The 56,774-nt window shown below is 69.4% G+C and carries 49 protein-coding genes and 6 pseudogenes (1 of these 55 running past the window's edge); 29 read left to right on the forward strand and 26 right to left on the reverse strand.

The genetic code is table 11. The annotated features are described in order from the left end of the window. From FNH04_RS03200 to FNH04_RS46325, 3 genes and pseudogenes are all read right to left on the reverse strand, one after another. A pseudogene (locus FNH04_RS03200) lies at positions 1-538 on the reverse strand (hypothetical protein); the annotation flags it as partial. Continuing rightward, positions 511-855: a hypothetical protein gene (locus FNH04_RS03205; RefSeq protein ID WP_152780086.1), complete on the reverse strand. Its 345-nt coding sequence runs from the start codon at positions 853-855 to the stop codon at positions 511-513. The gene FNH04_RS03205 and the pseudogene FNH04_RS03200, both read right to left, overlap by 28 nt. Beyond that, complete coding sequence (locus FNH04_RS46325; protein ID WP_194236530.1) at positions 852-1,004, reverse strand: hypothetical protein; 153 nt, start codon at positions 1,002-1,004, stop codon at positions 852-854. The genes FNH04_RS03205 and FNH04_RS46325 overlap by 4 nt, the downstream gene beginning before the upstream one ends. A gap of 536 nt (positions 1,005-1,540) precedes the next feature. Between FNH04_RS46325 and FNH04_RS03210 the strand changes: the two genes are divergently transcribed. After that, positions 1,541-2,074: a CbrC family protein gene (locus FNH04_RS03210; RefSeq protein WP_152780088.1), complete on the forward strand. Its 534-nt coding sequence runs from the start codon at positions 1,541-1,543 to the stop codon at positions 2,072-2,074. Here the strand turns inward: FNH04_RS03210 and FNH04_RS03215 are convergent. Then, a pseudogene (locus FNH04_RS03215) lies at positions 2,071-2,881 on the reverse strand (IS5 family transposase). The gene FNH04_RS03210 and the pseudogene FNH04_RS03215 sit on opposite strands and share 4 nt — an antisense overlap. Before the next feature lie 91 nt (positions 2,882-2,972). Between FNH04_RS03215 and FNH04_RS03220 the strand changes: the two are divergent. Further along, the gene (locus FNH04_RS03220) at positions 2,973-3,503 is read left to right on the forward strand and encodes a hypothetical protein (RefSeq protein ID WP_152780090.1); all 531 of its coding nucleotides are present in this window, start codon (positions 2,973-2,975) and stop codon (positions 3,501-3,503) included. Between the two features lie 48 nt (positions 3,504-3,551). Here FNH04_RS03220 and FNH04_RS03225 read toward each other — a convergent pair. Further along, positions 3,552-3,749: pseudogene (locus FNH04_RS03225) on the reverse strand (helix-turn-helix domain-containing protein); the annotation flags it as partial. Between the two features lie 182 nt (positions 3,750-3,931). Here FNH04_RS03225 and FNH04_RS48885 point away from each other — a divergent pair. From FNH04_RS48885 to FNH04_RS03255, 6 genes are all read left to right on the forward strand, one after another. Further along, complete coding sequence (locus FNH04_RS48885; RefSeq protein ID WP_152780092.1) at positions 3,932-4,660, forward strand: DUF6193 family natural product biosynthesis protein; 729 nt, start codon at positions 3,932-3,934, stop codon at positions 4,658-4,660. 140 nt (positions 4,661-4,800) lie between these two features. Further along, positions 4,801-5,010 (forward strand): transposase family protein, encoded by a 210-nt coding sequence (locus FNH04_RS49280; RefSeq protein WP_228031067.1) that lies wholly within the window; start codon positions 4,801-4,803, stop codon positions 5,008-5,010. Between the two features lie 152 nt (positions 5,011-5,162). Continuing rightward, the gene (locus FNH04_RS46330; RefSeq protein WP_194236531.1) at positions 5,163-5,609 is read left to right on the forward strand and encodes a transposase; all 447 of its coding nucleotides are present in this window, start codon (positions 5,163-5,165) and stop codon (positions 5,607-5,609) included. 23 nt (positions 5,610-5,632) lie between these two features. After that, complete coding sequence (locus tag FNH04_RS03245; protein WP_152780099.1) at positions 5,633-6,280, forward strand: transposase; 648 nt, start codon at positions 5,633-5,635, stop codon at positions 6,278-6,280. Positions 6,281-6,542: 262 nt separating this feature from the next. Then, positions 6,543-6,704: a hypothetical protein gene (locus FNH04_RS49285; protein ID WP_386576024.1), complete on the forward strand. Its 162-nt coding sequence runs from the start codon at positions 6,543-6,545 to the stop codon at positions 6,702-6,704. A 172-nt stretch (positions 6,705-6,876) separates the two neighbouring features. Continuing rightward, entirely contained in the window at positions 6,877-7,200 is a 324-nt protein-coding gene (locus tag FNH04_RS03255) for a hypothetical protein (RefSeq protein ID WP_152780101.1), read from the forward strand. Positions 7,201-7,274: 74 nt separating this feature from the next. On the opposite strand, the gene FNH04_RS03260 is transcribed toward FNH04_RS03255, so the two are convergent. After that, a complete protein-coding gene (locus tag FNH04_RS03260) occupies positions 7,275-8,030 on the reverse strand; it encodes a class I SAM-dependent methyltransferase (protein WP_055628205.1) in 756 nt (251 codons plus the stop codon). Between the two features lie 232 nt (positions 8,031-8,262). Between FNH04_RS03260 and FNH04_RS03265 the strand changes: the two genes are divergently transcribed. Further along, positions 8,263-8,856, forward strand: coding sequence for a hypothetical protein (locus FNH04_RS03265; protein ID WP_152780103.1), 594 nt, complete (start codon positions 8,263-8,265; stop codon positions 8,854-8,856). Between the two features lie 2,036 nt (positions 8,857-10,892). On the opposite strand, the gene FNH04_RS03275 is transcribed toward FNH04_RS03265, so the two are convergent. After that, entirely contained in the window at positions 10,893-12,569 is a 1,677-nt protein-coding gene (locus FNH04_RS03275; protein ID WP_152780107.1) for a RecQ family ATP-dependent DNA helicase, read from the reverse strand. Positions 12,570-12,713: 144 nt separating this feature from the next. On the opposite strand from FNH04_RS03275, the pseudogene FNH04_RS03280 reads away from it, so the two are divergent. Next, a pseudogene (locus FNH04_RS03280) lies at positions 12,714-13,045 on the forward strand (ATP-binding protein); the annotation flags it as partial. A gap of 313 nt (positions 13,046-13,358) precedes the next feature. On the opposite strand, the gene FNH04_RS03285 reads toward FNH04_RS03280, so the two are convergent. The 3 genes from FNH04_RS03285 to FNH04_RS03300 form a co-directional block, all read right to left on the reverse strand. Continuing rightward, positions 13,359-15,014 (reverse strand): alpha/beta hydrolase, encoded by a 1,656-nt coding sequence (locus tag FNH04_RS03285; RefSeq protein WP_152780109.1) that lies wholly within the window; start codon positions 15,012-15,014, stop codon positions 13,359-13,361. Positions 15,015-15,237: 223 nt separating this feature from the next. Next, the gene (locus FNH04_RS48890) at positions 15,238-15,450 is read right to left on the reverse strand and encodes a Tn3 family transposase (protein WP_152780111.1); all 213 of its coding nucleotides are present in this window, start codon (positions 15,448-15,450) and stop codon (positions 15,238-15,240) included. A 158-nt stretch (positions 15,451-15,608) separates the two neighbouring features. Next, complete coding sequence (locus FNH04_RS03300) at positions 15,609-16,721, reverse strand: hypothetical protein (RefSeq protein ID WP_152780113.1); 1,113 nt, start codon at positions 16,719-16,721, stop codon at positions 15,609-15,611. A gap of 173 nt (positions 16,722-16,894) precedes the next feature. On the opposite strand from FNH04_RS03300, the gene FNH04_RS03305 reads away from it, so the two are divergent. After that, positions 16,895-19,732 (forward strand): AfsR/SARP family transcriptional regulator, encoded by a 2,838-nt coding sequence (locus FNH04_RS03305; protein WP_152780115.1) that lies wholly within the window; start codon positions 16,895-16,897, stop codon positions 19,730-19,732. Next, the gene (locus tag FNH04_RS03310) at positions 19,729-20,064 is read left to right on the forward strand and encodes a hypothetical protein (protein WP_152780117.1); all 336 of its coding nucleotides are present in this window, start codon (positions 19,729-19,731) and stop codon (positions 20,062-20,064) included. Before FNH04_RS03305 ends, FNH04_RS03310 begins: the two co-directional genes overlap by 4 nt. Before the next feature lie 129 nt (positions 20,065-20,193). Here the strand turns inward: FNH04_RS03310 and FNH04_RS03315 are convergent, their stop codons facing one another. Both FNH04_RS03315 and FNH04_RS03320 read right to left on the reverse strand, forming a co-directional pair. Further along, entirely contained in the window at positions 20,194-22,455 is a 2,262-nt protein-coding gene (locus FNH04_RS03315; protein WP_152780119.1) for a hypothetical protein, read from the reverse strand. Between the two features lie 113 nt (positions 22,456-22,568). Next, positions 22,569-22,913: a hypothetical protein gene (locus FNH04_RS03320; RefSeq protein ID WP_152780121.1), complete on the reverse strand. Its 345-nt coding sequence runs from the start codon at positions 22,911-22,913 to the stop codon at positions 22,569-22,571. A 191-nt stretch (positions 22,914-23,104) separates the two neighbouring features. Here FNH04_RS03320 and FNH04_RS03325 point away from each other — a divergent pair, with 191 nt between their 5' ends. Then, positions 23,105-26,029 carry an AfsR/SARP family transcriptional regulator gene (locus FNH04_RS03325; protein WP_152780123.1) on the forward strand — a complete coding sequence of 975 codons (2,925 nt, stop codon included), beginning with the start codon at positions 23,105-23,107 and terminating at the stop codon, positions 26,027-26,029. A gap of 67 nt (positions 26,030-26,096) precedes the next feature. Here the strand turns inward: FNH04_RS03325 and FNH04_RS48895 are convergent, their stop codons facing one another. Further along, a complete protein-coding gene (locus tag FNH04_RS48895; protein WP_194236532.1) occupies positions 26,097-26,327 on the reverse strand; it encodes a hypothetical protein in 231 nt (76 codons plus the stop codon). Positions 26,328-26,540: 213 nt separating this feature from the next. Between FNH04_RS48895 and FNH04_RS03335 the strand changes: the two genes are divergently transcribed. After that, complete coding sequence (locus FNH04_RS03335) at positions 26,541-26,759, forward strand: hypothetical protein (protein ID WP_152780125.1); 219 nt, start codon at positions 26,541-26,543, stop codon at positions 26,757-26,759. On the opposite strand, the gene FNH04_RS03340 is transcribed toward FNH04_RS03335, so the two are convergent. After that, the gene (locus FNH04_RS03340) at positions 26,751-27,002 is read right to left on the reverse strand and encodes a hypothetical protein (RefSeq protein WP_194236533.1); all 252 of its coding nucleotides are present in this window, start codon (positions 27,000-27,002) and stop codon (positions 26,751-26,753) included. The two genes, FNH04_RS03335 and FNH04_RS03340, sit on opposite strands and share 9 nt — an antisense overlap. A 429-nt stretch (positions 27,003-27,431) precedes the next feature. On the opposite strand from FNH04_RS03340, the pseudogene FNH04_RS03345 reads away from it, so the two are divergent. Next, positions 27,432-28,386: pseudogene (locus tag FNH04_RS03345) on the forward strand (alpha/beta hydrolase). Between the two features lie 64 nt (positions 28,387-28,450). Further along, entirely contained in the window at positions 28,451-29,152 is a 702-nt protein-coding gene (locus tag FNH04_RS49290; RefSeq protein ID WP_194236534.1) for an esterase/lipase family protein, read from the forward strand. Positions 29,153-29,774: 622 nt separating this feature from the next. Here the strand turns inward: FNH04_RS49290 and FNH04_RS49295 are convergent. The 4 genes from FNH04_RS49295 to FNH04_RS03375 all read right to left on the reverse strand — a co-directional run bounded on the left by FNH04_RS49295 (position 29,775) and on the right by FNH04_RS03375 (position 32,679). Then, complete coding sequence (locus tag FNH04_RS49295) at positions 29,775-29,981, reverse strand: helix-turn-helix domain-containing protein (protein WP_228031050.1); 207 nt, start codon at positions 29,979-29,981, stop codon at positions 29,775-29,777. Positions 29,982-30,288: 307 nt separating this feature from the next. Then, positions 30,289-31,197, reverse strand: coding sequence for a squalene/phytoene synthase family protein (locus FNH04_RS03360; RefSeq protein ID WP_152780129.1), 909 nt, complete (start codon positions 31,195-31,197; stop codon positions 30,289-30,291). Positions 31,198-31,745: 548 nt separating this feature from the next. Beyond that, positions 31,746-32,219, reverse strand: a complete 474-nt coding sequence (locus FNH04_RS03370) for a pyridoxamine 5'-phosphate oxidase family protein (protein ID WP_152780133.1) — start codon at positions 32,217-32,219, stop codon at positions 31,746-31,748. Position 32,220: 1 nt separating this feature from the next. Then, entirely contained in the window at positions 32,221-32,679 is a 459-nt protein-coding gene (locus tag FNH04_RS03375; protein WP_152780135.1) for a hypothetical protein, read from the reverse strand. A gap of 342 nt (positions 32,680-33,021) precedes the next feature. Here FNH04_RS03375 and FNH04_RS03380 point away from each other — a divergent pair, with 342 nt between their 5' ends. From FNH04_RS03380 to FNH04_RS03400, 4 genes and pseudogenes are all read left to right on the forward strand, one after another. Then, positions 33,022-33,414: a pyridoxamine 5'-phosphate oxidase family protein gene (locus FNH04_RS03380; protein WP_322722546.1), complete on the forward strand. Its 393-nt coding sequence runs from the start codon at positions 33,022-33,024 to the stop codon at positions 33,412-33,414. 376 nt (positions 33,415-33,790) lie between these two features. Beyond that, positions 33,791-34,786, forward strand: coding sequence for a phage holin family protein (locus tag FNH04_RS03390; RefSeq protein ID WP_152780137.1), 996 nt, complete (start codon positions 33,791-33,793; stop codon positions 34,784-34,786). 97 nt (positions 34,787-34,883) lie between these two features. Then, positions 34,884-35,756 (forward strand): annotated as a pseudogene (locus FNH04_RS03395) (IS5 family transposase). Positions 35,757-35,855: 99 nt separating this feature from the next. Continuing rightward, positions 35,856-36,551, forward strand: a complete 696-nt coding sequence (locus FNH04_RS03400; protein WP_152780139.1) for a lipase family protein — start codon at positions 35,856-35,858, stop codon at positions 36,549-36,551. 342 nt (positions 36,552-36,893) lie between these two features. On the opposite strand, the gene FNH04_RS03405 is transcribed toward FNH04_RS03400, so the two are convergent. The 3 genes from FNH04_RS03405 to FNH04_RS03415 all read right to left on the reverse strand — a co-directional run bounded on the left by FNH04_RS03405 (position 36,894) and on the right by FNH04_RS03415 (position 39,274). Further along, a complete protein-coding gene (locus FNH04_RS03405) occupies positions 36,894-37,427 on the reverse strand; it encodes an AAA family ATPase (RefSeq protein WP_152780172.1) in 534 nt (177 codons plus the stop codon). Between the two features lie 594 nt (positions 37,428-38,021). Further along, a complete protein-coding gene (locus FNH04_RS03410) occupies positions 38,022-38,402 on the reverse strand; it encodes a GntR family transcriptional regulator (RefSeq protein WP_322722541.1) in 381 nt (126 codons plus the stop codon). Beyond that, positions 38,399-39,274 carry a hypothetical protein gene (locus tag FNH04_RS03415; protein WP_152780141.1) on the reverse strand — a complete coding sequence of 292 codons (876 nt, stop codon included), beginning with the start codon at positions 39,272-39,274 and terminating at the stop codon, positions 38,399-38,401. The genes FNH04_RS03410 and FNH04_RS03415 overlap by 4 nt, the downstream gene beginning before the upstream one ends. Before the next feature lie 450 nt (positions 39,275-39,724). Here FNH04_RS03415 and FNH04_RS49300 point away from each other — a divergent pair, with 450 nt between their 5' ends. Together FNH04_RS49300 and FNH04_RS03425 are read left to right on the forward strand one after the other, a co-directional pair. After that, positions 39,725-39,973, forward strand: a complete 249-nt coding sequence (locus tag FNH04_RS49300; RefSeq protein ID WP_386576033.1) for a PLP-dependent transferase — start codon at positions 39,725-39,727, stop codon at positions 39,971-39,973. Continuing rightward, positions 39,970-41,226, forward strand: coding sequence for an MFS transporter (locus FNH04_RS03425; RefSeq protein ID WP_152780143.1), 1,257 nt, complete (start codon positions 39,970-39,972; stop codon positions 41,224-41,226). Before FNH04_RS49300 ends, FNH04_RS03425 begins: the two co-directional genes overlap by 4 nt. A gap of 158 nt (positions 41,227-41,384) precedes the next feature. Here the strand turns inward: FNH04_RS03425 and FNH04_RS03430 are convergent, their stop codons facing one another. Next, positions 41,385-42,245, reverse strand: a complete 861-nt coding sequence (locus FNH04_RS03430) for an oxygenase MpaB family protein (protein ID WP_152780145.1) — start codon at positions 42,243-42,245, stop codon at positions 41,385-41,387. Positions 42,246-42,943: 698 nt separating this feature from the next. Between FNH04_RS03430 and FNH04_RS03435 the strand changes: the two genes are divergently transcribed. The 4 genes from FNH04_RS03435 to FNH04_RS03445 all read left to right on the forward strand — a co-directional run bounded on the left by FNH04_RS03435 (position 42,944) and on the right by FNH04_RS03445 (position 48,635). Further along, positions 42,944-44,398, forward strand: coding sequence for an FAD-binding protein (locus tag FNH04_RS03435; protein WP_228031064.1), 1,455 nt, complete (start codon positions 42,944-42,946; stop codon positions 44,396-44,398). Positions 44,399-44,950: 552 nt separating this feature from the next. After that, a complete protein-coding gene (locus FNH04_RS03440) occupies positions 44,951-46,141 on the forward strand; it encodes a DUF2235 domain-containing protein (protein WP_152780149.1) in 1,191 nt (396 codons plus the stop codon). A gap of 151 nt (positions 46,142-46,292) precedes the next feature. Then, positions 46,293-46,448 carry a hypothetical protein gene (locus tag FNH04_RS46340; protein ID WP_194236535.1) on the forward strand — a complete coding sequence of 52 codons (156 nt, stop codon included), beginning with the start codon at positions 46,293-46,295 and terminating at the stop codon, positions 46,446-46,448. A 297-nt stretch (positions 46,449-46,745) separates the two neighbouring features. Beyond that, the gene (locus tag FNH04_RS03445; protein ID WP_194236536.1) at positions 46,746-48,635 is read left to right on the forward strand and encodes an AMP-binding protein; all 1,890 of its coding nucleotides are present in this window, start codon (positions 46,746-46,748) and stop codon (positions 48,633-48,635) included. Here the strand turns inward: FNH04_RS03445 and FNH04_RS48905 are convergent. The 4 genes from FNH04_RS48905 to FNH04_RS03465 form a co-directional block, all read right to left on the reverse strand. Next, positions 48,625-50,436, reverse strand: a complete 1,812-nt coding sequence (locus FNH04_RS48905; RefSeq protein ID WP_322722542.1) for a GNAT family N-acetyltransferase — start codon at positions 50,434-50,436, stop codon at positions 48,625-48,627. The two genes, FNH04_RS03445 and FNH04_RS48905, sit on opposite strands and share 11 nt — an antisense overlap. 285 nt (positions 50,437-50,721) lie before the next feature. Further along, entirely contained in the window at positions 50,722-51,795 is a 1,074-nt protein-coding gene (locus tag FNH04_RS03455) for a glutamate--cysteine ligase (RefSeq protein ID WP_152780153.1), read from the reverse strand. A 226-nt stretch (positions 51,796-52,021) separates the two neighbouring features. Then, entirely contained in the window at positions 52,022-53,197 is a 1,176-nt protein-coding gene (locus FNH04_RS03460) for a zinc-dependent alcohol dehydrogenase (RefSeq protein WP_152780155.1), read from the reverse strand. Continuing rightward, on the reverse strand, positions 53,194-54,189 hold the full coding sequence (locus FNH04_RS03465) for an SRPBCC family protein (RefSeq protein ID WP_152780157.1): 996 nt from the start codon (positions 54,187-54,189) through the stop codon (positions 53,194-53,196). The genes FNH04_RS03460 and FNH04_RS03465 overlap by 4 nt, the downstream gene beginning before the upstream one ends. 333 nt (positions 54,190-54,522) lie before the next feature. Here FNH04_RS03465 and FNH04_RS03470 point away from each other — a divergent pair, with 333 nt between their 5' ends. The 3 genes from FNH04_RS03470 to FNH04_RS03480 form a co-directional block, all read left to right on the forward strand. Continuing rightward, positions 54,523-55,170 carry a hypothetical protein gene (locus FNH04_RS03470; RefSeq protein WP_322722543.1) on the forward strand — a complete coding sequence of 216 codons (648 nt, stop codon included), beginning with the start codon at positions 54,523-54,525 and terminating at the stop codon, positions 55,168-55,170. After that, entirely contained in the window at positions 55,167-56,171 is a 1,005-nt protein-coding gene (locus FNH04_RS03475) for a nucleotidyl transferase AbiEii/AbiGii toxin family protein (RefSeq protein ID WP_322722544.1), read from the forward strand. The genes FNH04_RS03470 and FNH04_RS03475 overlap by 4 nt, the downstream gene beginning before the upstream one ends. A 219-nt stretch (positions 56,172-56,390) precedes the next feature. After that, positions 56,391-56,774 carry the start of a serine/threonine-protein kinase gene (locus FNH04_RS03480; protein WP_322722545.1) on the forward strand. 1,860 nt of this gene lie beyond the right edge of the window, so the window shows 384 of its 2,244 coding nt (coding positions 1-384); the start codon lies at positions 56,391-56,393; the stop codon falls past the right edge of the window.

Here is a 56,774-nt window from a genome sequence, read left to right on the forward strand (position 1 = left end):
GCGCCGATGTTGCCGTGCCGGTCGATGCAGCGCAGCAGCGGGCCCGGGGGTGAGCCGGCCGTCGTCGGCGAGGACGTCGAGCCATGCGCAGGGCGTGGATGGGGCACAGTTCCTGGTCGGCGGGGGCGAGGATGCGCACCTCCTGCCCGCGCGCGGCCTGGTCGGCCTTGGATCGGCGGATCTTGATGACCAGAGCCTGGTGGGGCCGTGTGCCGCCGTGCTCGTCCTCGATGTGCACGGTGGTGATCCTGGCGTCGTGCAGGTTGAGGCGGGCGGGCGCGCTGGCGCGGGCGGCCATCCACCAGGCGATGAGCAGGACGGCGGCGTCCCGTTTGCCGCGCACGGTGGTGCGGTCCAGGGTGCGCAGCATCAGGCGCAGTTCGTCCAGGTTGACGGCGTCAGCGTTGACGGCGTCGGCCTGGAGCGGGCCGGGTTCGGTCAGCGGGTCGTCGGCCTCCTCGCTGGCGCGGTGGCGGATGACGAGCTGGCAGGTCTTGACCCCCTTGTCCGTCAGCGGGGCGTCCTGGATGGCGCGCATCGCGCGCAGGGTGCTGAAGTGGGCCTCGATGGAGCTCGCGGGTGTCCACGGTCGCCGAGGTCGGAGAGGTAGGACAGCACCGCGTTGGGCTCGTCCTCAGCCCAGTCGTAGGTGGCGCACCACAGGGCGTAGGAACGCCAGCGGCTGGCCCGGGCGCTGCGGGAGCTGCGCGGGACGGCGTGGGTGAGCTTGTGGGCGGCCGAGGCCGAGATCCGCTCGCCGGCGGGCGACACGAGGCCCGGCTCGGCGCGGCGTCGGCGCCGGACGGCCGGGGCGGGGCCGGGCCCGGCGGCGGGGACGAGTTCGCGTGAGGTCATGACGGCTGCGGCTCCGCGCGGCGGGCCCCGGCGGCGGGGATGCCCAGGCAGACGCCGCACTCGGCAACGCGCCAGTTACGGTGCGCGGGGTGCCGGGCGGTGCTGCCGCACGGTTCGTCGGGCACGGGCTGCCAGATCCTCGCCGTCATCTTCTCCCCCGTCTCCTCTGGGGCCGTCTCACAGAAGTCCTTTCACGAACCGGGTACCTGCGGGCGCGGGCTGTCGCGATCCGCGCGTTTCCTGATTCCGGCTAAGCAGAGATTCGCCGGAATCAAAAAAGTATTCAGAAACCGACTCCAGCGCCGATAAAGCCGCAGGTCAGCTAGTCTGCTCCCCACACCCGCGAGGATGGTCCCGAACACAGCGTCGCCCGGGCCGCCGACCACGACTGCTCCCCACACCCGCGGAGATGGTCCCTGCTCCACCATGTACCGGGCCATGGCTTCGTACTGCTTCCCGCGCCTGCGCAGGATGGGCTATGTCAGTGCGTGGCGCTACGGTCTCGATGCAGGCCATAGCAACCTGGTAGGGAGGGCGAGTTCATGACCATAGCGTTACAAGCTGTCTCAATTGGCTGGGCCAGGAGGAGTTCGACGCCGCGCTTGATCGGGGATGTGCTCGCGGACAGACTGCTCTCCATGGGATCAGTAGGCACGGCCACCAGGGCGCGGATCGGGAACCGGCGATGAGTGCCGGCCTGCCCTTCTTTCGCTATCACCCAGACCCCCTCGCGAGCGGGTCCATACGCGCGGCCGCCGATACGTGCGCCTGCTGCAAGCGCAACACGGGCTGGATCTACACGGCCACCTTCTACACCGCACACGAGGTCAACGCACGTTTCTGCCCGTGGTGCATCGCAGACGGGAGCGCGGCTGAACGCTTCGCGGGTGAAATCACTGACTCCTACGGGTTCGACGGTGTCAGCGAGGACGTCTTGCATGAGGTCACCCGCCGCACCCCTGGCTTCCGCGCCTGGCAGGATCCGCACTGGCTCGTCCACTGCCAGGACGCGGCCGCCTTCGTGGGCGAAATCGGGTACACCGAGCTGGCGGCACATCCCGAAGCCCTCGACCAGCTGAGGGCCGACATGCGCATCGACGGCTGGCACGACGAAAACCAGCTTGAGCACTTCCTGGCCAACCTGGGCGAGGGGGCGACCGCCATGCTTTTCCGCTGCACCGTCTGCGGCGCTCATCTCGCCTACGCCGATGCATCCTAGAAGTCGTCTGCTTGGGCGAGTCTGCGGTAGCAGATGAGGGTGCAGGCGATGCCCGTGAAGGCCAGGAAGTGGCTGGCCTTACGTTCGTAGCGGCGGTGGAGGCGTCGGCATCCGGCGAGCCAGGCCATGGTGCGTTCGATGGTCCAGCGGTGCCGGCCCAGTCGCTGGCTGGAGTCTGTGCCTTGCGTGCGATCCGGGGAGTGATTCTGCGGCCGCGTAACCATCGTCGCAAGTGGTTGTAGTCGTAGCCCTTGTCGCCGTGGGGCTTGCCCGGCCTGCGTCGCCGTCGGCCGCGCCGGGATCGGATGGGCGGTATGCCCTGTACCAGCGGGATGAGGGCCTGGCTGTCGTGCGTGTTCGCGCCGGAGATGCCGACGGACAGTGACAGACCGGTCCGCTCGGTGATCAAGTGGATCTTCGAGCCGTACTTGCCCCGGTCCACAGGATTCGGGCCTGTCAGGTCCCCCTTTTCAGGGCTCGCACGTTCACGGAGTCGATCGCGCAGCGGGACCAGTCCAGCTCGCCGCGGGCACCGAGCTCGTCGAGGACCAGGCGGTGGAGCTTCGCCCACACTCTGGCCTTCGACCACTCAGTGAAGCGCCGGTGAGCTGTCGCTCCCGACGGCCCGAACGAGGCCGACGGCAACTGCTGCCAGGTGCAGCCCGAGATGGCCACGAACACGATGGCAGCCAACACCTCCCGGTCCCCATGCCGACGTCGGCCTCCGCCCTGCGGACGAGTCGGCGCTGACGGCACCACTCGCTGGAACAACTCCCACAGCTCATCTGGCACCAGCCGCTCAACGATCCCCACCCCGGCAGGCTATCGAACACGCCAAATGAAATGAGCTGTTATTGGCCCGTGGACACTTCGTTCCGGAGCGGGGATGGTTGGCGGCATGGTCGACGTGTTGCTGCCACTGGTCACGCTTATCCTCGGCTTCATCGCGAGCTTCCTTCTTGAGCTTTTACGTAACCACTGGACGGCGCAGAACGTGCAGGACATTCGCACCGCGGAACGTCGCCAAGCCGCTCAGCTGGAGCGAGTGGCGTTTGAACGTGACGGGCTCCGCGCCGTCCACACGGCCATTCATGACCTTCTGAGCAGGGTGAACGCGATCGCCATCCCTCTGGCGAAAGCCGAAGCCGCAGGCCTGGACTGGCGTGAGAGTGATGACGGGCAGGAGCTGCGGGCAGCGGCCATGCATGCGACCGCGAGGTGCAGTCATGAGTCCGCACTGCTGCTGCATCCCGCGGTGATCAAGGCGGTGGAGCATCTGACAGCTGCCGCCTACCCGATGTACTGGACTCGCGAGTCAGGAAGCGACCCGAGTCATCGCCGCGAATTCTTCGAGGCCGAGCAAGCCGCATCGAGGGCTATCGCCACCAGACTTCGTGAACTCTACGGGTTCGCACCTAGCGGCGGTTGACCCACGTGCGGCGAGGCCTTCCAGCAGCCGGGTGTAGGCGGCGCGCTACGGCGGACGCGGCTCGGTCCTGCCAGACTCCCAGTTCCCCACCGCCTCCCGGCGGGTTCCCGTGGCCTTCGCCACCTGGGTCTGGCTGAGCCCGGCAGCCTCGCGCAGTCGCTTGCGCTCAGGGGGCGGCGGATCATCCTGGGCGACCTGCTCCAGCAGCGCATCGACAGCACTGAACAGCTCGTCCTCAGTGGGCACAGAGCTCACCTCCACTAGCCACCCCACCCCCAATCACGCATTGGATCGCAACAGTGATTCGCGCATTGATCGCCCATCGTTACTGCATCTGTGACTGAGCGTCCTAGTTGGTTGTGACCGCGCTTCCGTGACGGCTACGCCTCCCAGCGGACCTGAGCTATCGCGACGCGGATCGGCATATCGTGTCGTCCCGGATCATCGGCATCGTGGGGGCGGTCATGGCAACAGGCGACCAAGAGGGCGAGCGGCGGGCTGCAGTCCCACCTGATGCGGCGTCGTCTGTGGATCTGGTCCGGCGCATGGAGCTCATTGCACTGGCTCAAGGCGTGGACTTGGGGCAGCTGCGGCCTGTGTCCGGTTGGGACATCGGCGCGGAGATGGGCACAGATCGTGGCAAGGTGATCGTGTCCCTGCGCGCGGAGGACACGTTCCACGTACGGATCTGTCTCCACCGTGTTTTCGCCTGGTCGGAGGGCTGGACGAACGATCTCGTTGCGGCAGTGGGGGTGGCGGACCTGTGGTGCCGGGGCGGCCGTCTGCGGGAGTTGCACGACCGATTCCCGTTCATGAGCTGGGACGAACTGGCGCAGGCGTTCGAGGACGGTGACCCTGCTGCCACCAAGTGGCGACAGCTCCTTTCCAGCGATTGGCATCTACGTGACCGCCCGCTTCTTGAGGCGGCCCATGCACACCCTGACCTGCGGGTGTTCTATCCGGACATCAGCATGGGGAGCCTGATGCTGAGCCGACAGCCGTTCGACCTGGAATCCGGCCTCGTGAAGATCACGCCTCTTTCCGAAGACCACTACCGAGTGACCATGTGGCTGGCCGCATTCCGGCGTGACGTGACTTCATTGAACGAGGCGCTTGACGTCGCGGCGGCCTGCTTCCGATCCCTGTCGGATTCGTAACCTCGTGGCTCGCGGGCGGTGCATGCAGGATCGTTCTGGCTGGGGACAACTTGTCCATGCAAGTCAACACGCTTGAAGCGCTGCTCTTCTCTGGAGTGCAGCTAAGGGTGGGGCGGTTGGCGTTCGTCGATGGGAACTTGATGATCGACGCCGCCGCTTGCGGCCCGCCCGGAAGATGCCCGCAGTGCGACCACCTCGGCGTGCGCGTACACAGTCGGTACTGGCGACACATAGCCGACCTGCCCCTGGGCGGCCAGAAGATGGCTGTGCGTCTCCGCGTGCGCCGGTTCTTCTCTGCCATCAGGGCGAGTGCCGACGTCGGACATTCGTGGAGCAGGTGGCGGGCCTGACCGAGCCACGACTCCGCTCTTCAACTGCAGCGCGGTCGGCCATGAGGGCGGTCGCGGTGCAACTCGGCGGACGTCCGGGCCAGCGCCTTTGCCGGAAGTTGCAACTTCATGGCCGGCGAAGCTCACTCCTGCGACAACTCGCATCCCCACCCGTGCCAGCGCGGGCACCACGGATACTCAGCATCGACGAGTTCGTTTTCCGCCGGGGGCGGACCTACGGAACCGTCCTCGTCGATGTCGAGACCTCCATCCCGGTGGATGTCTTGCCCGACCGGGAGACCAGCACGGTCGCCGCCTGGCTCCTCGAACACCCCGGAGCCGAAATCGTCTGCCGCGATCGACTCATGGCTTTCACCAAGGCCATTCAAATGGCTGCTCCCCACGCCATCGAGGTGGCCGATCGATGGCACCTTCTGCAGAACCTGTCGGCAGCTGCGGAGAAGACCTGTCGACAGCATCGCGGCTGCCTCCACTCACAGCCGGAGACTGACACCGATCAGCAGATGCTCCCGGCAGATCCGGAGTTCCCGCTGCTGGACCGTGTCCGGCAGCGGGGCACGCAGAGGTCAACGAGCTGGCTGCCACCGGCTTATCGCTGAACGCCATCGGCCGCCGTCTTCGGTTGGACCGCAAGACCGTACGACGCTATCGCAACAGCCCTCTGGACGATCTCATCGCTTCCGCACGCGATCGCGGTCCAGGCGTTCTCGGACCCTTTCACTCCTACCTCCAGCACCGCTTCAAGTCCGGCTGCACCAGCTCGATGAAGCTGTACCGGGAGCGGCTCGCGATCGGCTACACCGGCGGCTATCACGTGGTGAACCGGTACGTTCTGGCTATGCGGCGCGGCACCACAGCCCCCGCTAGAACCGCTCTCTCCAGTCCGCGCACGATCACATCGTGGATCATGCGCAGACAGGAAAACCTAAGCCCTGCGGACAGGATCGCGCCGGACACCGTTCGCTGCGCTTGCCCGGACATCGCAACCGCCGACGACCTCGTCAGAGCCTTCACCGACATGCTCCGCCATCGCCGCGGTCACCTGCTGCAGGACTGGATCCAGAAGGCCGAGGTGACCGGTCCTGCCCCGATTGGTTGCTTCGCTGACTATCTTCGCCGAGACCTCCCCGCCGTCACCGCCGGCCTGACCCTGCCCTACAACTCCGGCATCGTTGAAGGCCACCTCAACCGCATCAAGACCATCAAGAGACAGATGTATGGCCGGGCCTCCTTCTCCCTGTTGCGGGCCCGGATCCGTATTCAGCCGTAGCCGTCACGGAAGCGCGGTCACAACCTCCTAGTTGGTCACCATGAGCGTCACAGTTGGCGGCGGGGTAGGTTCAAGAGCCGCCTTCCCCACCTCCGATGGTGAGGCGGCCCCCGAGCCCGCCGTGTCGGACACGTTCACAGCCGAGCCCACCCCGACGGCCCCGGATCCGTCGGCGCCGACCGTAGCGAAGGCACCCGCCCGACCGGCTGCGAGCACCACCAGGCCGACGTCGACGTCGCGACGCCCGGCCGCGAAGAAGGCGGTGAAGAAGAACGCCGCCCCGTCGGCAGCCGCGGTCGACCCGCGCTTCGAGAATGGCCCGCTCGCCGTGGTCGACTGCGAGGACGGGCAGGTGTCGGCGTACTGCGTCGGCGGCCTGGTCCCGGACGTGCCCGCCAAGTCCCTCCCGACGCTGGTCGATTGAACGCTTGCCGAGGCGAAGCTCGGTCAGGTGGTTCTGTCGGTAGTTGGTGACGTCAGTTGTTCGTGAAAGCTGACGGCACCAGGTGATGGCCCAGAAAGATGTTCGCGAATTCTGACCTCACCAACGGGGTTGCCGTGTCAAGCTGGATGTGCTCAGTAAAGGAGCACCCCCGATGCCGCCTGGCCAGTCGAAGGTCGAGTTGTACGCCGCGCTGCGGCGCGACTCCCGCGATGGCATGTCGAACCGGGCGTTGCAGTGCAAGTACGGCGTCACCTGGAGCACGGTCAACAAGCCCCTGACCTCGGCTTGGCCGCAGCCACGCACGACAACCGCTTCGGCGCGGCCGTCGAAGCTGGATCCGTTCACGCTGCTGATCGACGAGATCCTGCTCATTGATCTGGACGCGACCAGGAAACAGCGCCACACCGTCACCCCGGATCTACCGCCGTCTGATCGACGAGCACTCTTCGTCCGAGGCGTTGCGTTGACCACTTGAACCCGCACCGATGAGAGGGCGCAAGCGTCCTGCGAGCAACCGCGCGGTCCGGCCAGAGACTGAGAGTCCGGTGTTTATACCTTGCTCGCGACCACCATGTAGTTCTCGGCCTCAAGATCGAACGTGCTCAGTTCCGTCTGGAGTCCGACCCGGTGCAGCTCGACTTCGAGTTCCTCGTACCGGTAGGGCCAGCAGGACAGCAGTTCCGAGCGGACAAGAACCAACCCGGTCGCATCAACTTGCGCGATCGCAATCTCGATGTGGTGCTCCTCCTCCCAATGCGGCGCAATCTCCCAGCGGTAGACCACGACGGCATCGCGACCGTTCCGGCGGACGAGTCGGTCACTGATCTCCAGCCGGGAACCTCTGGCCCTCACGAGTTCCCAAGTGCGGGATGTGAGTACCAAGCGCCCGCCGGGGCGCAGAAGCCGTGACATCGACTCCAGAGCAGCACCCCTGCCTGTCGCGCCCGTGGCATGGTGAAGCGAGTTGCCAACGCAGAACACCATGTCGAACGTGTTGTCCTGGAAATGGTCGGGCAACTCTTCCCAGTTCGCCCGTACGGCCCGGACGGATGCCCCGAACTCCTCAGACAACTCTGCAGTCCGACGAACCATCGCCTCGCTGGCGTCAGTTGCGACAACCTGCATGCCACGACCGGCGAGGCCAACCGCCAACTGTCCGGTTCCGCACGAACAGTCGAGGACGTGAGCGTTCGACGGCAGGAGATTGAGGACGTCGTCGAACGACGCAGCGAATTCGGCTGGAGGCAACTTTGCATCCGAAATGAGCCATTCGTACACCTCGGCAAGCACGTCATAACCTGTCACAACCACTACCTCCGTCACGCGGCAGACTCACGGTAGGACGTCAGTCCATCAGCGGAGCAAGCCGGGCACCAATGGTTTTCGCAAGGATGGCTCTGACGGCGTTTGTGGGTTGTCAGTTGTCCGTCTGAGTGGATGTCACCGGCTGGTTAGCTGGGAAGTTGTTCGTGAGAAGTAGTGTCACTCGCGGGGTTGCGGTGGCAAAGTGAATCTGCTCAGTGAAGGAGCACCGCCGATGCCGCCTGGTCAGTCGAAGGTCGAGTTGTATGCCGCGCTGCGGCGTGACGCTCGCGAGGGCATGTCGAACCGGGCGCTGGAGCGCAAGTACCGGGTGGGCTGGCGGACTGTTCAGAAGGCGCTGAGTTCGGCGTGGCCGCAACCTCGGGAACCGTACGCGCCTCGCCGTTCCAAGCTGGATCCGTTCAAGCCGGTGATCGACCAGATGCTGCTGGCTGATCTGGATGCGCCGAGGAAGCAGCGTCACACGGTGGTCCGGATCTATCGCCGGTTGATCAACGAGCACGCGATGGACGACGTGTCCTACCAGGTCGTGCGCGCCTACGTCGCCAAGCGGAAGCCGGAGATTCGGGTCGAGGCCGGCCGTGGCCCGGCACAGGTGTTCATCGAGCAGTCGCACCTGGCCGGCGCCGAAGCCGAGGTCGACTTCGGCGAGGTCGCGGTCCGTTTGCGGGGCGAGCTGGTGAAGTGCCATTTGTTCTGCCTGCGGTTGTCGTTCTCCGGGAAGGCGGTGCACCGGGTGTTTCTCCGCACTACTGATCTGGGGCCTATTGGAGGAGCCAAGGGAACATGCAGCAGGATGACGGGATGACTTCCCTCAATGAGGCATGGGACGAGCTGCGTGGGCAGCTTCGGCTTGGCCAGTGGCTGGCCGGAACCGTGGACTGGGTTCACCGTCCCGGCGTCACCGGGATCGGTGTCGACCTGGGGCTCTCCGTCACCGGCCGTGCACCATGGCCACACGATCGGGTGATCCGCTGCCCTTCGGCTACTCCTGCAGGTGACGGCTTGTCCGTCCTGCTGCTTACCGTCCCGGTTCATCAAACTCAACCGCGCCCTGGCGACGCTCGTCGCCAAGGCGGCGACTCATGAACCTGACCTCCGGGACCCTGCTGACTGACCGCTGAAGGTGTGAAGCGGCCTGGCCTTGGTCGGTTCGGGATCTTTCCCGAGCCGTGGCAGAGAGAGCAATATCGCCAGTCAGTGGGATCGCTGCCGGAATACTGCCTGCCCCTGCCGTCGCAACTCCCGCATCGATGCCATCCATTCCTGCGCATACGACGCCGACGCGACGGTCCCCGAAACCACCAGTAGAGGATGACGGCCCAGAAGATAACAAAGAAAATTCCATCGCCGTTCGACACCCTTATTGCCTACCCCTGACCAGGGTTGCCCGCACGCAGGTGGCTGCCTGCGAGGTACGCTGCTCCCGGATCCCTCGAAAGGGGCAGGCGCACCAGGTGGCCGTACAACGGCTGCGTCATGGGTGGGCCACGCGAACCCGTGCGCCGGGAGGGGTTGAACCCCGCCCCACCCAACAAGGGCGAACTCTGAGGCAAGAACACCCCCGATGATCACGCAGTGGCCGTGTCCGTTCCCAGCCGGGCCCACCGCGAGATTGCGTAACGGACTCCCCGGCAGGATCACCATCGGGGGGCCATATGTGGCGGCCCTCCCCTGAGATCAGGCTGCGTCAGTAGCCCAGCTTCCAAAGCTGGTAGCCACCGTTGTTACAGGCGTGGCCGTATACGGATCCGCTGTAGTTGCTGTCCAAACAATTGATCGTCTCGTAGTTCATGAGTCGAACTTTGCCCCAACCCGACCCCTGGCCATACCACGCGCCATAAGCAGAAGCATTACACTGACCGGCATACATGCCGAGTCCGTAACTGAACAGGCATAGTTCAGTCGCCTTGTTCTGGATCCGGACGACGTCCCAATCCGCGTGGTACAGGTAAATGATGTTCCAGGTTTGGTGGTCGTTGCCCTGCTGGCAGGGATTCGTGTAAACCGCACCCGTTCCACTCTCGCCGGGCCAGCCACTGTCCAGCAGCGCCCAGTTTCCCAGTTGCGCAGGAAGTTCGGCCCGATGTACGCGGCCGCGGGGCTCGCATTGAAGACCGAGAGCCCCAGGGCCAGGCCGAGGGCGGCTCCAGCCGTCCATCCACGGCGCGCGAGACGCCCCAGGAGCGAGGTTCGGGTACGCGTCGGCGTGTCGCCCGCCTCCTCCTCCTGGCCCGCGTCACGTCTCTTGGCGGCGCCGGCGACGGCGAGGCTGCGACCTCGCTGGGGAGTTCGCCGATCTGGGCCGTCACCGGCGCGGATACCTGCTGCTGGATTGGATCCGGCAGGCTGAGCAGGACGCGCCGAAACCATGAAGGGTTTCGCAGGACCTCGACGCCGTCACCGCCGGACTCACCCTTCCCTGGAGTTCCGGGTTGTCGAAGGCCACGTGAACCGCGTGAAGACACTCGAACGAGCCATGTACGGCAGGGCCTCGTTCGAACTCCTCCGGGCCCGCATCCCCACCAAGCCATGACCAGCGGAGTAGGTGGTCCCATCTGCGGGCGGCGGGGGCGAGCGGGCCGCTGATGAGGTGCCGGATCTCCGCAACGGTCAGGTCGATCGGGGGTCAGGTTACGGACCGGCCGGGTGGGATCGGCGAGCCTGGTCGGCGCCGTGGTGGCAGCGACGACGGCCAGGAGAGCAAAGGGCGAGCATGGCCACGGTGACGTGTCGGTGCCAGGCGGTCCAGTGCCGAACCTGATAGCGGTCCAGGCCGACCTGCCCCCTGATGTGCAGGCGAGGGGATGCGCACCGACGGAATGCGAGCCCCACAGCCGTTGGTCACTCCTGGATGGGTGTGAGCAGGGACTTCTCCAGGATCACCGGAAGCGACAGGGTGCGGTAGCCGACCGAGGCGAATAGTACGGTGATTCGGTGCTCCTCCTCGCTGAGGACCTCGCCGTCCCCCCACTGGGGGTGGCGGACCCGGACACCGGGCGCGAACGCGTGGTCGCGGCCTTCGGGCGAGGCGGTGCGTGGGCGCGGCAGGTCCGGAAGGGCCCTGGCCCGGGCGCCCGCTTGCTGCAGGCACCTGTCACAGTTGTCGCACCGGGTGTGCAACTGCTCACCGAAGTAACCGAGCAGGAAACGCCGTCGGCAGCCGGTGGTCTCGGCCAGGCCGCGCATCATCTCGACCCGCGAACGTTCCAGTCTCTCGTACGCGGCACCACGCCTCACGGCCTGATCGACCGCCTCTCCCAGATCGGCACCGGGCACCCGGGACACCTTTCCGTGCTCCACGGTGACGGCCTCGGCCTGCTCCAGCAGATTGAGCACCGCGGTCAGTCTGCCGGCGGACAGACCGGTCTTCTGCTGGAGCTCTGTGGGTGTCACCGCTGTCGTGTGCCCCCACACACTGCCGGCGACCATCTTGATCGTGTCCGGATCCGGGCGGCCGGTGGAGAAGAACTTCTGCAGTCCGAGATCCTCTTTGCGGTAATGCAGGATCGCCCGGGCCGCCGCACCGTCCCGTCCCGCCCGGCCTATCTCCTGGTAGTAGGCGTCAAGCGAGCCAGGCACCGAAGCGTGCAGTACGAACCGCACGTCGGGTTTGTCGATCCCCATGCCGAACGCCGAGGTGGCCACCACCACGTCCAGCTCTCCGGCCAGGAAACGGTCGTGCACCGCGGCGCGTTCGGCCGACCGGGTGCCTGCGTGGTAGGCGGCCGCAGCCAGGCCGAGTCGGCCCAGCTCCGCAGCGTACGTCTCGGCGTCCTTGCGCGTCGCGGCGTAGACGATGCCCGGCTTGGGCTCGGCAGCCGCCCGTTCCACCACTGATCGTCGCTTGGCTGCGTCATCGAGGAAGTGGGTCACCTCCAGGCGGATGTTGGGCCGGTCGTAGCCCGCCGCCACCTCCCGGACCTTGCGCATGCCCAACTGTTCGACGATGTCGGCGCGCACCGGTGCCGCGGCGCTGGCGGTGAGCGCGAGGATCGGAGGGCGCCCGACGCTCTCCGCGGCCTGCCGAAGTCTGAGGTAGTCGGGCCGGAAGTCGTGACCCCAGGACGACACGCAGTGCGCCTCGTCCACGACGAACAGAGATGGCTTCAGTGCGCTCAGCCGCTCCAGCACCTCCTGCTTGGCCAGCTGTTCCGGCGCCAGAAACAGAAACCGCGCTTCGCCGCGGCTCACGCTCGCCCAAGCCCGCTCGTTCTGCGTCTGGCTCATCGACGAGTTGATCGCCACCGCGGTCTGGCCGCCTTTCCGCAGCAGCCCGGCGACCTGGTCCCGCTGGAGGGCGATCAGCGGAGACACCACGAGCGTCGGACCGGGCAGCAGCGTGCCCGGCACCTGATACACGGCCGACTTGCCCGATCCGGTCGGCATGACCACGATGGCATCCCGGCGGGCCATGACCGCCTTCATCGCAGTGAGCTGGCCGGGGCGCAGTTGGTCCCACCCGAAGACCCCTCGCGCCGCTCTGCGTAGCCGGCGGGCGGCGAACAGCCTGGTCAGCATGGAACTCCCTGTGCAGTCCGGCGCGCCGGGGTGACCCGACCGCGCGTTCTTCGGTCTACTACGGCTCTGCGGCGGGCCGCTGCGACCACGGCGATCCGCCCGGTGACAGTAACGCAGGAGGAGGACCATCTCCTGTGGCGTCCGGCCGAACTCGCCGGCGGTCACGCGGATCGCACCTGGGACAAGCGGATGCGCGAACTCATCCGCCCCCACCTGCTCGTCCTCGACGACTTCGCCATGCGCCAGCTGGCCCCGTCCCAGGCCGACGACCTCTACGAGTTCGTCTCCGAGCGGCAAGGCCCGTCCTTGATCATCATCAGCAACAGGGCACCCAGCGACCGGCATCCGCTCTTCCCCAACCCGGTCGTCACCGAGTCCCTGCCAGACCGACCGAGCAACCCCGGCCGCCAGGTCATCATGAACACGGCCCCAGCTACCGGCCCAACAAGAGGACCGGATACTCGAAGACACACTGATCACCGAAAAACTGCAGGCCGGAACCGAGCTGGTCGGAGTCAGAACAACCTTGATCAGCGCGAGATCCCCCGGCTGAAGTCCTGGTCAACCAAGGGCTGTTGACTCCGGCAACCCCAAGATCCCCGGCGAAGTCCAGCTCATGCCATGTACAGGAACCGCGCTTTCCGTGCCGTCCGACGTGCTGCGGACGTGCGAAATCCCGGGGCGCTCGCCGTGTGGGGGCGGGCGCCCCGGGGTTCGTGCCGGCCGATCAGGCACGGAACCGATAAGCCACCGAAACGGTCAGTTCACGGGGTCAGTTCACGGAAACGGTCAGCTCACATCGCCGATGCGCTCCACGCGCTCGTTGACGCCGTTGCGGAGTTCGCCCAGGGTCGTGCCGGGCGGGGCCGTCTTCGGCGTGGTGGACGGCGGCTGGGTCTCGTCGGCGCAGGTCGTGCCGGAGGCCGGCACCTTCAGGTCGACCAGGTAGCCGACGACCGCGTCCGTCGCGCAGGCGCTGCGGCCGAAGGCGGTGTGCCCCTCGGCCTGGAAGGTCAGCAGCGAGGCGTTGTCCAGCTGCCGGCTGAGGGCGACCGCGTCCTGGTACGGGGTATCCGGGTCACCGGTGGTGCCGATGACCAGGATCGGCGCCGAACCCCTCGCCCGGAAGGAGCCGTCGTAGCGGCTGGCCTTCTCGGCGGGCCACTGCACGCACGCGGTGGCGTGCTGGTGGTCGTACGTCGGCGGACCGTACGCCATGGCCGGGCCCAGCAGCGGCGCGTCCTTCGCGTTGGCCGTCACGTTCCGCTGCAGCTTGCGCAGGCTCTTCGGGTAGTCCTTGTCAACGCACTCGACGACCACGTTCGGGCCGAGGAAGTCGTAGGAGGCCGGGGACGGCGGCCGCAGCAGGAACGACGTGTTGTCCCGCAGCTGCGCCTTCTTCAGCGCTGCGCCGAGCGAGGGCCAGATGACCTTGCCCTCGTTGATGTTGAACATCAGCCGGTAGACGAGGGTGTAGCCGCCTGCCTGCCCGCCGTTCGCGGTCGGCACCGGGTTCGCGTCGAGGTCGCTCTTCAGCTTCTCGAACGCCCCGCGCGGGTCGCCGTCGCCGAAGCCGCAGGTGACCTGGTCGGCGGCGCACCAGTCGAGGAAGCGGCTCATCGCGCCGTCCAACGCCAGGTACTGGGCCCGGTCGTAGGCGTAGGGCCGGTTGGCGTACTTGTACGGGTCGTACGCCCCGTCGAGCGACAGCGCCCGCACCCGCTTCGGGAACATCGCCGCGTAGACGGTGCCGATGTACGAGCCGAACGACCGCCCGTAGTAGGTCAGTTGCTCCTCGCCGAGCGCCTGCCGGAGCAGGTCGATGTCACGGGCGACGTACTCGGTGCCGACGTACGGCAGCATCTGGCCCGAGTTGTCGAGGCAGGCCTGGTTGAACTCGGCCGCCTCGCGCACCGCCGCGCCGAAGGCGTCGGGGCCGGGAACACCCTTCGCGTCGGTGACGGCCTTGGTGTAGCGGGCGTCGTCGAAGCAGGTGAGCGCCGAACTGCGGCCGACACCGCGGACGTCGTAGCCGAAGACATCGAACGAGTCGCGCAGTGCGGCCGGCAGGTCCTCGTAGTTGTTGCGGACGAAGTCCACGCCGGAGTTGCCGGGTCCGCCGGGCTGCATGAAGAGCGTGCCCTTGCGCTTCGCCGGGTCGGCCGCCTTCTTGCGGACCACCGCGAGCGTGATCGTGCGGCCCTGCGGCTCCCGGTAGTCCAGCGGAACATCGGCGTTGGCGCACTCGAAGCCGCCCTGACAGTCGGACCAGGTGAGCGTCGGCACGGGCGGCGGCGTCTTGGCCGACTGTGGCTTTCGCGCCGTGTCCTGCCCGGCCATCGCCTGTGTCGCCATCCCCGTCGCCGCGAGGACGAGCGCGGTCACCGCGGCACCGACGAGTCTGAGACGCCTGGGATGTATCGGTTTCTGGTGATACATGGTCATGGGTGTGTTTCCCCCTGAGCGATCGGATCCCTGAGAACCCACTGGTCAGTGTGGGCTCGCAGAATGTCTAGCTGAGTAGAGGGGGAAAAGGCCAGAGCGGTTCGACGATGCGGGCAGCGGACACCTCGAACTCGGCCGCCAACTCCTCCACAGGCAGCGGATCTCCCGGGCCGTGGACGCCGAAGGCAACGCGTCGGCGGACGACGTCCTGGACGAACGGTGGTCACAATGAGGAGGGATGCCACCGGGGCCCTGCTCCACCGCGGGTCGGGATGGTGCGCGTGCGGATGCGGCCGGTGGTGAGCGGGTTGCGCGGGCCGTAGTCGGCTGCCGGGTCGGCGCGGTAGAACAGGGTGTGCCCGGCGTCCGCGAGGCGCGGGGAGGACGGGTAGCCCAGCAGCCGGAACAGGCCGAAGATGCTTGGCCGACAAGACACACTCGTCAGCCCACGACGCACGAGCCCCACCCCGTACAGCGACGGGATGGGGCTCGGAATCTGAGCGCCGGGCAGGCCTTGCACCTGTGGGGGCGGGTCGGCGTGGACCTGGAGAGCATTGCCGGTCTCCGGTCGGCCGGAGCTGTCGGGCCGGGCGGTCACCACCAGGTGGCGGTGCATCCGCTCTTCGCAGTGGCGTTGCCCTCACAGAGTTTGACGTCGAGCACGGTGTCCATGTCGATGGTGACGTGGGCAGCCGAACCACGGGGGACCCCGGCCGGCGGCACGTACCGGGTACCGGCGCTGGTGCGCACCGCGAGCACGGACGAGTAGAACGGGCTGCTCGAGCTCGTCACGATCTTCGCCTTCGCGGTCCAGCCGATCTCCGACTGGTACTTGGTCACGTACGCGGTCGCCCCGGCCCGCGCGGTGGTGACGGCCTTCTCCCCGGTGTAGATCACGTGGTACTTCGTAAGGGCGGTCAGGAAGGGGCTTTTGGCGACGTTCGACCTGGGGTTGTTCGCCAGCCAGGTGCCTGCGGGGGGATTGGCGCTGAAGTAGTCGTCGCTGTTGCAGTCGATGTCGTCCCCGAACGCCTTGGGGCACAGGTCTTGCAGCGGATACGTGGCGGGCTTGTCGTCGTCGTCGTAGCACATGATGTCCGGGTCGTCCCAGCAGTGGCCCCCGGGCGTGCCGTGGGGTGCGTTCGGGTTCACGGCGCCCAGCGTGTGCAGCAGTTCGTGTCCGGCCGCGTTCCAGGACCAGCAGCCCGAGCCGACCATGGCGTACGAGGGTCCGGAATCGAACGTTCCGTGGGCGGCCAGACCGCAGAAGGCAGCTGTCTGCGCGAAGATCAGATACTTGCGGTCGGCTCGGTTGTATCCCTTCGATTCCAGGTCCCGCACCACGGCGTCGAAGTCCATGATGTTGGTGGTGGATGAAACGACCACGTTGCCGATGTTGACGGCGCAGTCGCTGTTCCGGACATAGCGGACGTACAGCTCCCCGCCCGTCTTCAGCGCCGACTTGTTGACGACGTTGCCTATCTCGTTGGCCATCCCTCCGAACTTGTCCGCCATCTCGGCATAACGGTCGGCGCCTGCAGGCGAACGCACGTAGAGGACCTGGACCTTGTGCGTGCCCCCGTCGTCGCCGATACAGGCGGCGCCCGCCCGCGGTGCTGCCGCGGTGGCGGTGGACGACGGGACGACGGCGCCAGCCAGCGCCATCGCCGCGCCGAGCAGCACCGCCAGCAGTCTTGTCTTCTTCATGTAACCCCCTTGGGAGGTTTGCGTGTTGTGGAGTGACGAGGCCCCCTGTCGGGCGCCTTCCACGGTGGCGGCGCGGCCTTGAGAAACCTTGCGGAAAGTCTTGAATCGGCCTTGGACCGGGGGCGGCGCCGGACAGATCTTTAGGAGCGACGTGATCACCCCAGGGGGCGCTGATGGCAGTTCTGTTCGGCCTGCTGGGCACCGTCGAGGTGTGGCGGGGGCAGGAGCCCGTCGACGTGGGGCACGCGCGTCAGAGACTCGTGCTGGCGGCCCTGCTCATGGACGCCGGCCGCGTGGTCCCCACGGACACGCTGGTCGACCGCCTGTGGGGAGAGAGCGCACCACAGCGTGCCCGGGAGACCCTCTACGGGTACGTCTCCCGGCTGCGGCAGGCGCTGGCCGGGGCCGGTGCCGCCGCGGACCTGGCGCGGGCGCGGGGCGGGTACCGGCTCGAGGTGGCACCGAACGCGGTGGACGTGCTGAGGTTCCGTGAGTGTGTCCACTTGGCCCGTTCGGCGGAGCGCGTCGAGGACGCGGTCCGGCTGCAGGAGGAAGCGCTGGCGCTGTGGCGCGGCGAAGCGTTCGCCGGTACGGACACCGCGTGGTTCAACGGCCAACGCGACATGCTCGAGGCCGAGCGGCTGGCGGTCAGGCTGGACCTGGTGGACCGCAGACTGTCGCTGGGCCAATACGACCAGGCGGCCGCCGAATGCACGGTCCTGGCCGAACACCAGCCGTTCGACGAGCGGGTCGCGGGCCAGTTGATGCTGGCGCTGTACCGGTGCGGGCGGCCGGCCGGTGCGCTGGACCACTACGAACGCCTCAGACACCGCCTGGCCGACGAGTTGGGCACCGATCCCGGCCCGGCGATACGGGACCTGCACCGGCGGATACTCGACGCCGATCCCGCCCTGGGCGGGATACCGGACCGAGTGGTGGCGGCACACGGGGAAGGCGGCCCCTCGAGGCCGACTCCCCAGCAGCTGCCGCCCCGTCCGGCCGCCCCGGTCGGCCGGGGCCGTGAACTCGCCGCCCTCGACCGCCTGCTGAGCGGATCGGCCGAAGAGGACGGCGGGCTCACGATCGGCGTCGTCACGGGGGTGGGCGGCATCGGCAAGACGTTGCTGGCGCTGTACTGGGCGCATCGGCACGCCGACGAGTTCCCGGAGGGGCAGCTCTTCGTCAATCTGCGCGGATTCGACGCGACCGCAGCTCCCCTCACGGCTTCGGCAGCGCTCCATGGCTTCCTCGACGCCCTCGGTGTTCCTCCCGAGGAGGTGCCGGCCGACCTGGACGCCCGCACAGGCCTCTACCGCTCCCTGATCGCCGGCCGGCGCATGCTCGTCCTGCTGGACAACGCCCGTGACGCCGACCAGGTCCGGCCTCTGCTGCCGGGCAGCAGCAGTTGCCTGGCCTTGGTCACGAGCCGCAGCGACCTCGTGTCCCTGCTGGCCAGTCACCGTTCACATCCGGTGGGTCTCGAGGTGCTCCCCGACGGTGCGGCCCGTGAGGTCCTCACCCGGACCCTGGGGCCGGACCGGCCGACGGCCGAGCCGGACGCGGTGGAGGCGCTGGTCCGGCGTTGCGCCGGGCTTCCCCTGGCTCTGGGGATCGTCGCCGCCAGGGCGGCCGCCCGGCCAGGTCTGCCGCTGTACGCCTTGGCGGCGGAGCTGGAGGACGCCGCGGACAGGCTCGACGCGCTGAGTACCGGGGACCTCACCACCGACGTGCGCGCGGTCTTCGAAACATCCCTCCGCGCCCTGGACGACAGGACCGCACAGATCTTCACCCTGCTGGGGCTGGCCCCGATGCCGGACATGAGCCTGCTGGCCGCAGCCGGCCTCGGCGGGGTCGGCCCGTCCCGCACACGGGGGCTGCTGCGCCGTCTGGAGGAGGTCCATCTCCTCCACCAGCACGCGCCCGGCCGATACCGGATGCACGACCTGGTGCGTCTGTACGCCGTCGAATGTGCGCAGCGGCAGCCCGCCGGCACGCGCTCGGCCGCGCTGCGCCGCCTGGTCGACTCCTACCTGCACACCGCTCATGCCGCCGATCGGCTGCTGCACCCCCACCGTGACCCGGTCGCGCTGGATCCGCCGGCCGCCGGCGCCATGGCCCTCCCGCCGGCCGTGGACGAGGCGATGTCGTGGTTCGACAAGGAGGGCCCGTGCCTGCTCGCGGTGCAGGCACGGGCCCTGGAGAACGGCCTGCACCGCCAGGCGTGGCAGCTGGCGTGGACGCTGGACGCCTTCCAGCGGCAGAGAGGGTACGTCCGGGACGGAATCGCTGTCTGGACCACCGCCCTCACCGCCGCGGAGACAATGCAGGACCCCAAGGCCCGGGCCACCGCGCACTGGCTGCTCGGCCGCACCCGCACCGAACGGGGCGAGCACATCCTGGCCGTGGAGCACCTTCGGCAGGCTCTCGCGCTGTTCGAGCAGATCGGCGACCCGGCAGGCCAGGCTCATGCCCACCGGACCCTGGCCAGGATCCGGATGCATCAGGACTCCCCCCGGCAGGCTCTCCGGCACGCGGAGGCCGCGCTGCGTCTCTACCGGACCCTGGACAATCCGGTCTGGCAGGCCAACGCCGTCAACGCAGTGGGCTGGTACAACGCTTTGCTGGGCAAGATGGAACTCGCCCACGACCACTGCACGGCGGCGCTCGCCCTGTTCCGCGCGGCGGACTACCTCATCGGCGAGGCGTCCGCCCTGGACAGCCTGGCCTACATCGCACGGCAGGCCGGCCGGTACGGCGAGGCTCAGGAGCACTACCGGCAGGCACTCCGTCTGTGCCGGGAGACCGACAACTCCGCGCAGGTCGCGGACACGCTGGTCAAGCTCGGGGCGGTGTACCGGGAACTGGGACAGGACGCCGACGCCCGCCGCAGCTGGCAGGAAGCCGCCGCCCTGTACCGCGCCCAGCATCACACCACGAAGGCGCGGCAGACCGAACAGCTGTTGAGCGGCCCCTCACCGGCGCTGAAATCCGCGCCCGCACCTAGCGGATGAGCGCCTACGGAGTCAGTTCTCGCTGGTTCAGCGACCGCAGTCGCATCCCCTGGCTGGGCGTCGTCCCCTCGATACGGCCGGCCTGGCAGGGGAACGACCTGGTCGCCGTCGAGCCCATGGCCCGGTTCAGCGGTCCCTACTGGGAACCCGAGCCGTCCCTACCGTTCGCCGAGTTCATGGGCAGGCTCCTCACCTCGCGCTTCGTCGCGCATGCCCCGCAGCGGCACACCGTGCGGCCCGTCAGGGCGCTGTGGGCGTCGCCCCGGTGCGTCCTGGCGGAGGCGAAGAAGCTGCGCGCGGCACCATGTCCGAAGGGCTCAATCCGTCCATGAGTACGAATTCGCAGCCCGAGCCGCCATTCTGGTTGATCACATGCATGACCTTCCCACGCAGCCAAACCCCACGTCCCTGGGGGAGCCGGCCGCCACGATCTGATCTTTGTCGGACACGGCCTGGCACGGTCACGCGAGTGCCTCTCCAGCACGACCCTGGGCACCGCCCGCAGCATCATCCGAGCTGGTGCAGCGGGTGGGCCGCCGGGCTCGTCGTATGCCTGTCGCGCCGGCCATGAGCGCCACCAGGATGGTGACCAGCGTGGTCAGGCTGACACACAGTGGGAGAAACTCCGGGACGAGGCCCTCGGAGGGCTTCAGTCGGCCGTGTAGAGAGCCGAGCCAGCCAGCGAGCAGTGCGGCAAAGGCACTGGCCAAGGCCAGTGGGAGAGTCAGGGCAAGGGACAGTGCCGCGACGGGGACACGCGCTGTGAAGGTCGAGGATCGGGGCCTTGCTGCGGCCCGCACCAGGCCGGCCGTCACCAGCAACATCAAAGCGATCAGTCCGAGCAGCCCCATCCATGCCCGGCGCTGCACCGCCGGCCGGGCACTGTCGATCCACAGGTCACCAGGCCTCTCGACCATGGGCGCGGGCAAGAACGCGTAGGCCGCACGCCTGACCTCCTCTGGCTGGGCGGCTCCCGGAGGGCTGAGGATCAGGAAGCGCCTGGCGGTGATCCGCTGCACCTCCCGGTCGGCCATGACCTCGTCCGTCGGCCGCATGAACCAGCGAAGGGCATCCTGAGTGCCCATCGAAGCCGCGTTCCGCTTGAAGGCGGATCCAAGGTCGTCCGGCTTTCCAGGACAGCCTTCGGAGAGGGGGCCGAGGGCGGCCAGAGCAGAGCAGGTTCCGTGCAGGACGGAGCTGTCGCCGGTGGCGTCGTCCACGATCGGGAGGATCTCCACGTCATTGGGGAGCGCGGCCCGGAAGCGGTCCAGTTCCCAGGTGTCGGCGGCAACGGATGTGGAGACCATCAGTAGCCGGGACCCAACCATGTGTTGCGTGGCCCGGGCAGCTTCCAGGGCCTGGGCTCGCGGTGTCTGCCACACCTGGACGTGCGCCAGCAGTCCCACACCCAGTACGACAACGCCAGCGGTTACGGTAACGGGAACGCGCAGCGGGCGCGCAAGCAGCCGCCCGGCCGCATCAAGGCGGGCGGAGCTGAGGGCCTTGCCCTTACGGCTGAGCAGGCCCGCGAGCAGGGTGACGGCAGGTTGCAGGATCAGTGCGGCCGTGATCCAGGTGGCGGCGACTGCAGTGAAGAAGACGACCTCCCCGACCGGTCCGCTCAGGCTGACGGCGGTCGCGGCGATGGTTACGGTTGTGCCGGCGAACCAGAGCAGGCGCGCTGCACGGCGTCTGGCGTCGTGGCCTGGCGGAAGGGCAGAGGCGCCGCCGGGCCGCAGACCCGGCGGCGAGTCGTGGCGGTCGTGGCCGCGAGTGGTCCGCGGGCCCACGGCGGACAGCAGGGCGACGACGGTAAGGGCGACCAGCGCCGTACCCAGAGCGAGTAGAACCAGCCACGGGCGCAGGGGGGCGAGGTCCTCGGCGTGCAGGATGGCATTGGCGATGGGCAGACGAGTGTCTGTGACAGTGCTCGCCGCAGCAGCAGCCGTGGCGGTCAGGACACCGCACGCGACCGGGCCGAAGGCGGACTTTACTGATGCGCGGAGACCGGCTGTCGACGGTCGGTGGGACAGCGCAGCCATGATCAAGAACACGAGCGAGGCAGGAAGAACGGTCACCCCGATGAGCGCGCGCATCTCCCGGGTGATGCCGCGGGCGGTGGTATCGAATATTCCGTCAGGAGTGGGCGGCGTCACGGGAGTCGCGAAGCCGGTCACGGCGGAGCCCCGGACGCCGACGAGGGCGTCGGCGGACGGCGAGCGTGCGTACACCAGCCATTCGTCGGCGTCGGCGAGCCCCTGTGGTCCGATCTCGCCGGCCAGTCGGCCGTAGCGCGTACGGACCGCCGGATCGGCCGCGAGCAGCGCCGGGGAGACGAACGCTTCGCCGGGGGCGGGCCAGCGGCTGAGGCCGGGCGGCGGCTCGGCCGTCGGCCGGGCCGGTTCCACGAACAGCACCTCGAAGTTCCGGTCACCGACCTCGTCGTAGCGACGGAACCAGCGTGCCTCCGCTTTCACGCCCGGGATGCGGTCATCGAGTATCACAGGCGTACGAGCCCTGGTACGGCTCTCGCGTTGCTCGGGGACCCTGTCGGCGGCAAGGAGGGCCCACAGCGTGAGCAGAATCATGGCCGCGGCGGCGGCCAGCCCGACCGGCCGCAGCAACGGGTGTCGGAATCGCGTTTCCCGGCGGGCGGGTCGGGACGGCAATCGCTCTTCAGACGCCGCGAGGTGCTGTCTCGTCCATGTGTCGGAGGCGTCCATCGGTGCTCCTCAGCGTCTGTGGCCTTCTGTGTCCGTCGAGAGGCATGTCGCCGCTCGGATGGCGTGACTGCCGGGCCGGGGTGGTGTCCCGGGCGGCCCGGCAGCCGGTGCTCTCAGCCCTCGGACATCCAGCGCGAGCAACCCTGGGTGGCCTCACACACGTTGAAGTCCACGATCCAGGTCGGCGAGTTGTAACCGCTGCATGGTGAGGCGCTGCCGTTGCCGTCGTAGACGCTGCCGTTGGTGCCGGGCGGGTTGGGGTATTCGCGGTAGTAGGAGGTGACCCTGTGGTTGTCCGCCTCCTTGTCGCACACCCCGATGTACGACTCGTCCACTGCGGTAACGCCGGCGTAGTCGCTGCCGTGATAGCGCCACCCGGTGATGGCGTACGCGCTGGAGGCCGAGGCCGTCAGTCCCAGAGCCAACGCTCCGGCGACCAGCAGATGCTTCCGTTGCATCAGTCACTCTCCTCTCGTCCGACCGGAAGTGACCGGGGTGTCCGGTCACCTGGCGCATCAATGCTGAGCCGCGGTACTGGTCGTGAACCTTGCAAAAACCTTGGCAGGCAGCCGTGTTCCTGGTGTGCTGCTGGCAGCGTCGGCGAGGGGGACGGATGGGATGTGCGGCGGAGGTTCGACTGCTGGGGCCGATGGAAATCCGGGTCTCCGACCGTCCGGTGAACCTGGGGCCGGCAAAGCAACAGACCGTCCTGGCCGCACTGCTGGTCGATGTCGGCCGACCAGTCACAGCGGACACGCTGATCGACCGGGTGTGGGGCGAGAACCCCCCTTCGGAAGCTCGCAAGTCCTTATACGCCCTGATCACGCGTGTCCGACGGATCCTCGCCGCGACCGCGGCAGCCACAGCGCTCGGAGACCCCAGCGCGGGCGTCGCACAAGGCCCCGACGGTGGGACCGCGAAGCAGACCATTCTGCGCCACACCAGCGGATACCTGCTTGACATGGATCCCAACCAGGTCGACCTGCACCGTTACCGGCTCTTGGCCGAACAGGCCCGCGATTCCTGCCGCCCGGTCGCCGAGCGAGCCGTGCTGCTGCGCGAGGCACTCGGACTGTGGCGCGGTGAACCGCTGGCCGGACTCTCCGGACTGTGGGCGGCACGCACCCGCGACAGCTGGACGTACCAGCACATCGAGACCGCGGCGGCTTGGGCCCATGCCGAACTACTCGTCGGCAACACTGCGGCGGTGATCGCCAGGGTGCCGGATCTGATGGCCCAGCACCCTCTGGCCGAACCGCTGGTGGCAGCGCTGATGCAGGCCCTTTACGCCGCAGGGCGCGGCCCGGAGGCTCTCGGCTGCTACGCGGCCTTGCGCGAGCGGCTGTCCGTGGAACTCGGCACCGACCCCGGCCCCGAGGCACAGCAGGTGTACCGGGCGATCCTGTCCGGTGAGCCCGTCGGTCCGCATCAGCCGGTCGGCAGCGCCGACGAGCCTCGGCGCCACAAACGCCCCGCCGTGTCGGGGGCGGCCGTTGAGCGACACGGGCCGGACCGGGCGGTGCCGGCGCAGTTGCCGGCACCGCTGGCGAGTTTCACGGGCCGGGCTGAGCAACTGAGGCAGCTCGACGCACTGCTGGACACCGCGAACGATCAGCACACCGCGGCAGTGGTGATCACTGCCATTGCGGGAACCGCAGGCGTGGGCAAGACGGCCCTGGCGGTGTACTGGGCGTCGCGGGTGGCCGACCGGTTCCCAGGCGGGCAGTTGTATGTGAATCTGCGCGGGTTCCATCCGACTGGATCGGTGATGACGTCCGCGGAGGCGATCCTTGGGTTCCTGGACGCCTTCGGGGTGCCGGCCGACCGCATCCCTCCCGGCCTGGATGCGCAGGTCGGCCTGTACCGGAGCCTCGTCGCCGGCAAACGGGTTCTCGTGCTGCTGGACAACGCTCGCGACGCCGATCAGGTCCGACCTCTGCTGCCCGGCTCATCGGGGTGCCTGGCCCTGGTCACCAGCCGCAACCAGCTCACCGGCCTTGTCGCGGCCGACGGCGCCTGCCCGCTCGTCGTCGACCTGCTGACCAAGGACGAGGCCCGTCGGCTGCTGGTCCACAGGCTCGGCCACGCCCGGGTGACGGCCGCCACTCATGCGGTGGAAGAGATCATCACGCGCTGCGCCCGGCTGCCTCTGGCGCTGTCGATCGTGGCCGCGCGCGCCGCGACGAACCCGCGCTTTGCCCTCTCCGTGTTCGCCCGCGAACTGGGTGACACCGGCTCAGGGCTGGGCCCGTTCACCAGCGACGATCCCGCAACGGATATACGGGGTGTGTTCTCCTGGTCGTACCGGCTGCTCAGCCCGGCGGCTGCCCGGCTCTTCCGGCTGCTGGGCCTGCACCCCGGCCCGATCGTCACCGAACCGGCGGCCGCCGGGCTGGCAGGGCTCCGGGCAGACCAGGTCCGCCCGTTACTGGCCGAACTGACTCAGGCGCACCTGATCGACCAGTACGTGCCTGGTCGCTGCACACTCCATGATCTGCTCCGCGAATACGCGACGGAACTCACCCACACCCATGATCCGGAGAACGAGAGACGGACAGCGCTTCGCCGACTCCTCGACCACTACCTGCACAGCGCCGCCACGGCATCCGAGGCCCTCAGCTGGTACCGGGACCCGGTCCGTCTGACCGGCCCTGAGGTCGGCGTCACCCCCGAAGTGCTCACGGACCACGGGCGGGCGCTGGCCTGGTTTGCTGCGGAGCTGCCGAATCTGACGGCAGCGGTCCGCCGGGCTGCCGAGACTGGGTTCGAGGCTCATGCCTGGCAACTGGCCTGGACTTTGGTGAGCTTCTTCGACCTCGCGGGGCGCTGGCACGAGTGGGCCGACACACACGAGGTAGCACTCGCCGCCGCCCGGCAGGCCGGCGATGTGACCGGTGAGGCGCGTACCCGCCGCAATCTTGCCCGCGTCTACTGCCGGCAGGGCCGCCACCAGGACGCGCACACCCAACTGCGCCAGTCGCTGAACCTCTGCCGCGACCTCGGTGATCCGGTCGGTCAGGCCCAGGCTCTCCGTTTCATCAGTACGGTGCTCGGCCGCCAGGGTCGGCACCGTGAGGCGCTGTCCCATGCGCGGGAGGCCCTGAGCCTGTTGCGGGCCGCACATCACCTCATCGGGCAGGGCCGGGCCCTGAACCAGATCGGCTGGCAGCTCTCCCTGCTCGGCGACCACCAGCAGGCGATTCACCACTGCCGGCAGGCCCTGCGGATACTCCAGGAGTTCGATGACCGTGACGGTGAAGGAGCCGCCTGGGACACTCTGGGCCATGCCCACCAGCATCTTGGCGATCACCAGGAGGCGATCGCCTGTTTCAGGCAGGCACTGCGCCTGCGGCGGGAGCGGTGTGACAGCAACGAGGTAGCCGAGACGCTGGTTCACCTCGGCGACGTCCACTTGGCCGCGGGGGACTTCCGTGTGGCCCGTCTCTTCTGGCAGGAGGCGCTGGAGATCCTCGACCAGCTCGGCCACGGCGACACTCTCCACATCCGCGGGCGACTGCGCACGGCCCAGGCTTCAGAAGCCACGCCGCCAAGCCCGGCACTGGACGGACACTGATTACGGGGAGATGTCGATCTGCTCCACGTCGGGATCTGCGGCTGCCACTGCTTCTTGACCTCACGCTCTATGCGCTCGCGCAGGTCCCGGCGTTCACCCGCCGCATCCCGCAGAGCGCCCAGGATCGGGTGCCCGTCCGGGACCCGCACTCCACCATGTCGTACAACGCGGTGAGCGCGTCCGCGTGGAACGCCCGCTCGAACTTCCCGGTGGCCTCGTCCTTCTCCGCGCGGGTCGGCGGGCGCAGCGCGGTCATCAGCTCCAGGCTGGTGATCGACGCGGTGCCGCGTGGCGTCATTGCCCGCTGCGCGTGCGTGCCCAGGTACCGGGCGAGATCCGCGGGTGCATGGTCGGCGGCAGTTGCGGTCGTCCTTCTTGTCCCACTCCCGCGCGTCCAGCGCGTTCCAGGACGGGATGCACAGCTGCACACCGGCGATTGGACCCCTCGGGATCGCGGAAATGCGCGCCCACGGCCCGAACCCGCGCCGGGTGAGCTGCAGGGTGCCTCTGCATGGCGATCATGTCGCTCGACCCCACCCGCAAGGGCCGGGCCCACTGGACCAGCCGCTGGAAGACCGCCCTGAACTCCTTCGTCTCACCTTCGACGGCTGGCGCGTGGCAGTTGTCGCAGCCGGCCGACACACGATCGCACCCAGTCGGCCCGGCCTGGGCCGTCATGCCCGGCACGGATCGCCGCACCGTCCCGACGAGCCGGGCGGGCTCACCCTGAGCCGGTGGCCTGATCAGCGTCGCAGCATGCGGCGATCTCCCCGGTGGCGAGCAGGCGGGTGAACTTTTGGGCGTCGAGCTTGCCCAGGAAGGGGTAGGTGGCGCCGGCGAACTGTCGGAGTCGCTGTGCGGTGGCCTGGTCCACGTCGCCTTTCGACAGCCCGGAGTTGAGGAAGAACGCACCGACGGTGAGCCTGAGCGGCAGTTGCCGCGCTGAGAAACGCCATGCCGAACCGGATGCCACGCCGAACCTCCCAACTCTCACCCCCACCCACCACGCCACCGGTCCGAACCATGTCAAACAGGGAGTAGTCGCCGCGTGTAGCGCGTATCCGGGCGGCTGACATCACCGCAACGCACCTCCTACACCGCCCAGACCACCCTGACTCAGACCCAGCAGTGCGAAGCCGAGCAAGCCTGCGACAGGGCCACCGCTGTTAAGGGCACACGCGGACCGCGCAACTGACGGCGATCACCCTGGATTGGAACTGCCCCTTTTGCGGGTGTTAGATGGAAAGCGTCACGAACGTGGAGACGTGCCGCAACGGCGGGCAGCCACCAGGCCTCGATGGCCTGGTCAACGGGAAGATCCGGTGCGTGACGAGCTGGCGCCGACGACGCAGCGCGCTCTTGGCCAAGTCCATGTCTGAGCCTTCGCATGAGGAGTACTGTCATGCCTGCTGCCAGCCCGGTCGTCCTTGAGCCCGCGGCACAGGATGTTGCTGAGGCGTTCTCGAAACCGCCGTTCTTGTACGAGATGGCGCCGGCCGATGCTCGGAAGATCCTCACAGACGCACAGTCTGCCCCGGTCAGCAAGCTCCCGGTCGACGAAGAGTGGATCACGGTCCCCTCCCGAGTGGGAGACGTCCGGGTACGCATCATCAAGCCGCAAGGCGTGCATGCTGCCGGTCATTGTGTACATGCACGGTGGAGGCTGGATCCTCGGAAACGCCGAAACCCACGACCGGCTCGTGCGCGAGCTCGCTGTCGGCGCCGGCGCGGCGCTCGCGTTCGTGGAGTACCCGAACGCGCCGGAAGCCCGCTACCCGACCGCGATTGAGCAGGGCTACGCCACCGCTCAGTGGATCACCCGAGAGGGGGCCTCCAAGGGCCTGGACGCCAGCCGCATGGCGGTGGCCGGCGAATCGGTGGGCGGCAATATGGCGGCCGCGCTGACGCTGATGGCCAAGGAACGCGGCGACGTCACCTTCGTGCAGCAGTCGATGTACTACCCGGTCACCGACGCGGCGATGGACACCGCGTCATACGAGCAGTTCGCCACCGGCTTCTACCTCACCCGCAAGGCGATGGAGTGGTTCTGGGACGCCTATACCACCGATCCGGCACAGCGCGCCGAGATCACGGCATCGCCGAATCAGGCCAGCACCGAGCAGGTGACTGGGCTGCCGCCCGCCTATGTGTGCGTTGACGAGGCCGATGTGCTGCGCGACGAGGGAGAAGCCTACGCCGCCAAGCTCCGCTCAGCGGGCGTCCCCGTGACAACCGTGCGCTACGACGGCACCATCCACGACTTCATGCTGCTCAATGCGCTCAGCGGGACCCGAGCCACGCGAGCCGCTGTCGGCCAGGCCACCGCTTTCCTGCGCGCCGGGCTCGGAACCGGCTGAGGCACCCGCAGACGAAGCCTCTCAACCAGAAGAAGATCTCCCGGGCCCGCCAGGAGGAATCGCCATGACCGACGCAGGGCCAAGCGCCCCGCCCGACAGCAAGACGATCACCGAGCACGAGCTGGAGCAGTGCCGGCACGCGAACCAGACCGACCGCCAGCCAGTGGTGTTCGTCCACGGTCTGTGGCTGCTGCCCAGCAGCTGGGATCGCTGGGCGAAGCTGTTCGAGGACAACGGCTATGTAGCCCTGACCCCCGGCTGGCCGGACGACCCCGAGACGGTCGAGGAGGCCGCCGAGCACCCGGACGTGTTCGCCGGCAAGTCGATCGGCCAGGTCGCCGACCACTTCGAGACCATCATCCGCGGGCTGAATCACAAGCCGGCGATCATCGGCCACTCCACTGGCGGGCTACTGACCCAGATCCTGGCCGGGCGGGGCCTGGCCGCGGTGTCGGTGGCGATCGACCCCGCCCCCTTCCGGGGGGGTGCTGCCCCTGCCGATCTCGACCCTCAAGTCGAGCTTCCCGGTGCTCGGCAACCCGGCCAACCGCAACCGCGCGGTGCCGCTGACCTACGAGCAGTTCCGCTACGCCTTCGCCAACGCCGTCAGCGAGGACGAGGCCAAGCAGCTCTACAACACCTACGCGGTGCCGACCCCAGGCAAGCCGCTGTTCCAGGCGGCCGCAGCCAACCTCAATCCCTGGACCGAGGCCAAGGTCGACACCAAGAACCCCGACCGCGGACCGCTGCTGCTCATCTCCGGTGAGCGGGACAACACCGTCCCCTGGGCGATCGTCAACGCCTCCTACAAGCAGCAGCAAGACAACCAGGGCGTGACCGAGATCGAGAAGATCCCCGGCCGGGGGCACGCGCTGACCATAGACAGCGGCTGGCGTGATGTCGCCGACAAGGCGCTCGCGTTCGTCGGGCGGTTCGTCAAGAGCTGACACGCCACAGCAGCGTCATGGGCCACCGAACTCCTGAGACCGGATCTTGGCGCCCCCCGCTGTCATCATGAACGGCCCCAGCTACCGCCCCAACAAGCGACCCAAGCGCCCTGCAGGCACTGCAGGGGCGGTCAAAGCCGGCTGATCTTCGCGGCAGTACGCTGCGATGGCCACGAGCATGCACACCACCATGCACACCACCCCTGAGCGGAACGATCGACCCGGCGACACGACCAGCGCCGACCTCCGCGAGGCTTGGAGGACTGGCCGAGGCTTGGAGGACTGGCCGTGTCTTCGGGCCGCCGATCCGGAGGATCTTCCGGGACGTCATTTCATCGCCCTGACGACGTGACAGCCTGCTTCAGGCGGTCAGGGACACGGGCTGCGGGGCCGTGTGGGTGCGGCGGGCGAGGCGGCGGCTCATGGGCATGGTCATCGACCCTAGGACCATGGACTCGCTGGTGGCCAGCAGCATCTCGTAGCCACCGACCAGATGTTGATCTGAGACAGCCGACGGTACCGGCCCGGTGTGACGGCATAGGCCACGGCGAAATGGCTGTGGAAATGTGCCTGGTCGGCGAAGCCGAGCGCGTGCGCGACACCGGCGACGGACTGGCCCCTGCGCAGTCGACGCCGCGCCTCGGACAACCAGGCCGGCAGGTGCCAGGCCTAGGGCGGGTGCCGGTGGCGCGGGTGAAACGTCCGGATCAGATGCTCCCGGGGCATCCCGGCCTCGTCGGCCAACTCGGCCGGCCGCAGCGTGCCGGACAGATCGGCGCGGAGCCGGGCGAGCACCGCGTCGATCCGGGCGTCAGTGGGTTCAGGAGCACGTAAGCGCCGCCCTGCGGCCACAGGCCGCGGGGGTGGCCGGATGGGGTGGAACCGTGTTCAATCACGCGAGCTTGCTGCTCGGTACGACTACGGCTTCTGAGGACACGCAGTGGTGACGTGCACCCTACGCCGCGTGTCGCCCTGCCCGGTACTCTCGCCCGAGAATACGTAGAGCGCCGACCACGGGCAGCTTGGACGGCCCGCGGCGCAGGGCCTCGCCCCGCTTCGCCACTGCGCGCGTGCGCAGCACCTCTACCTCGATGAGGGCCCGTACGAACGGGCGCAGGTCCAGGGCTACGCCGTCTTCCAGGCTGCGGGCCGCGGCCAGCAAGCGGTCGGCCTGTCCTGTCTGCTCACGCACGAGCTCGGCGACTTCCTTCTCCTGCCCTACCGTCGCACGGAGATCGTGCGCGCGGAGCCCGTGCCGGCCGAGTACCTCGGCGGGGACCCCCAGGCGGTCCTGTGCCAGGTCCTCTGCCAGATCCTCAACCCAGTCCAGGCGCTGCATCGCCTCGATGAGGGACCGGCACGATTCCACGTACGCCGCGCTGGGTGTCCGGTCGGTGAGAAGGCACGCCGTGAGCATGAAGGCCGGCAGTGAGTAGGTGTCGATGTACCGCTGCTGTTCCGACTCCGTGGCGAACCCCTGCCAGCGAGCCTCGACGTGTGCGCCGCGGAGGAACTGCTCGATGTTCTCGCTCAATTGAGGGTGCCGCGTGGTGCTGTAGAGCAGGGCTCGGAGGACCGGCTGGTCGGCGGACCGGGTTTCGATGGCCTGCCGCACTTGGGACTCCCAGTGGGCGAGCGCCGTTATGCGTTGCTCGCTGTCGCCCTGGTCGATCAGGTCGTCGGTCACGTGCATGAAAGCCACGGCCGCGATGACGTCGGGAACGATGCGCGCCGGCAGCAGCAGCCGGACCGCTGCGTACTCAGCCCGCGCGAACCTGGCGACGATCCGGCGCTGCTCCTCGTAGTCTGCGCGGTGGACGGCGTCGATTCCGGCTGCGTCCAAGGTCCGCGCCCAGCTCAGCATGTTGATTGGTTTCCCGTCGATTGTGTCGCTGGTGTGGTGGGGTCTACCCGGCTGCCAGGACGCGAGCGGTCCTCAGCAGGACGCGGGGACTGGTGAGGGCCTTGGGGTGCGCCCGCATGTGGACGACGTCCATGTACGTCCGGTTGATCTCAGGATCGATGATCGACGCCTCGGTGATCCTGTCTCCGGCCCAGCGCAGCAGTGCGTACCCGCGAACTCCACCACCTCGGCATGGCCGAGTTCGAGAAGCCCGGAGACCAGATGCGGCGGGATGCAGCCGGACTGCGTCCGGGCACGATAGTCAAGATCAGCAGCGTCCACAGCGATGTACCGTAGCCCCTCCCCCTGACACCACGACGCTCCGAACTATCGCGTACATCACGCCGGTGATCAGGACGACTGCGGAATCCAGGTCAGTGCCCACTCAGCCCTCGCTCAGAAATGGGTAACGGATGGGCGAGCTCCTCTGACGCCCGCGACGACTTCTCGACCTGCGTGCCGACGACCCCGAAGGTGTGTCGGGACCGGCTGGGTCGCCGGCCTCCTCGTCACGGCGACGGCTCGACGAGCCGAACCGGCACCCGGTGGTCCGGCTTCCCGTCCTTGGCCAGCATCGAGTGCTCCTCGGCCACCGCGCGGTACAGCCTGATACCGGAGTCGCCCTGTACGTCGTCGACGGTCCAGACACGTCCGCCGTGCCGGAGCGAGCGCCGGGAGAAGACCTCCAGCCCCCGCTCGACACCCTCGCCCTCCACAAGCCCCGCGACGGCTGCCATGAACACTCCCTGACCTCCCCCGATCGGCACGGACGAGTCGAAGATCGCGATGCCCACCTCGGACCGCACCGTGATGTTCCGCGAGTGCGCCGCCTCCGGCGACGACACCCAGAAGAACTCCCGACACCCCAGATGCGCGAAATAGACCGGAGTGCTCCACGGCCGTCCCTCCGCGTTGGCCGTGGCCAGCACCATGTAGAGACTCGTGTCGAGGATCCCACGCCCGTTCCCGGCGGTCGGCCTCATCTCAACGGCTCCGTCGGTAGGTCAGCCCGAAGTCCCGCTCCCATTCCCTCGAGCCGAGCTTCGCCAGCTCCCAGGCGCCCCGGACGGTGTCGCCGTCGTCCTCGATCCGGCCGGTGAACCGCTGCTGGAAGTGCAGCGGCGAGAAGTCCGCACGCTCCCGCAGCAGCCGCCACACCTCGCCGTCGAAGGTCATCGCGTACGTCCGTACGACCCCCCGCGCGTCGAAGTAGTGCTGCGTGTACGCACCCGTCCCGAGGTCGACCGAGACGATCGCCGTGCTGTCCGGGGCAGGATCCGGGGCCTTGGTGCGCTGCACCAGGAACTGCCCGTCCAAGGTCCACTCGAACACGCTCCGCCCGACCGCCGCCGCCTCCCCACCGGCGAACTCCGCTTCCACCACCCACTCCCCGACCAGCACATCCAGCCGCCGAAGAGCCTCCTGTCGTGCCGTCGCGTCCATCGCGAACACCTCCTCGCAGTAGGGACGGCGCCGACAGCGAGAACTCATCGGTTGCGACGCCCAGAGGATGGTTTATGGGGTTTTGGTAGATCGTCGCCGCTCGATCACACGAGACGCAACCGCCCGGCAGGCACCCAGCGGCGCATCGCGAGCGCGTCCGGCCGACGGAATCGGGCGAGCGGGATATCGCCTGGGAGCGCTGCGCTCAACGAAGATCACGCCAAAGAAAACGACGTCACAGAGGTCGTTTCGTTTGGGCCGCGAGACCTAGGCCGATGGTCCGACGCACCGCCCGATGTGTTTCATCACGGCTGCTGGTCCGATAGTGGAGTGAGTGATCTTGTGAACGAGCCAGGGCCAGCCGTCCGTCTGCGCTTGGCCGAGGAAAAGAACGTCTGGCTGTGCACCGTACGCCCGGATGGCTCTGCCCACGTCACGCCCGTCTGGTTCGTCTACCAGAGCTCCCGGTGGTGGATCGGTTCGGATCACAGCTCCGTCAAGGTCAGAAACATCCTCAAGGAGCCCCGCGTATCCCTGGCTTTGGAGGACGGCCGGTTTCCGGTCGTCGCCGAAGGAGACGCATTACTGATTCGTGATGGGTTCCCTCACGAGGTCGTAACCGCGTTCGAGCAGAAATACGGGTGGGATGTATCCGCTCCCACACGTCCCGGAAGCAAGCGAGTGCTGCTGGAAGTGCATGTGCGTCGGTGGCTGTTGGCTGGCACGGCCCAGTGACGGCGGTGGCAAGAGTCAACCTCAAGCCATGAGCCGACAGTGACAGATGAGGGCTGCGGCGTTGCCCACGAAGGCGAGGAAGTGTTCGGCCTTGCGTTCGTGGCGGCGGTGCAGGCGGCGGCATCCGGCGACCGGCCGTCAGCACCTCGAGAACACGACATTCCAGATGATCCGACCCTGTCAGAACGCGGCAGCCGAGGCCGGCACCAGCCCAACCGCACACGCCGCGTGGTCCCGCCGGGCCTCCTCGGCATGGTCTGCTCGCCCACAGGCGTCTCCCGCGGCGGTCCGGTGTCTTCCCCGAAGACTGGAAGTGCACGGTGACAACCCTCATCGAAGCTTCAGCGTGTTCCCAAGCCTGGACGGGAAGTTCAGCATGGAAGGGGGTTCATTCGAGGCGGGGGCAGTGATGCGCGAACGGACGACGAAGGCGCTGTGGTGGCTCGTCATGGGAAGCGCCTCCACCTGGGGCGCCGCCCAGGTCACGCGCGGCGTGGAGCTGGACGGCCCGGCCGGGAGGCAGGCACTGACTGTGCTCACCATGCTGGCTGTGTCGACGCTGGGCCATCTGCCGGTTCTGGCCGTGAAGCACGGACTGCCCCGGCTGGTGCGCGTCGACGCGGTCCGCCGACACGAAGGTGCCGTCGCCTGCCTGGTCACCGTCGTCACGGTGGGCGCGGCGGTGGTGATGGCACCTCTCCTGTGGTGGCTGGCGGAGACCGTGTGCGCACTGTTGGACCTCCCCCTCCGCATCTCCGGCTTCTGGCCCTTCGTGGTGGTGGCGCTGGTCGACCTGCTCCTGGGCTTGGCCCTCACCGCGCTGCGCGGCTCGCTGACCTCGAAGGGAAGGGCCCAGGGGGCGGTCGGTCGGCTCGGTCGCCTGGCCGTGTGCTTCGGCGTGCTGTGGCTGCTGACGTCGGCGCTCGGGGGTGTCCGGCTGGAGGCCGACGAGTGGTGGCGGGCCGTCATCGCCATGGTGGTGTCGGCCGTGTTGTTCTCTTTGCTCGGCACGGGGTTCACTCTCTCCCACGACCTGGGGTGGCCGGATCTGCGCCGGCTCGTGCTCGGGGTCCTGCCGTTCCTCGCCGTGGGGTCGTTGGCCGGCGGCGCGCTGGTGCTGTGGCTGGTGTCCTGGTTCGGCACGGGGCTGCGGCCCACGCTCCACGTCTCCGGCTTCGGCACCTTCCTGTCGGCGGGTGTGATCACGGCGGTGGTGCTGTGGGCGGCGGGCCTCCCGTTCTTCCTGTACGGCCTGAAGCGCCGGGGCACTGACGCCCCTCAAGGTGGCCCGCGGCCCCTCTCGGTGCGCGCCACCGGCTTCGGCTACGTCTGGCCGAGGCCCCGGCCGACGACCCGGACCAGGACCAGGTGAAGCGCATCAGCGTTTCAAGCCTTTCGGGATGCCTTGTGCGGGCGCTCCCTAGGCCGTGTATCGAAAGTAGATCTTGAGCGGTGAATGATCGCGGTTCATGGCGCGAGGAGATCTCACGGACGAACAGTGGACTGTGCTGGAGCCGTTGTTGCCGAAGGGGACGAAGGTGGGACGACCGCCCGTCTGGCCCCGGCGGCAGCTGATCGACGGCATACGGTTCCGGGTTCGGACGGGCGTTCCCTGACGGGACGTACCCGTCGAGTACGGGCCGTGGGGCCGGATCTACGACCTGTTCCGCCGATGGCAGCGGGCCGGCACCTGGCACCGGGTCCTCACCCGGCTCCAGTGCCTGGCCGACACGAAGGGTGCGATCACAGGGGACCTGAGCGTCGATTCAACAGTGTGTCGCGCCCATCAGCATGCGGCCGGGGCCCGGAAGCGGGGGTGACCTGCAGAAGGAACCGCCGGGCGTCTTCACCGAGCCTCGTGATCACGGACTGGGACGCTCGCGCGGCGGGTTCACCACCAAGCTGCACCTGGCCGTCGAGCAGGGCCAGAAGCCCATGTCGCTCGTGGTGACGGCTGGGCAGCGCGGAGACTCGCCGCAGTTCGAACCCGTGCTGGAGAAGGTCCGCGTGCCTCGCATCGGGTCGGGCCGACCGCGCGTCCGTCCCGATCGAGTGCGCGCCGACAAGGCGTACGCCTCCCGCAGGAACCGCGCCTACCTGCGGCGCCGCGGGATCCGCTGCACCATCCCGGACAAGGCCGATCAGGCCCGCAATCGCAGGAAACGCGGCTCGCGCGGCGGCCGGCCGCCGAAGTTCGACCCGCAGGACTACAAGGCTCGGCACGCGGTCGAGTGCGGCATCAACCGCCTCAAGAGACATCGGGCGGCGGCCACGAGGTACGACAAGCTCGCAGTCCGCTCGAAGCCACCGTCCTCATCGCGGCCATCGACGAATGGCTGTGAACGGCCAGCCGTGCTGGGACATGGGCTTGTTCGAAACGAAGCGTTCTGCTGCCAGCCGATACTGCCCCGCCTCCCCTGGCATTGCGACAGGATCGTCACATGCAGCCGCTCTTCGTCCTCGTGCACAGTCCGTCCGTGGGCCCCTCAACCTGGCGCCCGGTGGCCGAACACCTGACGGCGGCGGGATACCAGGTGCGGGTGCCGTCCCTGCTGCGTATCGGCGCCGGCGCCCCGCCCTTCTGGCCCCGCATTGTGGACGCCGTCCGCGACGACCTGCAGCAGGTCCCGGCCGACAGTCCCGTCAGGTTGGTGGTACACAGCAACGCAGGCTTGTTTCTCCCGGTGATCCGCTCGGGCCTCGACCATCCGGTGACCAGCTCGATCTTCGTCGATGCCGCACTGCCGGCACGGATCGGACCGACACCTGTCGCCCCACCCGAGGTGCTGGAGTTTCTCCGCCCGATGGCTGTGAACGGCAGGCTGCCCCGCTGGACCGACTGGTGGGACGAAGCAGACGTCGCACCCATGTTCCCCGATCCGCTGGTGCGGCAGACCGTCACCGATGAGCAGCCCACCCTGCCGCTGTCCTACTACCAGCAGCACATCCCAGTCCCCGACGGCTGGGACGACCATCCCTGCTCCTACTTACTGTTCGGCCCTCCGTATGACGGCCTTGCTGCCAAGGCGCGTGAACGCGGCTGGCGCGTGGCACACCTGCCCGGCGCGCACCTTCATCAGATCATCGATCCCGCCGGCACAGCCCGGCACCTTGTCGAACTCGCGACGACGGCTTGATCCACTTTCGATACACGGCCTAGGCCATGCAAAGGAAAAAGCCCCGACGTGTCACAGTGCTGATCGGTCTCACCTCCTTGAGTGCGCAGTGGTGCACAGCGACGCCGAAGCTATTACGAAGATCATCACTCGCGCCCGGGGCGAACGTTGTCTGACGCGGTACTGGCTTGGCCCGTCCGCCACGTCGGCCGCTGCCATCGACCAGCACTCCCCTTCGAGTTCGTCGTCTGCCCGCCGGCCATGTGCGGGGCGAGCAGCAGTGCTTGTACACGATGGCTCGCGCAACAGTTGTCGCCACGGCAGGCGCACCCGTTGGTGCAAGATGCCGCAACCAGGCGCCGGTCAGCGGTCCAGTGCGGGCAGGTGGGCCAGGCCGGTGTCGAGCATGATGCGGTCGACGGTCGAGGCGAGGGTGCTGTCTGCGCCGATGACGGTCTCGATGCCGCCGGGCAGCAGATCGCGCGGCCGGTACCAGTCGCGTAGCTGTGTCTCGTTGACGTCGTCGGCGATCGGCTTGGTGGCGTGCCGGGCCAGGGTCTCGTCGAACGGTACGTCCAAGTAGTAGCTGTGCGTCGGGCCGCGGTGGTCGGCGCGCAGTTGGGCGAGCATGTCGCCGTAGCGGTCGGCGTACAGGATGCCTTCGACGATGACGTGGTAGCCGGCGTTGAGTGCGTAGCGGGCCGTCAGGTCGATCAGGCCGATGTTCGCGGCGCCTGGCCGGTCGCGTTCGCGGAGCACGATGCGGCGGAGGTTGTCCTGGCCGACCAGGGCCAGGCCGCGGCCGAACTTCTCGCGGAGGCCGTCCGCGACGGACGACTTGCCCGACGCGCTGTTGCCGCGCAGCACGACCAGCCGGGTTTCTTCGGTGCCCACCATCACGGCGATCACGCTACCGACGACCGGTGACAGGGACACCGACGGCGCTTCCGGCGGTCAGTTCCGGCGCCCGAAGGTCGGTGCAGGCGCGCCGATGTCGATGGGGCTGACCGTCAGTGCGGGCCGCTCGCCGGAGTCGAGGAGCAGCATCTGCTCGCGCGATGCGGCCTGCCGGCCTCGGCCGGGTGAACGAGATGTCGTTCAGCGGCCAGCAGATTGGCAACCATCGAAGTCCCGATCGAGCAACTGGCCGCCCGTGGCGGGACCGAAGACCTCATCCGTATCGAGTGCGGACTGCCCGGCACTCGCCGCGACGCGTTCAACGCCCGCGGCCGCCTCCCGCCGGACGGCCGCCCGAGTCCGTGGTCCCGGCGGGCGTCCGGCGCCGGGGCGGTGTTACGCGCAGAACACCTGCGCCTTGGCGCCGGGGTCTTCGACGTCGGCGGTGACCCCGCAGCTCGTGTTGCAGCAGTCCCGGTGCCAGTTCGCCATGGGGGTCTCGCCCTGGAGATCGAGTGCTCCCCGCCCGGAACGAAGCGCCGCCGATCAACTCCTTCGCGTGGCGAAGACAGCCCTGGGGAGCGCACCGCGTGATCACCCCGGAGGCGCGCCGGCGAGGGCGATACGGACAGCCGCGAGAAGTTGGTCATCGCCCGCCCCCAGGCGGCGGCCGGTGGTGACGTATGCGCCGGCGGCCTCGGCGAGCTGTGACTCCGGGGTGGGTGCGGCGCCTGGAGCGACGCGGGTGCCTGCTCCACGTCGGCTGATGACCAGGCCGGCGGATTCCAGTTCCCGGTAGGCCCGGGCGACGGTTCCGGTCGCCAGCCCGAGGTCCGCAGCGAGCTGCCGCACGGCCGGAAGCCGGTCGTTCTCGACCAGATGGCCGCCGAGAATGAGGTCGGCCACCTGGATACGCACCTGCTCGTAAGGAGGAACGGGACTGGCGGTGTCCACACGCACGGTCAGCGGCTTCACGCGGCAGCCCCCCGCGGCCCGGACAGGCGCGTCAGGCGGACGAGGAGATGGATGAGCGCGGCCGCGGAACCGGCAACCAGCAGATACGCGACGACCCTGAAAGGCATCAGCCCCGGGTCGTTGCACGGGGCAGTGGCCAACATGTCGAAGTGTGCGCCGGCGAGCAGGGCAGAGGCGAGCAGCGATGCCGCCACCAGGCTTCCCCAGGCCAAGGTCACCGCTTCGGCCGAGGCCGCGCGCAGAGCGTCGTCCACCGTGCCCGAAGCCGCATCGGCAGGGAGCGCGGGTCGGACCACGATCTTCCGCACGACAAGCAGGCACACGCCGGCTCCGCCCACGACCGAGACCAGCACGCCCAGAACCAGGGACAGGACCGACCATTGAGAGACGATGAAGACGATGCCGTTCGAGCAGGCGAAACGGATAAGCCCGCCCGGGCCGACCATACGGCTGGTCGCGGCGGTGATCACGGCGAGCAGCGCCGCCAGGGCCAGGAGGAGCACGCCGAGCAGGGGACCGTATCCGCGAGGAAGGTAGTCCCGCATGCGACGAGGCGTCAGCACGGCCGTGCGCACCGTCCCATCGGGGCGTGAAACGAGGAACTCGCCAACCAGGACGCCGGCAAGGACGCACGCGCCGAAGACCGGGCCCGCCAGCCAGAAGTTCCCCGCGGGGAGGAGGCCGCCGTACGTGAGCAGGACAGCGGCGATCAGGCCCACTGCCAGGCCACCCCGACGCCATCTCCCCGCACGTCGGCGGTATTGCCCGACCACGCCCGCGAGTTGGCCCTCTCCCCGGCGCCCGAGGCGCAAGAGCACCAGCAACCCGACGACGAACGGAGCCGCCAGGGTGACGTTGAAAGGCAGGAACACGAGACCTCCAGCACTTGTATCAAGAGCATGGGACAACTTGTCTTGCCGGAGGTCAATGTGTCAAACGTTCAGCACAAGTGCACGGGTGCCTTCGCGCTGCGATTCGGGTACGGGTGCGCCATCTCGGTGGGTCTGATGGCGTGGATGTGGCCTGTGTGCCGCCACGGGGTGACACCTGGGACGCAGCAAGGGTTACCCCTGCCCCATCTCCCGAGACGCCCGTCGCACAGTCCGTGCTTCCGCCGCTTGCGGTGCACTGCTGAGCGCCGGCGGGCCCCAGCGACCTGGACGCCGGAGTGGCCAGGGTGCGGCCGTCGCCTGGATCGACGGGACAGACACTGCGCCCAGCCCCGTGTCGACAAGCGGCATGACCAACCCCACCGCGCGGGGACCGTCCACCCGCGGCGTGCACGTCGGCGAACACCGCGTTCCGCAGGGCGTCTCGGCGGCGTGGAGAGCCTCGTCACCCTGCCGATCACCACCCACCACGGCCCCGATGTGGCCGAGCGCACCGAGCGCGGCATCGCGGACAGCATGATCCGCCTGGCCGTCGGCCTGGAAGAGGCCGACGGCCTCATCGCCGACCTCGCCCAGGCACTCGACGCCATCTGGCAGCCCGCCCCCTTTCCGCCCACCGGCCCCGTACGCGGGGCTGCCGGTGGGCGGTCCCTACGACGAAGGCACCCGGAAGAGACATGACCAGTACCGCACCGGCCGGCACGACCGGCTCCATACCCGACGCCGCCCGAGCACAGCGCCGCATCCTGCGCGTCCTGGTGGCCTCCCAGGTCCTCAGCGGTGCCGGTCTCGCCGCCGGTGTCACCGTAGGCGCCCTGCTCGCCCAGGACATGCTCGGCACGACCAGCCTCGCCGGGCTGCCCAGCGCCCTGTTCACCGCCGGCTCCGCGCTGGCCGCCGTAGCCGTCGGCCGCATCTCCCAGGCCCGCGGCCGCCGCCCAGGACTGGCCGCCGGATACCTCACCGGAGCCATCGGCAGCCTCGGCGTCATCAGCGCCGCCGTCCTGGACAACCCCGTCCTGCTGTTCCTCGCCCTGTTCATCTACGGCGCCGGAACCGCCACCAACCTCCAGGCCCGCTACGCCGGAGCCGATCTCGCCGACCCCCGCCACCGCGCCCGGGCCGTCTCCACCGTCCTGGTCGCCACCACCCTCGGCGGCGTCGCCGGCCCCAACCTCGCCGCCCCCACCGGCACGCTCGCCGAGAACCTCGGCATTCCCAGCCTGGCCGGCCCCTTCCTGCTCTCCGGCGCCGCCTATGCCCTCGCCGCACTCGTCCTGGCCGTCAGGCTGCGACCCGACCCGCTGCTCACGGCCCGCGCCCTCGCCGCCGAGCAGAGCAGCACCGCCGCCGCGGCCGCACCCGCCGCCCCCTCGCACGGGGGCCGCCGAGGCGTGGTCCTGGGCGCGCTCGTCATGGTCCTCACCCAGCTCGTCATGGTCGCGATCATGACGATGACCCCGGTCCACCTGCACGACCACGGCCACGGCACCGCCGCCTCCGGCCTCGTCATCGCCGTCCACATCGGCGCCATGTATCTGCCCTCGCCGCTGACGGGCTGGCTCGTCGACCGCCACGGCCCTTTGAGGATTGCTGCCGCCTCCGGCCTCACCCTGCTCGCCGCCGGCGTCCTCGGCGCCACCGCACCCGGCGACTCCGTCGCACTTCTCGCGCTCGCCCTGGCCCTGCTCGGACTCGGCTGGAACCTCGGCCTCGTCTCGGGCACAGCGATCATCACCGACGCCGTGCCGCTCGCCACCCGCGCCAGGACCCAGGGCATGGTCGACGTCTCCATCGCCATCGCCGGCGCCACCGGCGGCCTGAGCTCCGGCCTCGTCGTGGCCGCCGCCGGTTACCCCGTCCTCGCCCTCACCGGCGGCGCCCTCGCCCTCGCCGTCCTGCCGGCCGTCGCCGCCACCGCCTACCGCCGATGAGCCCCATGCATCCGCAGGTCCCGTTATACGAACCCCACCACAGAGCAGCCCCCTCCCCCGGCAAACCGCCGGGCCGCGTACTTTCCGCAGGAGCCCGGTGCCGACCTACGAGATCTCATGATGCGTTCCGGCGCGGGGCCAGAGAGCCTGAGCACGGTTCACGTCGGACGGGACTGCGGCGGCGGCGTCATCGCCCAGCGGATGGTCCGGGTCAGGGCCTGTCCCGTGGGGCGTACGGCGAGGTCCTCGACGACCGGCACCCGGGGCAGCCACAGCATGCCGCGGGCCCAGGGTGGGAGCAGCGCGACGGCGTTAGCGGCCAGACCGCCGTAGAAGGGCCGTACCGCAAGGGGCAGGGGGGGCTGGAACAGCAGGAAGCGGGCGGCGGACCGGGCCTCGGACGTGGCCCTCAGTTCGTGCCGGTAGGCGGTCAGGCGCTCGGACAGCTCGCGGCGGTCGCGCGGTGGGTCGCTCACCCCCAGCGCCTCGGCGACGCGCGCGGTATCGGCGATGTAGGCGTCGTAGCCGGCGGCGTCCAGCGGGCGGGCTCCGAAGCGTTCGTGGGCGCGCAGGAAGCTGTCCGTCTCGGCGGCGTGCACCCAGCCGAGCAGGTGCGGATCGGCCGCGTGGTAGGGCACGCCCTCGGCCGTCGTCCCGCGGATCCGTTCGTGGATGCCGCGGACGTGGTCGACCGCCCGCTGGGCGTCCGCGGCGGTGCCGTAGGTCGTCACGGCCAGGAAGGTGCTGGTGCGCTGCAGCCGACCCCATGGGTCGCCGCGGTAACCGGAGTGCCCGGCCACCGCCGCCATGGCGAGCGGGTGCAGGGACTGCAACAGCAGTGCGCTCAGCCCACCGATGAACATCGAGGCGTCACCGTGGACAGTGCGGATCGGGCGGTCGGGTCCGAACCAGCGCGGGCCGGGGGTGTGGTGGATGCGGGCACGTGTCGCCGGTCCGTCGGGGCCGGCGACGCGGCGGAACAGGGCCTGCCCCAGCTGTTCACGGACTACGGTCAGCATGGTCGGCCTCCCCTCTCCTGCTGCCCAGTGTCCGCCATGCCCGCCCGAACCCGGGAACCCACGTCCTGTTCCGGTTCCAGCGCCCCCGATCCACCGGCAACGGCACCGGACAGCGCCTCATCCGGCTGGACGAACCCATGCGGCACCTCGAGGACCGGCTGCTCAACCGCACGGATACCTCCCGCCGTCCCCAGGCCCTCTACCGGCCCGTAGGCCAATGACCACAAATCCGACCCCTGTTGGCGATTCGCCCTCTCGCGCAACAGACCTCCCTGACGCCATGATGAACTCGGGCGACACTTCAGGGGGAAGAACGACATGGGCGAGAAACGCAGACCCGGCCAGGTCCCGGGTCAGGACACTCCTGTGCCTCGCCACGCCGCCGGCCGGGCCGTCCCGCCGTCGCCGCTGCTGCGGCCCTCGACCCAGCTGAAGTAGGGCGCGGCATGTCCGGGGAGCGGCAGCGCCGGCCGTATACGGCCATGCGGAGCCGGAGTGCACGGCTCCGGCGCTCGCCCCGGGCGGGGGCGGCAGGCGAGGCGGGGGCGCGGTCGTCGGCCCGGGACGACTCGTCCCGCTGATGCCGCCCCGACAGCGATACGACAAACCCGAAGCGGTGTGCCGACGATCCACCGCGCCGACAAACGGAGACTGGTATGTCACTTGAAGAGCGCGCTCCTGTCAACAGACGTCAGTTCATGTCCCGGTTGGGAGCCGGGACCGTGGCGCTCGTGGCCGGCTTCGACCTGGTCGCGCGGCAGTGGGTGACCGAAGCCGAGGCCGCGGACTGTCCGTCGTTCTCCACAGCGCCGCCTCTTGACGGCACCCTCACGTTCGACGCGGAGTCCATCGCGGCGAATTCGCACGACCAGGGCAACATCGTCTTCAACACACCGTGCGCGGTGCTCCGACCCGGTTCGGTCAAGGACATCCGGAGGATGATCGGCTACTGCGACAGGAACGGCATCAAGGTCGCTCCGGCCGGCGCACACCACGCGATGTTCGGTCAACCGCTCGTGAGCGGTGGCCTGATCATCGAAATGGAGTCGCTGAACACGATCCACGCGATCGGCGCCAACGGCGCCGACGTCGATGCCGGCGTGCTGTGGAAGGACCTGATCGAGGCCGCGTACCAGCAGGGTCTCAGGCCGGCCTCGATCACCAGCTACACCAAGACGACCGTCGGCGGAACCCTTTCCATGGGCGGCATCGGGATGATGTCGGCCTATCGGGCGGGCGCGCAGGTCGATCACGCCCGGCAGCTCCAGGTGGTCACGGGCGACGGTCTGCTGGTGCAGTGCTCCAGCACGCAGAACAGCGAGCTGTTCGAGGCGGCGCTCGCCGGACTCGGTCAGTGCGGCGTGATCACACGAGCCACCGTCGACCTGGTGCCGGCCAAGCAGCTGGCCCGAACGTACCGGATCGTGTACGCGGACATACCGACCTTCTTCGCGGACATCCGGATCCTGGCGAACCGCGGCGAGTTCGACTCGCTCGGCAGCATTCCCCAGCCCGGCACGGCACAGCCACTGACGCTGTGGGCCACCGTCTTCCACAACCCGGGCGATGTGCCCGACGCGTCCCATCTGCTCCGCGGACTCAGCCCTGCCGCGGACAGCGCGCTCTTCGAGGACTACGACTTCCTGGAGTACATCTCCTTGGTCACCGACATGTACGACGCCTTCTCGGCGACCCTGGACTGGGACGCGAAAGTCAAGCCCTGGCTGGACCTGTTCCTGCCGGACGCCGCCGTCGAGAGTTACGTCGAGTCGCTGTTTCCGTCGCTGGCCCCCGAGGACCTGGGCCCGACAGGTTTCGGGCTGGTCTTCCCGATGCTGCGTTCGACCTACGGCCGACCGCTGCTGCGGCTCCCGAGCGGGGCGAGCGGCCCCTGGGTCTGGCTGGTCAGCGTGCTGACGGATTCGGCCGAGTCCGGTCCCGACCCCGAGTTCGCGTCGCGGATGATGGACCGCAACTACCGTCTCTACCAGGAGGCGGCCGCCGTCGGCGGCGTGCGCTACCCCCACGGCGCGTGCGCGTTCACCGAGGCCGACTGGCAAGGGCACTACGGCTCGATGTGGACGCAGTTCGTCTCGTGGAAGAACCGCTACGACCCGAACTGCATCCTGACACCCGGCCCGGGCATCTTCTGACCAGCCGGGCTCAGGGCACGGGGCCGTCGGAGAGCCGGACGGTACCGCGCGGAGGGCCGTACGGGCGCGTCGAACAGGCCACGGCCCGGCGGACGGTGGTGCCTTGCTCGTCGAGCCGGCGAAAGCGCGGTCCGGCTGCCGGCCGGGGAGCCGTGCGTCGAGGCCTCGGCGTCTACCTCATGGTCGGCGCCGCGGAGTTGGTCGATGGCCATGCCGAGGCACCCACGGCACTGATTCCTGATGCGTGGGTCAGCTCGCGGTGTTCTGTTCCACCCGGGCCCTGGTGGTGACGGGCCGGTACCCGCTCGCCTTGTCGTAGCGTGGTCCCGAAAGGCATCGGGACAGCCGCCTGCGGAGCTGTAGTTCCCTGTGGCGTGAGTGTTGCCCAAGAGGGCGGTCCGTCGGTGTGTGGCCGGCCCGCGCGTCCTGCGTAGTCTTCTCTCCAGACCAGCAGCAACCGGTCCCGGACAAGGCGTTTCTGACTCTCCCGAAGGGGCCGGCCCCCGACGGGAGACGGGAGCGGGCACTGCACTCTCCCGAGGAAGGATGGTCATGGCCAAGCGTCTGATCGTCTGCTGCGACGGAACCTGGAACCTCGCCGACCAGACGAGCAAGACCAACGTCACCAAGGTGGCCCTGTCCGTGCTCCCGCGGTCCGCCGCCGGGACGGAACAGCGCGTCTACTACCGCAACGGGGTGGGCACGCGTCGTTGGGAACGGCTGCTGGGAGGCGGCTTCGGGATGGGCCTGTCGCGGAACGTCATCGACGCCTACCGCTTCCTCGTCCACAACTACGAGCCCGGCGACAAGCTGTACCTGTTCGGGTTCAGCCGGGGGGCGTACACCGCGCGCAGCCTGGCGGGGCTGGTGCGCAACTCCGGGATCCTGCGCCGCGAGAACGCCGACCGGGTCAAGGAGGCGTGGGCGCTCTATCGCGACCGGGTCGAGCAGCCGAGCGGCGCGGCGTCCACCCTGTTCCGCCGCGCGTTCGCATACGAGCCGGAGATCCACTTCATCGGCGTGTGGGACACGGTCGGGGCCCTGGGCATCCCGGTTCCGGGGCCGCGGTGGCTCAAGCCGGTCGTGAACGTGGTCAACCGCCGCTGGGCGTTCCACGACACCGAACTGAGCAGCCGGGTGAAGGGAGCCTTCCACGCACTGGCCATCGACGAGCAGCGGACGGCGTTCCGGCCGACGGTCTGGAGCCGACCGCCCGGTGCCGCCGACAGCAAGCAGGAGCTGCGGCAGGTGTGGTTCGCCGGCGTGCACAGCGACATCGGCGGTGGCTATCCGGAGACGTCGCTGTCCGACATCGCCCTGCTGTGGATGGTCCATCATGCCCGCAGGTACGGGCTGGAGTTCGACACGGAAGCGCTGAGCCCGACCGGACCGCGTGAGATGAGCCCGGACCGGAGCATCGAGTTCAGGGTGCGGCCCCTCGTCATGGGCGAGCTGCACGACTCGCGCACGGGTCTGTACCGACTGGCCGGGCCGCTGCACCGGCCCATCGGGCGGACGGCGGACGGCGGCGGCCCCGACAGGAGCCAGTACCTGGCCGTCACCGCCAGGGAACGCCACGACGGGGAAGTGGCCTACCGGCCGCCGGAGCTCGACCGGTATCTCGACGACGAGGCGAACGTACGCGTCGAAACGGTGTCCCTGGACGTCCACGGCGCGGACCTGTCGAGTGGGAGATCCGTCCCGCCGTCACCGCCGACTGCGGAGGTGGCCGAACCTCATTAGCCTCGTGGGGCAGCGCGGTTCGTCCGAGGCGACAGCCCGCGCGGCCAGGCCTCAATCCGGCCGTCTTTCCCTCGCCGCCGCTCCGAGCCTCCGGGGGCTCAGCGCCGTCGACCGGTCGCGCTCTGCAGGCGCCGCCTGCGCCGGTCTGACCATGCTGCCCGGCGCCCTTCTCCTCGGGCTCGTCGCCAACGCCTGCCAGGACTCGCTCTGCCGCCTCCTGGCAGGTCACCTGGTGACCGGCCCGTGCCCAGGGCACCGGCTGCCGCCGTGGTCGCCGGACCAGATGCCGGCCCTGCCCGCCGGCTGACGGTCCCATGTCTGGAGCGCCGCCACCTCGAAGAGGGCGCCTTGCGCAGAGGATCTCCCCGATGTCCAACCTCCGGACCCGGGCGCTTGCCCGGCGTGCGACAGCCGTGGGCGAGCAGCCGTCGGCCGGGCACGTGCGGAGGTCCTCCCGTGGCGCGCAGGGCTGGACGTACGCCGATGCCGGGCGTGTCCTGTCGTGGACGGCGTCCGTGTGCCGTGGCTTTGGCGAGCGCCGCGGTGTCCCCACCGTGCAGGAGCTTCTTCCCGCGCCGTGCCGTCTCTGGGATGATCAATGGTTATGAACGGGGCGAATGAACTTCATCGGTTGTTCGAGGCATGGGCGCGGGAGACTCCGGACCGGCCCGCGGTGGTCACCAGACGAGCACAGCTCACCTACGAGGTACTGGATGTCCGGGCCAACCGGCTGGCGCGGCATCTGCTGAACACCGGGTTCGACGCCGGTGAGACCGTGGCCGTGTGCATCTCGCGGCTGCCGGATCTGCTGGTCGCCGTGGTCGGCGTACTCAAGGCGGGCGGGGCCTACACCGTGATCGGTCCGCAGCAGCCGACCGGGGACATCGGGCGGTTGCTGGAGCGGGCAGGGGCGAACACCGTCCTGACGTACGAGCAGTTCCGGCCGAGCGTCGACGACGGCACCGGCCGTCTCGTCGTCTGTCTGGACACCGACGCCGGCCTCATCGACGCCCACTCCCCCGAGCCCCCTTCCGCGCCCTGCGGGGCCACCGCCGCGGTTCTCTTCACCGCGGGTACCACGGGCGAAGCGCGGCCCTTCGCCGCGGGACACCAGCGGCTGCGTGCCGCGTACGGGTCCTGGGCCGAGGTGTTCGGCCTGAGCCCCTCCGACGTCCATCTGGTGACCGCGCCGACGGACACAGCCGCCTTCACCTACGGCTGGATACGGGCACTGTGCTCCGGGGGCACTCTGGTGCTGCCGGAGGGCGAGGCCCGGCCGGCGCTGCGGGGCCTGCCCTTCGCGGGGGACGTCACGGTGCTCGACACCGACCCGGTGACGGCCGGTTCCCTGCTCGAGGGCTCCGTGCCCGTGGGGCTGCGGCTGGTGGCGGTCGGCGGGGAACGGCTCGCGCTCGACGAGCAGGTACGGCTCCAGGGGCGGCTGGCACCGGGGGCGCGGCTGCTCAATGTCTACGGGCCCGTGGAGGTCGCCGGCTGCGGCACCTGGTTCGAGACGCACCAGCTCTCCGGTCCGGTGCACGAACCCGGACGGTTCTGCCTGCTCGGCCGCCCGTTTCCCGGGTCCCGGGCCGAGGTCCGCAAGGGCGAGATCTGGCTGACGCCCCCCGGCGGCCTCGATGGCGGTGAAGCCCTGCCCACCGGTGACGCGGGAACGCTGCGGGAGGACGGGCTGCTGGAGTTCGGCGGCCGGCTGGCTCACCGGGTCACCGTCCGCGGCCGTACGGTCGATCCGCACCGGGCCGAGGCCGCGCTGGCCACCCACCCCCAGATCCGGGAGTCCGTGATCACCGCGGTGGACGAGAATCGGCTGGTCGCCTACGTCGTACCGAAGGCCCTCAGCGCCCGCCCGGGCGCCGACACGATACGTACCCATCTGACGGGTGTCGTGCCGGACCAGGAGATCCCGGCATCCGTGGTGACCGTCAGGGCCCTGCCTCGTAACCGGGCCGGGAAGATCGACCGGGCTGTGCTGCCGCTGCCCGCGCAGCGCGCGGCGTCCGGCGGGGTGAGCGGCAAGGGCGGTGGGGCGGAGCCGGGTCCGGAAGGGCTCCTCTACGGAACGGGGTGCGCGATGCTGGTCGTGGCCCTGCCGTTGGCCGCGTTCCTCACCGATGTGTTCTGGCCGGGCTCCACCGACCTGACCTACGTTCCCGCGCCGTGGTCGTGGCTCTTCGGCGGTCTGTACGCCGCCGAGTTGCTGGCCTTCAGCGTGGGTCTCGCCTTCCTGTTCGCCGGGCGTCCGCTGATGCGCCGTCAGGGTCGTTCGAGCGGTCTGACGACGGCGGCCCATCTGGCCGTCGTCTGGCTGCTGGTCTCCTGGTGGCCGCAGGACAACTTCTACCGGCTCGCCGCGAAGACCGACTGGGAACGGCAGGCGGCGCTGGTGTACGTCTTCAATGTGCCGTTGATGATCGCGGCGGTGGTGGTGGCGGTGTACGTGACGCGGCGTCCGGACCCCTCGGCTACGGAGTGAACATCCGCCCGGTGTCCTGGGCGGCGGCACGCACCAGCGCCTCGGCGGCGTCCAGGCGTTCACGGGTGTGCGCGGCCAGGACGACGCCGAGACGCGGGGCGGGTTCGAAGGAGGCGGTGGGGATCGAGGGCACCAGGACGGCGTCGATCCCGCCGCACCGCTTCGCCGTCTCCCGCAGCAGGGCGGACAGTTCGGGGCCGGGCAGCCGGGCGCCGAGCGGGACGTGGTCGACGGTGCGGACGAGGTGGTCGCCCCCTCGGGTCTCGTCGAGCCGTGCCTTGACCATGAAGGCGACGGAAGGACCCGTCATCCGGAGGTTGATCTCGGTGGGTGCCGGGCGGCCGTCCGGGCCGGTCACGAAGTCGACGTCGAACCACCCCCGGTAACCGCTCGCGGCGATCCGCTCCCCCACTGCTCTGCCGAAGCGCGCCAGGGTCTCGGTGAGCGGTTGCGGCACGACACCGGGCCCGACGGTGGCGCCCTGGTAGGCGGTGCCCTCGACGTCCATCACGGCGACACCCACCTCGTGCACCCGCCCTGCCGTGTCCACCAGTCCGTCGAAGGTCAGGTCCCTGGGCTCGGTCTCCCCGGCGACGAACTCCTCCAGAAGCAGGGGCCCGCGGGGCAGCGGGGGCCGGAATCCGTAGTCCCGGATCACCCAGGTTCCCGATCCTCCGGCGCCGTGCTCGGTCTTCACGACGGTGGCCCGACCCTCGCGGCTCCGTGCCCTGAGCAGTCGCGCCGCCGCACGCCGGGTGGCCGCCTGCCACTGCTCCGGCACCCTGATTCCCGGGTGGGCGGGCGAGAGCCGTGTGAACAGCTCGTGCGCGGCCCGCTTGGACTCGTACCGCAGAGCGTCCGGGCCCAGTGGCTCGCCGGCGAGTTCGGCGAAGGCGGGAGTACGGCCCCACGGTACGAGGGGCAGGCCGAGGGACTTCAGGCGCTCGGCGAGTGCGGGGCGGGACAGGACGGCCCGGCTGAGGCCACTCGCCTGCTCGTCCGGCGGCACCGGGAGGGCGGGGTCCGCGGCGGGGAACAGCCGGCGGACCGGGCCGGTACGGCTCCGATCCATGCCCGACGCCGCGCCGGGCTCCGTCAGGCCGTCGTACACCTCCACGGGTCCCCAGCCCAGGGCGCCGCCGACCAGGTCGATCCAGTCGGGCGGAACCGCCCGGGGCAGGATCAGCACGGCCGGGTGCGGGGAGATGAGGGCGGCCAGACAGGAATAGTGCGCGGCCTGGGAGGAGGCGGGGCCGAACTGGGACTGGAACTCGGCGACGTTGCCGAGGTGGACCGCCCGACGGCCTCCCGTCCAGGCGTGGGTCCAGCCGTCGCGCGGGGTCGCGAAGACCACTTCGAGGAGGGGCAGTTCACGTCCCGCGATGGAGCCGGAGGGCGTACGTCCGACGGGGCGGGCGCCCATCCGGCGGTAGAACGGTTCCGCGTTCGGATCCGATTCGATGGTGATCCGGGTGAACCCGAGGTCGCGGGCGGCTCCCATCACATGGGAGTACAGGGCTCGGCCCACGCCGCGGCCGATGGCGCGGGGCTCGACGAAGCACAGGCCCACACGGCCCTGGGGAGCCGTGCCCTCCAGGGAGGCGACGCCGAGCATCCCCAGGTCCGCGTCCTCGGCGACGACGATCCGGCGGTCGGCGATCTCGCCCGGCCGGACGGTGAGTTCCTCACGGCACGCTTCCAGGAACTCCGCGTCGTACCCCCAGTGCGCCTTCGAGCGCAGGACGAGCTCGGTCAGTGCCGTCGCTTCCTCGGCTCGCGCGGGTCGGATCCGCACCCCCACCCCGTACCTCCTGGACGCCGGATCGTGTGGTCAGACTAGACCTTGCCCGCCGGCGTCAGCCTCCCGGCGCCTTCCCCGCCGGCGGCAGCTAGTGCTGTGACCGGAAAGGTTCACCGGCTCGCGACGCCCGGCACGGCACCTCGCCGCGTTGTCGCATCACCCGAGTACATCCAGTACGCGGGCGATGCTCCGCCTTGCGATGCTCCCCCACTGCCTGAACGGCGTGGGAGGTGCCCCCAGCACCGGACGCCGCGAGCTTTCCGGCAAACCTTTCCGGCCACAGCACTAGGCCGCCGTGCGGGTCGCGCAGTCCCTGACGACTGCGGCGAGTTCGCCGGTTCGTTCGAAGATCTGTCGCTGGCGGCGTGCCCCGTTTCCCCGTTCCAGGAGGCTCGCGAGGCGCTCCTCCGCGGAGGGCAGGTCGCCCGCGTCGTCCAGTGCCTCCCGTACGTGGTCGAGCAGGGACCGTACGACCGTCTGTGCGGGTGCCGGGGTCCAGGTCAGGGGCTGGACCAGGCGGTCGTCCAGGCCGGAGCGGCCCGCTCGCCAGCCGGCGAGGCGCAGGAGGCCGATTCCGGCGGGTTCCGGGGGGTCTCCGGCTCGCCACTCGCGGGCGGCGGTCTCCACAAGGGCTCGTATGAGAGTGGCGAGCAGGACGGTGTCCTCGGCCTCCATGCACACGTCCGCGACGCGTACCTCGACGGTCGGGTAGTTGCGGGACAGACGGGCGTCGAAGTAGATCATGCCCTCGTCGAGCAGGGCGCCCGTGTCGAGCATGGCGCGCACCTGCCGGCGGTAGCGCTCGGCGGAGCCGAAGATCTCCACCGGGCCCGCGGAGGGCCAGCGGCCCCAGACCCGGCTGCGGTAGCTGCTGTACCCGGTGTCGCGGCCCTGCCAGAACGGCGAGTTGCCGCTCAGCGCCACCAGGGGCGCGAGCCAGGGCCGTATGCGGTCGAGCACGGCGACGCCTTCCTCGTCGGACAGGACGCCCACATGGATGTGGCAGCCGCAGGTGAGCTGTTCCTGCGCGGTGAGCGCGAACTCCTCCCGCATCCAGCGGTAGCGCTCGCTGGAGGTGAGCGAGGGGTGCACCGGCAGCGGGGAGGTGGCGAGGGCCACCGGGACGGCGCCGACGCGCGCCGCGCGCCGGGCGGCCTCGGCCCGCCAGCGCCTGATCTCCTGGGACAGTCCGCCCGTCGCGGACATGGGCCGGGTCGCGACCTCGAGCTGTTCGAGTTGGAGTTCCTGTTCCAGCCCGCTGTCGGGTGCGAGGGCGAGCACCGCGCCGGAGACCGCTCGGGGCTCTCCCGTGTCCGCGTCCACGAGTATGAGCTCCTCCTCGACTCCTACGGTTCGCATGCGGGCCCTTCCCGGTGACGAGCCGACGCCGTACTCCTCCGTCGCTTGGCGGCGTTCCTGTTCGTGCCTGTCCTGTCGAGTAGCCCGTTGCGTCGACCGCATGTGCGGGTGCACCGGTGAAGGCCGGAAACCGACCCGACGCCCGTGCCTTCGGCGGGCGCGTCGACGCGTGGGTCGGGGCGCGGCGGGCCGAGGGCGCGGGCGGCGGGTGGCCGACGCGAGTGCCTCAGGGGGTGAGGACGACCTTCTCGCAGTTGTCCTCCTTGTTCTTGAAGAGGTCGTAGGCGCGCGGGGCGTCCGTCAGGGGCAGGGTGTGGGTGATCACCCGGGTGGGGTCCAACTCGCCTTGTTCGATGCGGCCCAGCAGCGGCCCCAGGTAGCGCTGGACGTGGCACTGCCCGGCCCGCAGGGTCAGGGACCTGTTCATCCAGGCGCCGGCCGGGAACTTGTCGATGAGTCCTCCGTAGGCGCCGATGACGGAGACCACTCCCCCGCTGCGGCAGGACAGGATCGCCTGGCGCAGCGCGTGCGGCCGGTCGCTCTCCGCGCGGACCGTCTGCTTGACCTTGTCGTAGAGCCGTATGTGCGGTGCGCCGTGGGTGGCTTCCAGACCGACGGCGTCGATGCACTTGTCGGGGCCGCGGCCTCCGGTGAGTTCGAGCAGGGCCGAACGGACGTCCTCCTCTTCGAGGTTGACCGTGATGTAGCCCTGCTCGGCGGCCATGTCGAGCCGGTAGGTCTCCTTGTCGATCGCGATGACCGTGTCGGCCCCCAGCACGCGCGCGCTGTCCATCGCGAACTGGCCCACCGCCCCGGCGCCCCAGACGGCGACGACATCGCCGTCCCGGATGTCGCACATCTCGGCGCCCATGTACCCGGTGGGCAGGATGTCCGACAGGAACAGCACCTGCTCGTCGGTGAGACCGGAGTCGACCTTCACCGGGTTGACGTCGGCGAACGGTACGCGGGCGTACTCCGCCTGGCCGCCGGCGAAGCCCCCGGTGAGATGGGAGTAGCCGTAGATCCCGGCGACGGGGTGCCCGAACACCTTCTCGGCGATACCGGCGTTGGGGTTGGTGTTCTCGCAGCACGAGTACAACTCGGACTGGCAGGCGAGGCAGGAGCCACAGGCGATCGGGAACGGTACGACGACCCGGTCGCCGGCCCTGAGCGTGTCGCTGTCGACTCCAGGGCCCACCTCGACGACCTCCCCCATGAACTCGTGTCCCAGGACGTCGCCCTTCTGCATGGTGGGGACGTAGCCCTGGAGCAGGTGGAGGTCCGATCCGCAGATCGCCGTCGAGGTGACCCTCACGATGGCGTCGCGGTCGTTGAGGATCGACGGGTCGGGAACGTCCTGCACCTCGACGGTGTCCGGGCCCATCCAGCAGGCGGCCTTCATGACAGTGCCTCCCTGAGCTCGTCCTCGGTCAGTGGTCGTGCGGGGCGCTGCGGGAACTCCCCGCGGGCGCGCTTTCCGGTGGGGGCGCCCTCCGAGCGGACCACCTCACCGGTCTCGATCACCTGCTTGAACCGGCGCAGGTCGTCGTCCAGTTGCTGGGACGGCTCCTCGCCGAAGTAGCGTGCCACCACCTTGCCGAGCGGACCGGCGGGAAGGCCGTAGCGGAGCGTCACATGGATCTCGGTGCCGCGGCCGCCCGGCGCCCGTACGAACCGGACCTCGCCGGAGTTGTCGATGTCGGCGCCTTCGCGGGAACGCCAGGCGATGCGCTCTCCGGACACGTCCTCGGTGGTCTCGGCGTCCCACTCGACGGTGGTGCCGAACGGCGCGGTCGCCTTCCAGTGGCTCGTGCGCGGCCCGGTGACCCGCACCTCGTCCAGGTGCGCCATGAACGTCGGCAGCCGGTCCAGCTGGCGCCACAGCCCGTAGACCTCGCCCGGGGGCTTGGCCACGGTCGTGGACGAGGTCAGTTCCAGCGTGGTGATCCCGCGGGTTCGCGTCACGGCCGCGTAGACATCCGTGGCCGTGATGGCGGCGGTGGCCGCCGTGGCCAGCGCCGTACGGCGGGTACGCCCGCCGTCCTGGGTCCTCAGTGCCCTGGCCAGCATCGTCAGATCCATGACGTCACCGCCGACCCGGCACCACAGCCAGGCGGGGTGGGGGCGGCCCAGCAGACCCGCTGCCGCCACGAGGTCACGGACACCCACCGCGGTGGTCGCCAGCCGGTTCCGGGGCTCGTCCTCCACGCCGACGCCGCGGGCGAACTCCCCCGGCCTGGTCACCTGGGGCACGCCCAGTACGGCACTGGCCACTCCGAGGCCGCGTACCAGCGGGTCGCGCTTGAGGGACGTGAGGGACGTCCTGTCCTTCCGGAGGGCCCTGGCGGGGCCTGCGGGCCGCCGGTGGGTTCGGGTGTCGCTGTCTGTCTGCATCGCATACTCCTGCCGGACGTCGGGCGTGGGACGTAGGACGTGGACGTAAGGCGTCAGATGGTCGCCCCCGGAAATTCACATAGCAGGTGTTACGGGCATATCGCACGAGTCCCCGGTCGGGTCGGCCGCAAACGGGCGCCCGCGGCGGGAGGCGGACGGGGACCGATCGATCATCCCGTCCGTCGGCTGATGGCGGAGGACGCGCCTTGGGGGGCGTCGCCCCAGCCTGCGGGTGAGCCCGGTAGCCGGGTGGCCCGGTGGGCGCGGGCCCGCTGTCAGTGGCGGTCAGTACAGTCGGCCTCCTGTGAAGGAACGGTCGATTGCGGGGCGGCAGTGGTGGATTTCGCGGGGGAGTTCGAGACGCACCTCACGGTGGTGCCCGCTCCCACGGCCGGTGGAGAGGACCGGATACGGCTGTGGGCGGAGCGCAACCACGTGAAGTACACACGGATCGTGCTCGACCGGGGCGCCACCCCCGACCAGCCGATGGTGACGCTGCGCGGCCACGGTGTGCTCGCCGCGCAACGAGAGACGGCGCGGGTGTGGGTCGAGCGGCTGCGCGCCGAGGGGTTCGGCGTGACACGCGTGAAGATCGAGGCGTCGCCGTGGAACGCGGACGTGCCGCGGACGGCCGTCGAGGCCCAGGCGCTGTCTCCCGGCTGCTACTTCGAACACCACGTCAAGCTCGTCCTCGCCGGCGAGGACGAGGTGGCGACGGTGCGCGCGCTCGCCGGGCGGCACACCGCGCATGTGTCGCGCAACGCCCGCCGCGATCTGGGCGAGCGCGGTCACGAACGCTTCGTCACCCAGCGATGTCGTGGCGTCGGCCGGCCCGAGGCGCGCCGGCGCCTCGACGCCCTCCTCACCGCTTTCGCGGCAGCGGACTTCAAGGCCGTCGAAGTCGAGGAGGAGTTCGTCGTGCACGACGACCGTCCGGCCCTGGACCGCGGGTGGATCGACGAGAGCGGAGACGTCCGGTGACCCGGCCCACGGACGGCGAGCGAGAAGGCACGGCGCACCGGACCGCGCGTCGCGCCGTGCTCGATCATCTGCTCCGTCTCGTCGCCCGGTCTCCTCTGGGCGACCTCCTCGTCCTGCGGGGAAGCATGGTCATGCCGGCGTGGGTGGGGGCCGAGGCGCGGGAGCCGGCGGACCTCGACTGGATCGTTCCCCGCCCCCTGCTGGTCCCGGTCGCCCCCGAGCACCCGTATCCCTACGTCGAGGCACTGGAGGTCGTACAGCAGTGGCCGGAGGCGGCCGACGGCGCCGACCGGTACGAGATCTGGAAGCACGAGGAGTTCGACACCAGAGGTCTGCGCCCCGTCGTCCCGCCCGAGGGGCTGCACTGGATCACCGAACCGGAGCCGGAGTCCTGCCCGCCGCACGACGAGCTGCTCGGCCTCGTACGGGAGAGACCGGTTGCCGCGCCAGGCGTGGTGCTCGACGCGGAAGCGGCCCGGGAGGACGGCACCTGGACCTATTCCGAGTACGACACCCCAGGTGTGCGCCTGGTCATCCCCTGGCAGGCGGACAAGCTTCCGCCCGGCGAGGTGCGGCTTGACTTCGCTCGCGACGAGTGGCTCCCGGAGCCACCCGTACTGACGGCGGTGCCCCGCGGTGACGGAACCGAGCCGGCCGCCGTACGGACCGCCAGCCGTGAACTGTCGCTCGCCTGGAAGCTGCTGTGGCTGCACGCCGACTGTGCGGCGGATGGCCGCGCCCAGGGCAAGGACCTGTACGACGCCGTGCTGCTCGCGGAGGCGGAGGCCACGAGACTGTCTCCGCGGCTGCTGCGCCAGGTGTTCCGCCGTGAGCCGGGCCGCCCGAAGGACGTCGATCCCCTGCGCCTGGACGTGGTGACGCCACGGTCCGTGGACTGGGCGGCCTTCCGCGCGGACCATCCCCAAGTACGGGGTACGGCCGAGGAGTGGCTCGAGCGTCTGAGCCGGGCGCTCGAACCGGTGTTCGTCGACGCGCCCTGAGGCTTGATCCGTGCGATCAGCGGACCGGCCTGCGGCTCGCGTACGGCGTGTGCCCGGCTCCGGCAGGCGTGCCGGGCCCTTGCCGATAGGCTCCTTCCCTTCCGGGTGCGGCGGCGCTCGTGGTGGGTGGGACCGACCGGCCACTAGAGTGAGCCGTCCATGTCAAAAGTCCAGTCCGGGCCCGGAGCCGTCCAGGCCGGAACCGGTGAAGGAGATGCGGTGACGCTGCGCGAGGACGATCCGCGGTCTGTCGGGGGCTACCGGATCGAATCGCGGATCGGGACCGGCGGCATGGGCGTCGTCTACCTCGCCAGATCGGTCTCGGGGCGAGCCGTCGCCGTCAAGGTCGTGCATACGAAGTACGCGGACAACGCCGAGTTCCGGGCCAGGTTCAGGCAGGAGATCGCGGCAGCGCGCAGGGTCAGCGGCGCGTTCACGGCGCCGGTCGTGGACGCCGACCCGGACGCGGAACGGCCCTGGATGGCCACGGCGTTCGTCCCGGGCCGTACGCTCGCCGAGCGGGTCGACGAGTCGGGTCCGCTGGACTGGCCCGCGCTGCGTCGCCTCGGTACCGAACTCGCCGAGGCGCTGCGGGAGATCCAC

Source organism: Streptomyces phyllanthi (genome assembly GCF_009377205.1).
Taxonomy (GTDB): Bacteria; Actinomycetota; Actinomycetes; order Streptomycetales; family Streptomycetaceae; genus Streptomyces; species Streptomyces phyllanthi.

Bases quoted from the DNA above. Each gene is read 5' to 3' on its own strand.
- FNH04_RS03220 (WP_152780090.1), top strand. From the start codon at position 2,973: ATGGTCGACGTGTTGCTGCCACTGGTCACGCTTATCCTCGGCTTCATC.
- FNH04_RS03360 (WP_152780129.1), bottom strand. From the start codon at position 31,197: ATGCTGAGCTGGGCGCGGACCTTGGACGCAGCCGGAATCGACGCCGTC.
- FNH04_RS03315 (WP_152780119.1), bottom strand. From the start codon at position 22,455: ATGGACGCCTCCGACACATGGACGAGACAGCACCTCGCGGCGTCTGAA.
- FNH04_RS03460 (WP_152780155.1), bottom strand. From the start codon at position 53,197: ATGAAGGCCGCCTGCTGGATGGGCCCGGACACCGTCGAGGTGCAGGAC.
- FNH04_RS03455 (WP_152780153.1), bottom strand. From the start codon at position 51,795: ATGCGAACCGTAGGAGTCGAGGAGGAGCTCATACTCGTGGACGCGGAC.
- FNH04_RS03370 (WP_152780133.1), bottom strand. From the start codon at position 32,219: ATGAGGCCGACCGCCGGGAACGGGCGTGGGATCCTCGACACGAGTCTC.
- FNH04_RS03435 (WP_228031064.1), top strand. From the start codon at position 42,944: ATGTCCCGGTTGGGAGCCGGGACCGTGGCGCTCGTGGCCGGCTTCGAC.
- FNH04_RS03335 (WP_152780125.1), top strand. From the start codon at position 26,541: ATGGCGATCATGTCGCTCGACCCCACCCGCAAGGGCCGGGCCCACTGG.
- FNH04_RS03405 (WP_152780172.1), bottom strand. From the start codon at position 37,427: ATGGTGGGCACCGAAGAAACCCGGCTGGTCGTGCTGCGCGGCAACAGC.
- FNH04_RS03310 (WP_152780117.1), top strand. From the start codon at position 19,729: ATGAGCGCCTACGGAGTCAGTTCTCGCTGGTTCAGCGACCGCAGTCGC.
- FNH04_RS03325 (WP_152780123.1), top strand. From the start codon at position 23,105: ATGGAAATCCGGGTCTCCGACCGTCCGGTGAACCTGGGGCCGGCAAAG.
- FNH04_RS49280 (WP_228031067.1), top strand. From the start codon at position 4,801: ATGATCGACGCCGCCGCTTGCGGCCCGCCCGGAAGATGCCCGCAGTGC.
- FNH04_RS46325 (WP_194236530.1), bottom strand. From the start codon at position 1,004: ATGACGGCGAGGATCTGGCAGCCCGTGCCCGACGAACCGTGCGGCAGC.
- FNH04_RS03375 (WP_152780135.1), bottom strand. From the start codon at position 32,679: ATGGACGCGACGGCACGACAGGAGGCTCTTCGGCGGCTGGATGTGCTG.
- FNH04_RS46340 (WP_194236535.1), top strand. From the start codon at position 46,293: ATGCTGCCCGGCGCCCTTCTCCTCGGGCTCGTCGCCAACGCCTGCCAG.
- FNH04_RS03210 (WP_152780088.1), top strand. From the start codon at position 1,541: ATGAGTGCCGGCCTGCCCTTCTTTCGCTATCACCCAGACCCCCTCGCG.
- FNH04_RS03255 (WP_152780101.1), top strand. From the start codon at position 6,877: ATGCCGCCTGGCCAGTCGAAGGTCGAGTTGTACGCCGCGCTGCGGCGC.
- FNH04_RS03205 (WP_152780086.1), bottom strand. From the start codon at position 855: ATGACCTCACGCGAACTCGTCCCCGCCGCCGGGCCCGGCCCCGCCCCG.
- FNH04_RS03275 (WP_152780107.1), bottom strand. From the start codon at position 12,569: ATGCTGACCAGGCTGTTCGCCGCCCGCCGGCTACGCAGAGCGGCGCGA.
- FNH04_RS03440 (WP_152780149.1), top strand. From the start codon at position 44,951: ATGGCCAAGCGTCTGATCGTCTGCTGCGACGGAACCTGGAACCTCGCC.
- FNH04_RS03465 (WP_152780157.1), bottom strand. From the start codon at position 54,189: ATGCAGACAGACAGCGACACCCGAACCCACCGGCGGCCCGCAGGCCCC.
- FNH04_RS49290 (WP_194236534.1), top strand. From the start codon at position 28,451: ATGACCGACGCAGGGCCAAGCGCCCCGCCCGACAGCAAGACGATCACC.
- FNH04_RS03300 (WP_152780113.1), bottom strand. From the start codon at position 16,721: ATGAAGAAGACAAGACTGCTGGCGGTGCTGCTCGGCGCGGCGATGGCG.
- FNH04_RS03430 (WP_152780145.1), bottom strand. From the start codon at position 42,245: ATGCTGACCGTAGTCCGTGAACAGCTGGGGCAGGCCCTGTTCCGCCGC.
- FNH04_RS03390 (WP_152780137.1), top strand. From the start codon at position 33,791: ATGGAAGGGGGTTCATTCGAGGCGGGGGCAGTGATGCGCGAACGGACG.
- FNH04_RS03305 (WP_152780115.1), top strand. From the start codon at position 16,895: ATGGCAGTTCTGTTCGGCCTGCTGGGCACCGTCGAGGTGTGGCGGGGG.
- FNH04_RS03445 (WP_194236536.1), top strand. From the start codon at position 46,746: ATGAACGGGGCGAATGAACTTCATCGGTTGTTCGAGGCATGGGCGCGG.
- FNH04_RS03425 (WP_152780143.1), top strand. From the start codon at position 39,970: ATGACCAGTACCGCACCGGCCGGCACGACCGGCTCCATACCCGACGCC.
- FNH04_RS03285 (WP_152780109.1), bottom strand. From the start codon at position 15,014: ATGACCATGTATCACCAGAAACCGATACATCCCAGGCGTCTCAGACTC.
- FNH04_RS48895 (WP_194236532.1), bottom strand. From the start codon at position 26,327: ATGACGCCACGCGGCACCGCGTCGATCACCAGCCTGGAGCTGATGACC.
- FNH04_RS03265 (WP_152780103.1), top strand. From the start codon at position 8,263: ATGCCGCCTGGTCAGTCGAAGGTCGAGTTGTATGCCGCGCTGCGGCGT.
- FNH04_RS03320 (WP_152780121.1), bottom strand. From the start codon at position 22,913: ATGCAACGGAAGCATCTGCTGGTCGCCGGAGCGTTGGCTCTGGGACTG.
- FNH04_RS03400 (WP_152780139.1), top strand. From the start codon at position 35,856: ATGCAGCCGCTCTTCGTCCTCGTGCACAGTCCGTCCGTGGGCCCCTCA.